Here is a 57671-nt window from a genome sequence, read left to right as displayed (position 1 = left end):
GGGAGTTCTACAGCTTCTGACAGTGTCTGTCCTAACAGTAAGAATGACGGAGGAGCAACGAGCGCGAGCGCTCTTAGCGCAAACTGAAAGAGCGCTTATCGCCCTTGGCGCAAGCCGAAAGAGTGCTTATTGCGCTTTTGATCCCCCTCTGCTGCAAGGAGGTCTGTTGTGACTTCATCGAACTCACGTTAGAGTAATAAGTGTTAGCTTTGATTGAGACAGCAATCCGAATTCAGTTGTTAAATTTTGTACAATTAAGACGTTTTGGTATAGATATTGCTAAACCTAAAGGTGAAGTTTGTTATCAGAATGCCAAAAAGTTATTTGTACCAAAATAAAACTCCTTTAGACAAAGCTAAAGAGCTTTTGAGGGAAAAGGCTGTGGAACCTTTCTCCGTTACTTAATCGGATGTACGGAAAAGTTTTATGCAAAAACAGAAAAATGTTGGGATTCTTTACATTTTTTCTTAACAGAGAGTAAACAGACTTAACTTTTGTTTGAGGTGCGCTACTTGAATTTATGACGAGATGGAGGACTGGCGTCCTTAAGAACAGTAGATACTTAGGTTTTGGTGAGCTTTAGCTCTACCTAGGTACAGCGCTTTGCGTCTAAATGGAGTACACCTCTCCCTCAAGCATTGGAGAGGGAACCTGATATGCACGGATGGATATTTCTGTACTTCACCAAGTTGAAATTTGCTGTACCGTTTAAATATCAAATAGAGTTTTCGTAGCGCTTAATGCCCATTTATTTTTTCAAATTATTCGTTCTATTATACGTTAAAAACACTACAAAGTCTATATATAAAGTTAAGGAAATTACGAATGTCGGGATGAAAAACAGATAAAGGTGAGAGGTTAGCGCTGTTTGTGTCACTAAGCGCGAGAGAATAATTGAGGCGATTGGAAGTCGCGACTATACAAATTAAGCCCGCGCAGGCGGACTTACTTGAAGAGAGCGGTTCAAATTTTCTAGGAGAGAAAGTGATGGAAGAAGGTTAGGGTTAGGGATTGGAGATGAGCAATTCTTCCTTATCCCTCTTGTCCCTAAACCCTACCACTCAAATCTTCTAACAAATCCATATAGGTTTGGGCCATTTTGCTCCAACTGTGTTGTTCTGCTATTGTTCGCGAGACTTGACCCATTTGAGTTCTCACCTGTGGGTTGTTTGTCAGGTTTGACATTGCAGCAGCCAAAGCTTCAACGTTGTCTGAGTCTGGTAAAACGATCCCCGCTTCTGGTGTGACCAAATCTGCTGCACCTGTGGAAGTAGCAGTGATGACAGGTACGCCTGTTGCCATAGCTTCAATCACAACCAAGCCAAAGGGTTCGTATCGGGAGGGGAAAACAAAGAAATCGACTGCTTTCATGATTTCTGGTAAGTCACGGCGCAATCCCAAAAAGTGGACTCGGTCATTTAGCCCCAGTGTTGCTGCTAGCTGGGGATAGGGGCTACCTTCTGTAACGCCTGCAACTGCTAAATGCAAATTCGGTACTTTCACAAGCGCGTGCAGTACCGTGTCTAAGTTTTTTCGAGGAATTCTGATATCACCTGCAAATAAAGCAAGGGGTACGGCTTCCGGAAGACCCCATTTTTGGCGATCGCTAACACCAGGAGAAAACTCTTGCAAATCCACACCATTGACAACAATCTCAATGGACTCTGGGGGTACACCAATTTCTAACAAATCTTTAGCGACCTTATCAGAAACTGCTACCACAATTTGTGTTTGACGAAAAGACTTCTTTTCCCACCTAGCATTTAAAGCCGTGTAAAACCACTGGTATAGATCGTAAATAACTTGGCGTGGATGGAATCCAGTTTTTACTGACTTTGACTTTGCCTGTTTGGAGGAGAATTTTAGCCAAGAACTGTGTACGAAATGGACGGCGTTAAGATCGCTCTTAGCCCAAGTAATCGCACCATTAGCTTTGACTGCATCTAATTGAGAGCGGTGCTTACGCAACCAAGTTGTGCTGGAAAAAGCAAAAATTAAGTTGCGAAGCAATTCAGAAGGCCATCCTTCAACCGGAATTGGAACCCAGTGAATTTGGTCGTTTTGTTGTAATTCTGGAGCTAGTTGACTTGATAACAAGGTAACATGATGACCGCGACGAATTGCTTCTTGGGTAACCTCGTAATTCACCCGACCCTGTCCATCACCTTTAATAACGCTGTGGGTAACGATGCAGAGTTTCACATTTAAGTTCCTGTATAATTTACGCCATAATCTGAGATTGACTGTCTACACGACAGATGGACGCCACAATTTCTGAATGCGGGATAAACGAACAATTTGAGGCCAAGCTTGAATTCCTCCCCGCTTTATCAAATAGAGCGTCATATGAACAAAGTATAAGATGAGAAACGCTATTAATTTAATTGGATTGGGAGATAAATCTTTATAACGTTTTATACCGACGTATAGTCTGGCTGCTTCTATTGAGATTTCATATCTTGTCAAGCTACCCACTCCTGGTTCGTGCAAACTACTTGTACAACCATCACTGGCTGCGTGAGTTACTAACAGTTCGGGACAGTGTTGAATTTTGTAGCCTTGTTTTAAAGCTCTCAAACAAAGCTCTGCGTCTTCATAGCCAAAGAAAATATTTTCGTCCCACTGTTCTTGGTCAAAAAATCTTCGAGGAAACAGGGTGGCGTGAATAGCGACAGATTCAGGAACATCGGCTTGACAGAAGTATCCCCGGAAAGATAACTTTCCCGAAACCATTTCGTAAGTACCATCTGGGCTGCGACTGATCCCTGAAAGAATGGTACGGTCTTTTTGTTCTGGAGATAGTTGAGAATATCTATCTAGGGCACGACCAATAAAGTCGGGTTTAACACAAATATCATCATCAATAAAGGCAACAAAATCAGTTTCAGAGGAGGAGATTGCATTAACTGCATTATTGCGGTTAGCACAGACTCCACGGCGAGGACCTATAATGTATTTTGTTCCTGGATATTTCTGAACGATCTGATAATTTTGTTCCTGTACTTCTTTACTTGGAGAGTCATCAGAAACAATCACTGTGTGGGGTTTAACATCAGAGTTCCACAGTGCTTCCAAACATGCTTCCAAACGTTCGGTACGATTCCTCGTGGTAATACAACCGGTTACTCTCATCATCTTTCGCTGTTGATTGGTGTTATGTCAGTTTTTATAATGTAGAAAATCCCTGGCAAGTCTTAAATTTACTCAATTCTCAGTTAAAACTTAGCTGCTATTTTGGGGGGTCCAAAACTTAATAGAAGTGCAACCATTGTTCGGAAGCTAAGACTTTGACGCAAAGAACGCCAGAAGTAAGGACGCGCTTCTTTAATTTGTTTGGAGCGCATCAAACCAATTCCCAAAGTAGTACTTACGTATCCCCATTGTTGTAGAAAATATGGTCTAAATTCCTTGAGTCTTTCATCTTCGATAAACTTCTCATAGCAGAAAAGATCGGCTTGAGCTTTTCGGATTTTTGCTTGAGAATTTCGACTACCGCTCATCATTGTGTCTGTTTGTTCGTGAACTCTGTAACGAGTTAATTTTTCAGGGCAATAATACGCTCCCAAACCATTGCGACAACACAGGTAATTCACGTATAAATCCCACGAACCACCAACTTCTGATGGAATACTTTTCCAGTCCACAACGTCTCGACGAATCAAGGCGGCTGTCGCTGTAGAGACGGCCCTATCTATTAAGCCAAGCTTGTGGAAAGGTTGAAAGATTCCTTCAGATAAATAAGCTCGCTTAAATAGCTCGGAACAATGCTCGGTAAGGGCACTATCTATTTCTCCATTGGCATCCATCATGTAATGATCGCAAAAAGCAAGAGCTAAATTGGGATGAGCTTCCAAAGGTGGTACGAGCTTTTCTAAAAAGTTCTCTTCCCACATATCGTCGTCAAGCAAACTTGCCACATATTTACCCCTTGCTTTTTTAAAAGCGTTCATGGTGTTGGCAAACATCCCCAAGTTTGTTGAGTTGCGGTAGAAGCGAATTCTATCATCATTAAAAGACTCCACAATGGGTTGGGGGTTTTCCGGACTGCAATTGTCAGAAACAATAATTTCTATATTGCGGTACGTTTGTTTAACCGCACTACTTAATGCCGCCTTTAGATAGTCGGGACGGTTATAAGTAGGTGTAATAATACTAACTAAGGGTTCTGGGGATTTTCTACTGCCATTCATATTCTCATTACTACGTATTTTTGCTTTAACGGGAAGGTTTTAAGAAATTTTCAACTAATAATAGTAAGTAACACATTTCTATGAAAAAACTATGTAAATAATATTACAATCCCTTGTCATAGATTAGATTTATTGAATTTGATGGAAATGTTCAATTAATTCTTTGAGTGGGCTTTAGAAACCCGAGCTTTTCCACAACCGGGTTTCTTGGAAGCGTAGAATTGATTAGAGCCCTACAAAAGTCTTGTTAAGATTTTGCATAGGCTATCCTTTTATAAAGGAGTTGTGAATTTTTTAACCAAAACCTAGCAAGGTAGTAAAGTCTATCTAAGAAATTGTAAAATGGCCAGCCCAGTATTAAATTGGAAATAGCCAAAGCTTCTTTACAATTCCATTTACTATTTATGTAATATTTGGTACGTCGGTACTGAAGGTTGCGCGATAGATCGACTCTAGCTTGATGACCGATTTGTTCCAGAAAGGTGTTGATGTACTGGTTGGTCATTCTGATTCCAGTTTGTCCATCCATACTTAATTCTACTTTTGCTTGAATGAAGTTATTGTTGCCATGGAGGCGATAGCTTCCTAAAACTTCATTCAGCGTCTTAATTTTTCCTAAAAATGCCGTGCAATAAATAAGACAACCATCAACACACAGTCGCCACTTCACACTATCTATAGGAAAAATTTTTGTTAGAGCGCTGCGTCGGTAAGCTAGCCCGGAGGTTGGCGGAAAACACCAAGCGTTACCTGTTGCTACAATGACTTTTGCTAAATCGTCATCCATAACCCTTCCTACAACAGAAGAATTGGGGATAAGTTTTCCTTCGCTATCGACATTATCTAGCAGGTGCATTACACCAACAACATCTGAGTGATTGAAAGCTTTTACAACTTGCTCTAATTTGTTAGGTTTCCAAATATCATCAGCATCTAAAAAAGCAACAATGTCTCCACTTGTTGCCTCAAATCCCGTGTTGAAAGCAGCTCCCTGTCCCTGGTTTTCTTGAAAAATTGCTTTGATTTTACCTGGATGCTTTTGGGCAAGCTGTAGAATAACCTCTGGGCTGTTGTCTTTAGAACCATCATCTACGATGATAATTTCCGTGTTTGTATACGTTTGATCTATGACTGACTCAACCGCAGTAGGTAGATATTTAGCATAGTTGTAATTTGCAATAATAATAGAAACTTTCATTTTGAATCCAGTAAAACTATTCATGTATAATTATTCATTGTGATATTATTAAATTAAAAAAGAAAGACTTTTGCAATCGGTTTAAACATTCATCAAGAAAACTTTTATATTGCTTCATTTATAGAATGTAAATTGTCTTTTTAGAGAAAATTAGTTTATAGCTATTTCATAAAATACAAATACGTAGATCTGCTTTGGCGCTCAATTAGCTATTTATTTCAATTCACACATCAATTCACACAGTCAATGAAGCGTTTGTTAGCTCTGAAGAGAGCAGGGCTTCTGGCTCTGCTTTCTTCAGGAGCTATTTTGTATCAGAACTTTTTACTCGACTGTACCGACTTCATGCTGCATTTGATGATATTTCCAAAGTTTGCCGCGTCTTTGTAGCAAGTCTTGATAGTTTCCTTGTTCTACAACTCTTCCTGATTCCATAACGACGACTTTGTCTGCTTTGGCAATTGTTGAGAGTCGGTGAGCGATCGCAATCACCGTTCGACCAACAGCAAGCTTTTCTATAGATTCTTGAATGAGTCTTTCCGATACTGAGTCAAGAGCGCTGGTTGCTTCGTCCAAAATCAAAATATCTGGGTCTCGCAATAATGCACGGGCTATGGCAATACGTTGCTGTTGTCCGCCCGATAAACGAGCTCCGCGATCGCCCAAAACTGTTGCAAAACCTTGGGGCATTTGTTCGATAAACTCAAGTGCATTTGCCAGTCGGGCTGCTTCTCTAATTTCGGCTTCTGTGGCGTTGGGTGTACCGTAAGCAATGTTATCCCAAACTGAAGTATTGAAAATAAAGGTATGTTGGCTGACGACTGCCATTCTCTGGCGCAACGAGTTAATGTTAAACTGTTGCAAATCTACACCATCTACAAAGATATGTCCTTCTGTCGGGTCGTAAAATCGAGGAATTAAATCAACGAGTGTTGTTTTACCTGCACCGGATGCGCCCACCAGTGCCGTCATTTTACCCTTTTCAATAGAGAGAGTCACGTTATGAAGTACCAAATTGCTGGGTTGGTAACCAAAATCGACAGAGACTATGTCAATTGAGCGCTGCAATCCAGGAAACTCAATGTTGCCATTTTGAAAGTAGGTTTTGTCATCTTCTCTTAAGAGATCCTTGATATTTTCTAGCGAGCCACCCAATGTACTTAAATAGGCGAGAGTTCCATTAATATCCTGCAAACTTGGCACCACTCTCACTAGGACAAAGAAAAAGGTTAGCAGCGAAGCGATTGGCAGTGTAAATTTAACGAAGGAAATAATAATTAAACCGATAAGAACTGTCGTTGCAACGCTTTCCGCTATGGGTTTTACGAGTGTCCAACTGGCGACAACTTTTATCGAGGCGCTCAGTAGTTCTTTACTTGATTTGTAGAAACGCTGTCTCTCGAATTCTTGAGTTCCATTTGCATGAACGGTGCGAATTCCATTAATGAACTCTAATGCGATCGCGTTAAATTTACCATTAGCTTTAGAAATATCAAAACTGCTTTCTCTGACTCTAGCATTGAGTGTTGTCAAGCCTACTGCCAAAAGAGAAAATAACAAAACTGACAGGATAGACAATTGCCACGATATCAAAAACATACAGATAAAGTAGACAACGACTACCAATGCCCTAGTTAGTACAAAAGCTGCTCCACTGAATCCTTGCTTGAATCTCTCAATTTCTGTCGTCATCGTGTTCATGATTTCGCCAGAACGAGCTTCAGTGAAATAACCCAGTTGCAAAGACTGTAGCTGTTCAAAAATCCGCTTTCGCAAACGGTCTGCAAGGTTAAGTTGGGCAGATTCTGTATAAATTGATGCTAAATAGCTGAAGCCCGAACGAGTCCAAGTACTGAGTAAGATCAGCAGAGATATTACGTATAGCGGATTGACTGTTGAGGCATGAGCTGTTATCCAAACATCCAACCAGCTAATTCCGGTTTTAGGTGAAGCAGTTGGATCGGTTAGACTTTGTAGAAAGGAAAGTAAAAATCCGACACTAACACCCTCAAAAGTCGCTGAAAGGAAGGTAAACACGATCGCCAAGACAGTTATTTTGCGAAAATTGCCAAACTCTCTTAAGATTATGTGATTTTCCTTCCAAAACCTATTAGCTTTGATGATGTTTTTTAGGAGAGTGTTAACTTGTTTGGAGATTTTAGGCTGCATTTGTTTGTCTCGGGGGTTTTGTAACTGGGCACGCTAAAGACCTGATGTCCGTGCAATTTACTTTTTGCTCATCGTCTGTCTGCCATGACGTTTCAGTTTTTTATGATTCCAGACAGTTGGGAAAATTGAGCTTATGACTGCACCTAATTGCGGCAAATGAATAGCTCAATTACCGCAAACTGCATCCATAAATAATTTTGTCAGACTAATACCAATGATAGAGACAAGTGGCGGACTTATTTGACAGGTAGACTGGATAACATATTACTTGTAAGTTATATTCGCTCGGTTGTCTTTAGCCGCCTGCGTCTGTGCCAACAAGTTAATCAGGATATTTGGCTATCTAGATGCAACAGATCTGATTCTGCCTCGACTTCCCACGAGCCTATGATTCCTGGTAACCGATTCAGGTTTTTTTGTGCTTCTGAATTGAGTCGCACGGCATCTTTCAATGACCGGCATCGGGGTCCTGTTAAACTCATTTCACCTCGCAGCACGTTGAGCAACTGTGGCAAATTGTCCAATCCATACTTACGCATCCAACGCCCAAGAACTGTTACCTCTTCTTCATCCTTGCGATCGCATAAACTATTTTGGTAGACTACATCCTCTTCAAAGCCTTTCTGCTGTGTTGCAGTTGTACGAAACTTGATGACCTTGAAGAGTCTACCCCGTTCGCCAATATGCCATTGACGAGAAAAAATTGGACCTTTAGAGTGAAGGCGCATCAATAAAACTAAACCCAGAATCAAAGGCGCAAATGTCAGTAAGAAGATCAAAGCCACCAGCCAATCAATTGGCCGTTTTAACAATCCAAAGAGCAGGCTACTGCCTTTTTGTTGAGCGTCAGTAGAAGGTATGCGAAGGAAAATTGGCTTAGCTGCTGCATGGCACGCGTCTGCCCAAAATTTTAATCGAGCTTCACCTAAGTTTGGGTCTATGCGAACTAAAGTTGCTGGGCTACCCTTTAAACACTCCACAAGGAGCTGCTGTTTGTGCAATGAAGGCATATACGGCTGCTTAATTTCCCCAGGAGGCATAACCAGCAATTGATTGCGCCGCCATTGAAGCGTACAATATTGGGGAGGATTGCCTTGTGGTTGCTGTTTCACTTTATAGTAATTTTGTATTGTTGGTATTATTGAGGTTGTCATATGTATTTCATCTCATAAGGTAGTAGATTGCCGACCTGATACTTGAAAGCTATAGAATGCCGTAAGCGATCTTCATCTCTCTTGCTCTGGGAACAACCCGTAGAGTGGGCTTATGGAACCTCATAACTATCTCTAATAACAACTGCACACCATAATCTAATTTTTTTTGATGTACTAGATTCATTACTTACGATAGAATTTTCCGGATAACGTTATAAAGTTCCACTCATTTACTTGATTTGGCTTATCCGTATGGATATTCGATCTCTAGGATATAAGACGCAGTAGAAATAGCAGTTGCTTCTTGAGATTCTTTATTCACTCTTTATAGAGTTACTGCGTTTTTCATTGAATTATTAAGCTATCGTAAACGGTTTTCTGTAAATACTCATTTTCAGTAGTAATTTTATCATAATGTTAGATTCGCACTTCTAAAAACCTGAATTATTACTACTCATTGGAGCGCACAAATTCCGTAAACGTTCTTATATAAAAATTGTGATGATTTATAAAATCTTTTAAGTACTGTAGGGTGTAAAACACTAACTAAAAGCTTTATGTAGCAAGCTTTGCAGCCCTACGTATATTTCAAAACTCACAGAGGAGTCCGATATATAGAAATTTTATATACTTATCTAATTTCTGAATTTGTATAATTCAAGTTTTAAATACGTAACGATTGATGGTTGACATTTATCTCCAGGCATTACTTACTTGATTATAAAATCTTTTACACTATAAACACAGATAGAGATCTGTCTCTTTAGCCCAGGAGTAAGGCTCATTTGCAGCTTTGGCTTGTTTTGTCAAAGCGGTATGATTCACTGACCGGGGCGAAAATGACCAATTGTTATTGGGCGGATACGGCGATCGAGGTTGAATGGTGGGGTAATAACAGACATTGTCCACCCTACACCTTTAAGTTATATTCTTTTGGGAAGGAATTAGTAATTTCAACAAAGACACGCTCGCGGAAAAACTAGTCTTTTAAGTTCACATTTGTTCTTACAAGGGAAATACTGAAGCTTAGCTGTTAAATAATTAAGAACCAACACATAAAAAAGAACTTGTTTCTTATTTTAAATAAGAGTTAATGTATATTAACTTACTAGCATACTAAAGATACATTATCGGCTTAGCTAAGAGTTACATTCTTAACATTTAGTAATAGAAAAAGGAGATAGCTGAAGGGCAGTTTATGACCGCAAAATAGCCTTTTTACCAGTCATTTAAGGCTTATCTGCTAATTATATTCAACTGTAAAAGGCACTTAGAGCATCTATCTAACGGCTTAAGTGTAGCATAGCGGCTCTGGAGGGGCAGGCGTTTGTAAGGTGGCGAATTATGTTCGCCGAAGCGTTCGTGAATTTCTTGTGGGTAATTTAGGGTGGCGATACAATACGCAGTGCATAAAACAAACAAGAGCGGATGCGATCGCATCCGCTCTTGTTATGCAATATTTTTTCCCTGTTTGAACTATAGGGGGCGCAATGCCTTGCTCCGCCAAACCAACCTTAAAAGGTTATTTCTCCATAGCCTGTTGGAGGGCAAATCGATTTTGGGTTGTCGTGTAGGGTATATAAGCGCTACCAGAGTTAGACACGCCACTCGCGACAACTCCAAGGAGATTCAGGCGACTGAGCATAGCTGTAGCTTGTGCCATTTGGGTGCGGGTCACTTTACCAATGCTAGCTACCATAATTGCTCCACGGCAAGATGATGCTGTTAGCAGGGCATCTACTAGACCCAGGACTGGTGTTGAGTCCACCAAGACCAAATCGTAGTTTTCCTCAAATGTTGCCATCAACTGCTGCATGCGAGGAGAACTCAACAAATTAGCAGGGTCAACTGGGGTAGGTCCGGCAGTTAAAATATCAATGTAAGAAGACCCAGAAGATTGAATGCTAATTTGATTGGGTATGGAAACATCACTAGCGAGGAGAGTTGAAAGACCCTGTTCGTTGGGAAGGTTCAACTGTTTGTGCAGGGAAGGTTCGCGCAAGTTAGCGTCAATAAGCAGAACTCGCTTGTGCAAGCGGGCTGCACTCATAGCTAGACCTAGTGCTAGAGCGGATTTACCCTCATCTGGTAAGGCTGCAGTAATCATTAGGGATTTGAACGAGGAAACAGAATTCAAAAGTTCTATGTTCTTGTAAATCAGATCTAATGATTCCCAACGAGGGGAGGACTGCAACACTTGTATTGTCCAAGGTGCGGGTTCTTGAGGCTTGCCAAAGGGCAATTTAATCACAGAATCTCTGGCTGCTCTTGCTGGTGGTAGTTTCGGTGTTGTTCCCAACAGTGGTAAGGCAACTTGCTTCTCTAATTCAGCAGTGGTGTGAACGGAATCATCAGCCGCTTCTCTCAAGAAAGCAGCAATCCCACCCAACATCAGTCCTACGACTCCACCTAAGAGAAGATTTTGTTGGAGGTTGGGACCCAACTTCACACCCATTTTGGGTTTTTCGATCACTTCCCAGTTGTAGCCGCCCTTATCGAGTTCCTGCTCTAGGACTTGTTCTGCTTTTAACAGCTGCTGTAACTTGTCCCGGTTAAGTTGTACTTGAGGTTCTAAACGATTGTACTCAGCCAACACGCGGGGGAAGCGTTTGAGTTCGGTACGCAGTTGATCTTCTTTCTTTGCTAGAACTTGATCGCGAGCCACAAGAGCCAATAAATCTGTTCTTGTTTTTAACAGTTCTGATGAAAGATTGAGGTCAATTTGACCTTTTTGTCCTTGCTCTAGAAGACCCTGTACTTGAGGTTTTGCTTCTACACCCAAAGTTCGCCGTTGCTCTTGTTGCAACAACGCCTTCTGGCTTTGAAGTTGTTCTACAAGTTTTTGTACGCTAGGTGCTTGTTCGGTAAAACGCAGGCGTTCTTGTGCCAGAAGCAGTTCGGATTTCTGGATTTCGTTCAGCAAACCTTGATAGCGGGTCGATTGACTGAGACGGGCTTCAGCAAGGGCCGTTTCCGGGGTCGTTTGAAGTTGTTGTAGTAAATTTTTGTAACGAGCATCCGCTTCTTGATACTCGGCACGAGTTTTACCGCGTTCTTGCTGAATTCTGGTCAGTTCATCTTCTGTGGCTTTTGCCTGTGTATCCGGGTTAATTATATTCTCACTTCTACGAAAGCGTTGGAGATTGGTCTCTGCTGTTGTAACGTCACTATTAACTTTTCTAATTTGTTCCCTAATGACTTTTAGACCTCTTCGGATACGTTCGTCTTGCTGTTTGATGTTGTAATCCAGATAAACTTGCCGCATCGTCTCCAAGACTTTGTAGGATTTATCTGGTTCGGTACTGATATAGTCTATTTGGAAAATTTTAGTTGCGGTGTTATCTTCTTTTCTCTTAACTTGGTCTAAGGCTAAGGCGCTTTTTAAAGCTTCAACAGTTATATCAGGGTACTCTGGCTTGAGCTTGCTTACCGCTTTTTCCATCAGTTCAGAACTCTTCATCAAGTTCAACTGGGTCGCAGCGTCTATTTCAATGTTGGGATCGGTATACTGACTATCTACTGAAGCGTTTGCTTCTTTTTTGCCCTGATAGTTAGGTTCTATGAGAAGCTGCATTGAGCTTCCATAAGTAGTTGGTGTTCTTTTTGTTACTAAGCCTGCAACGGCAAGAGATGCCACAAACACTGCTAAAAACCAGGGGAATCTGCGTACTAAAACCGCTAACAGTTGTCCGTAACCCGGTTCTGACTCAGTAACTGGATTTACATATGGACCTAGACTGCTTTGAACCACGTTTATTATCCCTCAGCTAATCAAATCAAATGAATAGTTACTTTACTGCACAAGTTTGGTCAATAACTTGTTCGACTTTACTAAAGAAAGCCTCTTCTGAAAAATGAGTGACCGCATGATTACGAATGTTCCCGTAATCCCAATAGATATCCCTGGCTTCTAGTAGTGCAGTTTGCAGCGAATCCGGTGTTTGCCTCTTGAAAAAGACCCCTGTTTTACCAGGTATTTGGGTGTCCAATACACCACCCGCACCAAACGCAATAACTGGCGTTCCACTAGCATTTGCTTCTACTGGCACTAATCCATAGTCTTCTAGGGCTGCTACTATAACAGACCTAGCTTTGGAAAACAACTGAGTGCGTTCTGCATCGGAAACGTGTCCTACGAATTCTATGTTGCCTAATGCTTTAGACTCTAACCTTTCTCTTTCCGGACCGTTTCCTGATATTAGCAACCGCCACCCCAGCCAGTTGAAAGCTTCGACTATTATATCAAGTCGTTTGTAACTAATCATGCGAGCTGAGGCAAGATAGAAGTCTTCTTTGGTATCTGAAAAAACAAATCTTGATGTATCAATGGGATAATTGATGACGATTGCTTTTTTACCGTAGATTTCTTTGATGCGCCGCGCCACAACACTGGAGTTAGCAATATACAGGTCTGGCTCCTGTGCGTAGCTTAAGTCTACTTTTCTCATCATCCCAAAAACTTGTTCGATGAGGGGGGCAAAATATCGATAGTCTCCGTACTCCCGTAAATAAGTTTCTGTATCCCATAAAAAACGGGTTACATTATGACAGAAGCAAATATGACGTGCTGTTGGTTTTTTCCGCACTGCTTTCGCAAAACTAGTACTGCTACTGATAATTAGATCGTAATCTTGTAAGTCTAATGCGCGAAAGGCAGGAAAGTAAAAGGGTGCCATCAATCTAAAATACTTCGTAGCACCTGGTATACTTTGTAAGAAGGTTGTATTAACAGCACGTTCTCCTAAGTCTATAGTCTCCTCGGGATCGTACAGGGAAGTATAAACATCAGCATCAGGGTAGCGCTTGCACAGCAATTCAAAAACGCGCTCCGCCCCTCCTTTTTGAGTTAAGTAATCATGAACTAGGGCAATTTTCATACTAAACCTGGTGGATTTACTCTATACCAATTCTTATAGAAATTAGGGCTTGGGGGTTATAAGGTCAGTAATCACCGGAGGAAAGTTTATGACGATTGTCTTTAACGCCGCACCTTCGTTTTAGCAGTTTATAGACTGTTTGGCAATCTACTTTCGCCTCCTATTGATTTTTAAGATACTAAAAATTTGTTTTTCTATTATTAATTTTTAACAAATATTTTGTCATGGAAATTAAGTAAACGAAGTTTATACACTTTTTGGTAAACGCGGAACTTGGGGATTGGGAGAAGTAGGGACTCTGGTGGAGATAAGGAGCAATGGGGATTAGCCATTGGAGATTAAACGCACGCCATTTTACCTTATCTCCTTTGTTCCGAGTCCGAGTCCCTAATCCCTACACTGCTGCTAGGGTCTTGAAGAAATAAGCATTTTGTTCGGCACGCAGCTTATCGCACAATCTACCTGAAGGTAGTTCGACATCGTCATATGTCAGAACTTGGTCTTTGGAAACATCTCGCTTGAGACGACATCCTTCTGCCAAACCAATTGGTAGGAGGTTTTGTTCTTGAACAATGTTGGAATTTTCACATTGACCGTAAGTCATGTAATAACCAATACCATCCAAAGTTTCCCCAGCTTTCAGGTCAATTTTGGCAGTCGTCACAACGTCTACTAAAGGAGCACCGAGAGGGCTTAAGACGTAGTCTTGGAAAAGAACAACACGAGCCACTGACAGTGGTACTTCAAAGTGACAGAGGTGATATGGGGTGTAGAAGCTGTAAAGCGGACCTTCGCCTAACTTATAGAGATTGAGGTAGTGACGTTGCTTCGGGTCGTCATGGGTTCCAAATACAAAAACTCCAGGACCTGGTTTTGCACCAACAACGTAATCTACAATGCCGCCCAATTCTTTCAGTTGTTCGACATCGTACATTCCAGTCATTTCATCTACATGACTTTGAAAGTCATATCCAAACATACCGCGCTTGGCGACTTTCATCCCTGTAGCGTTGGCAACGATCGCTTGTTCAAAAGAGATTTTTGTCCCATCTGCAAAGCTGGTTACCATGTGAGCTTTTTGACCCCAACGTTCGGCAAATGCTTTTTGAGTCGTAGGATTGCGATATGGGTCTTGTAGGCCTTTGATATTACCACATAATAGTGGAGTCAAACCAATACTTTTTACAAAACGATATAAATTCATTTGTACCCCAGGCTGGTCACCGTCACAAGCGGTGAGGATGACGCCTGCTTTGTCTGCATAAACTTTGAGGATGGAACCAATAGTGCCATCCAATTCAGCGTTCATCATAATGACGTGCTTGTGATGGGCTATTGCTTCCATAACAACATGAGCGCCAAATTCCACCGCACCCGTCACTTCAATTAACGCATCAATCCCCTCAGCACGGCACAGCAACATCGCATCATCTGTCACTGCGTACCCATCGTTTGCGATCGCACTTTCCAATTCGCCAACAGAGGAAACAACTTGATAATTCTCAACTCCGGCTTCTGAATATGCACGTTGAGCAGCATCAACATTGCGGTTGGCAATAGCAACCAGTTTCATGCCGGGTACGGAATTTGTGATTTGATTGGCAATTCCCCGACCCATGAAACCTGCTCCAATCATGCCGACCTTGATAGGGTTATGAGCTTCTGCACGGGCTTGTAAGGCGCGATCTACAATAATCATCGATTTCAGTTCCCAGTAGTTGTTAGTTGATAGTTGTTAGTTGTTAGTTGTTAGTTGCAGTACTAGCTATTAGCCATTCATGAAACACTTCCGCCAACGGTCATCATAGACATCAAAGGCCAATTCTTATCCTTCTCAGAAATAACAGTTACTTCCACAGGCCATTGAATATTGAAAAATGGATCGTCGTAGCGCAAACCACGCTCGTAGCCCGGAGTGTAAAACTCACCCACTTGATAAACAACCTCAGCCCCATCTGTCAGTGCTTGATACCCATGGGCAAACATTTCTGGCACGTATAAGGCGCGGCGATTTTCGGCGGTAAGTTCCACACCAATATGTTGAAGGTAAGTTGGAGATTCAGGACGCATATCTATAATTACGTCATAGATAGCCCCACTTATGCAGCGAATCAATTTTGTTTCTGCTGCGGGAGGAAGTTGATAGTGCATCCCCCGCAATGTCCCTTTTTTGTAATTAAAGGATAAGTTGCATTGGGCAACTGTGGGCTTTAAGCCGTGTGCTTCAAATTCTTGAGCGCAGAAAGTCCGCGCAAAAAAGCCTCTGGAATCCGGCTTTTGGTCTAAATCGATAATGTATGCACCTTGGAGTTCGGTTTTCGTAAAAATCATGGGTATCCTCACTTTGTACTGTAACTACACAGGTAGATTAGACAATTTCTGAAACCAATTTGCTAAGTGAAAACTTTTACTATATATTTGATGATGTAGTTTTCGCTTAAAATCTTAAGTGTATCTACTAGAGCAGGCACAACGAACTGCAATGGTAACTCACCTACTAGAGCAATGAAGGGTACGAGCGTTTAAATTTAAGAAGTCCAAATCTCATGGGTTGATTTGGAACTTCTGATAGCGAGTGGGTTTGCTTACCCCTGTCTACTTCTTAACCCAGAAGAAATCTTTATCAATTTGCTGGGTACGAATGAGATACTCGAGCTGCTTTAAGCGAGTGAATCCTCGAGATGTGAAAGTCTCTTCACTCATATCAATTTGAGAGAACACTTCATACAACTGCTGTGCGCCACGCTTGGCATCCCAATCGCATTTAAAGCCTGGTAATACAGTGTTGATTTTCTCAAAAGAGACTCGGTAACTGCGGTTGTCTGCACCTTGAGTCCCAAAACTGAGTTGGCATCCGGGGAAAATTCCAGCAACAATTTCAGCAATTTCTTTAACGCGATAGTTGTTAGCAGTGTCTCCTACGTTAAAGATTTGATTGTGTACGATATCACGGGGTGCTTCTAGGGCGCAAACAATAGCTTTGCAAATATCTAGGGCATGGACGAGTGGACGCCAAGGGGTACCATCACTGGTCATCTTGATTTCTTTGGTAGTCCAAGCCAAACCGGATAAATTGTTCAAAACGATATCGAAGCGCATTCTGGGGGATGCACCAAAAGCCGTGGCATTTCGCATAAAGGTAGGAGAGAAATCATCGTCAGCTAAAGGTCGCACGTCCCTTTCTACTAAAGTCTTGCACTCTGCATAAGCTGTTTGAGGATTTACGGGTGATTCTTCTGTCACATCACCTTCAGTCGCTACGCCATAGACGCTACAGGAAGACATATAGACGAAGCGACGGACACCTGCTTCTTTTGCCAGTTTGGCAAGACGAACGGAACCTTTATGATTAATTTCATAAGTAATGTGCGGTGCTAATTGTCCGGTGGGATCGTTGGATAATTCTGCCATATGAACGATCGCATCCACACCTTGTAGATCTTCAATAGAGATATCGCGAATATCTTTATTGAGGGTCTTGGCTGTCACTTGAGTACCGTTGTACAACCAACCTACTTTATAAAAGCCAGTGTCCACACCAATAACTTCATGTCCTTTTTCCAGAAGTAGAGGTGGTAATAAGCAACCAAGATAACCTTCGGTACCGGTGACTAAAACTTTCATTGTTGTAAATTCCTATGAGTTGATGTGTTCGTAATAACTTGTGCTTTACTGACTACTGCTTATTTCTGCACTGTATGTACGCAGAGTAACACATTATTTTTAAAGTTTTGCAGTAGCGAGTGATGTTGCTTTCATAAACTTTTTCTAGGGCTGTTCGTACATACACGTTGATTTGCCCCCTAACAAAATTGCCCGTGCTTGCTCGTCTTCGTACTTCTTAAAAAAGCACAGGCAAATTTTCTTAATTTACCGAACTGACTGTTGGTTGCAAATGGGATTGTTCGGGAATTTGTGCAACAATCGCTTTGCCTATTTCAATAGAAGATGTTGCCGCTGGGGAAGGCGCATTGCAAACATGGACTGAGTTTTCACCTTGAACGATCAAAAAGTCATCTACTAGCTTTCCGTCGTTCATTAGTGCTTGAGCGCGAACTCCTGCATGAGTTGGTACTAAATCCTCAGATTTGACTTCGGGAATCAGTTTTTGCAAACTTTTTGTGAACACTGCTTTGCTAAAGGAACGAATGATTTCCTTCATCCCTTCATCTGCATACTTGGCAGCAAGTTTCCAGAAAGCAGGATAAGTCATGACCTCGGTAAAGTCTCGCAGGTCGAAGTCAGTTTTGTGATATCCTTCGCGTTTGAGGCTGAGAACTGCATTGGGTCCTGCATGGACGGTACCATCAATCATGCGGGTAAAATGCACTCCCAAGAAAGGAAAATCTGGATTGGGAACTGGGTATATCAGACCTTTGACTAAAGAACGTTTTTCTGGTGTGAGTTCGTAATACTCTCCCCGGAAAGGTACGATTTTTGCTTGTGGATCGACTTGGCCCATCTTAGCAACGCGATCGCTGTGTAACCCAGCACAATTTATAACAAAGCGAGTTGCAAAGCTACCCGTATTAGTTTCCAATACTTGATGGTTACCACTTTTAACGATACGTTCTACCTTTGTATTGAGACGCAGGTCTCCTCCTTGCTGTCTGATAATTTCAGCGTATTTGAGACATACCTGCTTGTAACTGACAATGCCAGTGGAAGAAACAAATATTCCCCCAACACTTGCGACGTGAGGTTCGTATTCTTTAACTTCTTCAGCAGTGATTCTTTTGACATCTATACCGTTTTCCAAACCTCTTTGGTAAAGATTTTCCAAACGAGGTAGTTCTTCTTTATCTGTTGCTACGATGACCTTACCGCAAATTTCGTAATCAATTCCGTGTTCTTGGCAAAATTCCACCATCGTGCGGCAACCATCACGGCAAAACTTAGCTTTAAAGCTACCTGGTTTGTAATAAATCCCAGAGTGAATAACACCGCTATTATTGCCTGTTTGGTGAAATGCCCATTGGCTTTCTTTCTCTAAAACAAGAATACGTGCGTTAGGGTATCGTTTGCCCAAAGCCATCCCGGTGGAAAGACCAACAATTCCCCCACCTATAATTGCAAAATCATACATATACAACTGCCACAGAAACTAGATGAATTATGAATTATGAATTATGAATTATGAATTCTTACTTTCCGAGTCTTCATAATTCATGCTTTTCTTACCAAACTTTCCAAGGAGCCTTGTTTTTCTGCCACAAATCCTCAAGATAATTTTTATCTCTTAAGGTATCCATTGGTTGCCAGAAACCATGATGTTTGTAAGCAGAAAGCTGTTCCATCTCTGCTAATTTTTCTAGCGGCACTTGTTCCCAAACAGTAGAATCATCGGCAATTAAATTAATGACTTCGGGTTCAAGCACAAAAAAGCCACCATTAATCCAAGCTCCATCACCTTCAGGCTTTTCTCGGAAACTGGTAATTTTGGTTTGTTCGTGTCCCAAAACAATAGCACCGAAACGTCCTGGTGGTTGGACTGCTGTCATTGTGGCTAAAGTCTTTTGCTCTCTATGAAAATTCAGAGCTTCTGTAATGTTGACATCACTTACACCATCACCATAAGTGAAGCAAAAAGTTTCACTGCCAAGATGTTCTCTCACCCGTTTTAAACGTCCACCTGTCATGGTGTTGTCACCCGTGTCTACTAGGGTAACTCGCCAGGGTTCTGCGTTCCCAGCATGCACGTTCATCTGGTTAAAGCGCATATCAAAGGTTACGTCTGACATATATAAGAAGTAGTTGGCAAAATACTCCTTAATGACATACCCTTTATAACCACAACAAATGATAAAATCATTGATACCGTGAGCGGAGTAAGTCTTCATGATGTGCCATAAAATGGGCTTACCACCAATTTCCACCATTGGCTTTGGTCTGACGCTTGTTTCTTCACTCAGACGCGTACCAAGTCCTCCAGCCAAAATTACTGCTTTCATGGAGTTATCTCTTTAGTTTCAGGTAGATGATTTTTTTAAGTTATTGAACGTAATAGAGAAAAGGCTTTTTCCGAATTCTCAGTATATAATCTAACTGTAATTTTACTCAAAAGTGTAAAGGCAAGATAAATAAACCCATTTTTCGTGTAAAAAAACGAAAAAGTTTTTTTCACCACCTGAAATAAAAATAAAGGGTAGATGGATAAAGGATAAAAAATTCATCTCGCATTTTTCATCCAAAAACAAACACAAACCTCTAAATTTCTTTAGAGGTTTGCTTTATCCTTCATCTTTTATCTTGGCTCATTTATTACCCCGAACACTTGAGGTTTGCAAGAAAGTGTCACACTTGTTTTCTACAACAACACAAATGCTGCTAAGGGCTTGTTGGTAATTATCCATATCTTCTTGTTCGAGCGCCATTTTGGCAGCGGTTTGCAAATCATCGACGGCTAGCTTGTGGTAGCGACTTGAAACTCCGCCACCATATTGCGCCAGTTCATAGCGAACAATACCTCGCTTTAAATACACTTTTGAAAGCTTGGGATTAATACGCAATGCTTGGTCAAAATCTTCGATCGCTTGTTTGTACTCTTTCTCAAAATCACTGCTATACTGGGCAATTTGATAGCGAACCACACCTCGTTGGAAAAGGGGTTCCGATCTATCTGAACTTAATGAGAGTGCTTTGTTAAAATCTTCAATTGCTTTGTTGTAATCTTGTTGAGAATCTCCACTGTACTTAGCGATTTGAGCACGTACTATACCCCTTCTTACGAATGCTTCTACTTCATTGGGGTTAAGACGCAATGCTGAGTTATAATCTGAGATGGCCAAGTTGTACTCGCGATCCGGGTCACTGCTATACTCTGCAAGTAGAAAGCGAGAATTTCCTCGATTGACGTAAGCTTTTACTTCTTGAGGATTAATGCTCAAAGCTTGATTGTAGTCTGCAAGCGCAGATTCGTACTCTTTTATATTGTAGTGAGCGTTACCGCGATTGACGTAAGCTTTAGCGTATTTCGGGTTTCTTTCAATGGCTTGAGAGAACTTCTCAATTGCTTTTTCGTAATCGCGTACCTTATAAGAAGCATGCCCCTGCTTGTAGAATTCTGCAAAATTTTGAGAATCGCTGCCCTTTTTCTGACCGGCAGCAACCAAAATTGGCTGGGTGTAGGAAGCAGTTTGGGTTGCAAAGGGACGATTTGTAAATTTAATGACTAAGTCTAAATATCCCAGTAACCCAAAACCTAGCAAGCAAAAAATGACGGGGTAGTATCTCCGTTTTTTGGGGGGTCTGTAGTAAGGGATATTTTGACCAAACACCTGCATCGGATTGCGAGGATTAACCCGATTAAATGCAGCGACTGGTTGCGGTATCCGAGGAGGTTGAGTTTGACGTTTTTTGGCTTTGGGTTGCGGTTTCAGGTGTTCTTTATTTGCTATCGCTCTATGAGATGGGAAAGGATCGCGCCCGCCCAAACGCAAAGCCCGTTCGCACCAGGGGCATTTTTCTAGATGATTGCTGTAGCGGTGTTGGGGGTTTACGGTACAAGTCAAGAGGGAATTTTCGGCTTCAGCTAGTGCTAGCAACCAACTTTGAGCACTCGGGCGCAGCAGTGGGTTGGAATGTCCATCCTCAAAACAACGCAGGAAGAGTTCTTGCAAGCTGGGATGGAGAATTTCCCAGGGCGGAGCAATAGGAGTTGTCACGTAAGGAACCCGTCGCTTTTGACTGTAGGTAAAATGCCCTGCAGCAATACGAGCTTCATATGGTGGTGGTTCGCCCATCCCTTGAAAAATTCCTGAGAATGGGTGAGTTCCTTCCATTAAAAGTTGGAATATGAGCACTGACAACCCAAATAGATCGTGAGCGAAAACGCGATCGCATTCAGCAAAAGTTTTGTTTTGAAGTTCTGGTGGAGTGAATTCCGGTTTGCCTACAGGGCAACGATAGACAATCTCATTTTGCGTGTCTTTTACCTGGAACGAATCTGTGTCTACTATCGTCACTAAAGCTGTATCGCCAACCAGAATATTTGACTCATTCACATCCCCAACACAGTAACCTGAAGCGTGTAAGGATGCAAAAGCTGCTGCTAAGTTCCGAGCAGTGCGGATGAGGTATTGGTAATTAAATAAAGGACAGTGTTGGCGGCGAGTTCTGGGGTTGTAGAAGTCAATAATAGGACGCATACCCCGAATGCGAGGCATCAGAAATCCAATGACGCTGTTTCTTCCGTCTGTTGAACGCAGTAACTCCACAGGCCAAGCAATAGAGATATGACCCAAACTGGCTGTTGGATTTTCTGGTGGATGGGCAATCATCACCTCCAGTTTGCGACCTTGTGCGGGAATTGGCTTGTGATAAACTTTTGCCACCAACTCGCTATCGGTTGGTATTGTATAAATACAAGCCTCTCCACCTTGCCCTAAAGTAACGCTGAGGCTGATATTACTGGGTTTTTGATTGGGAAGATAACGTAGTACCTGCATGATATATTTATTCTTATGCCTAATGTATACGATTTGTGACCGTCGTTATAACTGTCCAATTAGTGGCTTAAGGAAGCTATTACTAGCGTCAAGTCATCATCAGTACGTTGCGTAATCCTATCCGATCGCAAAAACCTCACAAGTTGTTCTTTTGCCACTGTTTTGTCGTCTGCATTGGCTGCAAATTCAAACAGAGGAGAGAAAAACGGTTTATGAGGAGCACCTACTGCCATATTCATGGCCAGCATTTGTAGTCCATCAGTCAGGACTCCCACATTTACTATTGCTTGACGCCATACTCTTAATTGTGCTGCATCCAACGCTCCTGGTGAAGTTAAAAAAACAGTTTCATTTATATACTCCCCGCTATCTGGTAAGGTTAGTGCCACCAGGTTTTCTTGTGTGTCTTTCGCTACAGCAACTCCGTCTCCTATCTGTGCTACCGCCACGATTTCAGGGGCAGCCACTGTAATAATCAGGGTACTTGCTAAGTCGGACGGTTGTTTTTCACAGGCTGCCGCCTCCTCCTCCACTGCTTTTCGTGCGGCTATAATCGCATCTAACAGAATGGAACGAACGGCTTCGTCATCAGTTAAGGTTTGTCGGGTAACCTCTTTAAGAGATATGTTGTCAACTGCTGTTTCTACAGCTACCATTGCCCCAACTTTTCCCATGCTTGCAGAACCCGCACCATCTGCTACTGCTGTAACGAGTACACTGTCCGGCAATATTTGCCAGTGGTGAGCATCCTGACAGAGCTGTTTGGTTTTTACGTGGCTCGTACCACACACAGACGCGGCCACTACCCGCCAGTGAGGTACTTGTTTCGAGGTATTCATGAATTGTTGTCTGCTATCACCTGGAGTAAGCCGCATTACCATCAAACAGAACCCCATCCTATGGGGGGTAGCGCTACTTGTTCATCTACTTTAGAATGAGATACGGCTGACATACTAGCTGATAGCCAAACAAACATTTCAACAAAATTTAACCCCGTTAATTTTAAGGGACTGCGTACAGCTATTTGCCCCAAACGATTCATGTTGGCGTTTTCTACACCTACCGTGAAAAAAGCCACTCGCTTACTTGCTTCATCTGCTTGCACGCGCCGTGTCGCTTGGTCGATTACATCTTCAAATTCACCTTGCGGTTCACCATCTGTAATCATAAAGACCCAAGGACGATAGTAAGCAACGCCGTTAGCACGGTATTGAGCTTTGCGATCTTGAATCATGTCCAAAGCTCTGTGAATACCAGAACCCATCGTTGTTAGCCCTTGTGCTGTCAGTATCGGTGGATTGAACTGATCGGCAGTGACAAAGTCTTGTATGATATTGACTTGGCTGTCAAAGGTGACTATTGCTACTTCCACCCTTCTCGCTGCCAAGGAATTTTTGATTAGTTCTTCCTTGAAAGTTTGCAAGCCTTGATTCAATGCCTCAATGGGAGTTCCTTGCATCGAACCGGATGTGTCTAACAGGAGCACACAAGGACAACGGGGCTCTGGGTTCTCCGCGAACTCAACAACTTCATCCAGTTTTAATGTATCCTGCATAACTTCTTGTGTTATGTTATAGTCCAAAGCTCAAATTTCCTTTTCCTCAAAGTATATAGTTTAAAACGGCAATTGCACTATATGTATTGCTTTTGCTTATCTTGGATAGTTTACTATTGATTAAAGAAATTTCTTCTGCCAAGTATCTTACAAAATTGTGAAATCTTACCTGAGACAGAAGTTTTTTCAATGTAAATCTATCAAAAACAGGCGTTGCTCGCTGTCAACTAGTTAGCAAAATTTATACATTACACGTATAGAATACAATGGTTTAGTACCTCTGCTGACATCGAATTTTAAAGATTCAATGTAGAAAGATGATATTTTGGGTAAATCTGATTAAGTCTTCATGTTATTGACCCTCCATTAACTCTAGAACGTTTAATTTGATAACCAAATTAGTAAATTTAAACTTTTTCAAAACCCCTCAATTGTTATTTTATGAAGAAAAATCTAAAAAATAGCTATAATGTATCTTTTACATCTTGTAATATATTTACGTACTGTCAGAATATAAGAATACTACTAAAGACAACCTCAAAAATCATTAAAGACAATGTTCAACAACAGAGTATAACTACAGACGACAAAGTATATTTTCCGGAAACTCTCTAAGAAATGGATAATTTTGGCACTTTCACAAAACTGCGTCCTTCAAGTTTGCTAAGGCACTTATATAGTGCCTCAGAGAGTACCTGTTTGCAAGTACACAGCAATTCAGTGACTTGGTCAATTTACTTAGAACAAGGAAGAATAACTTACGCCACGCATTCTGTTGAGCCCTTCGATCGCCTAGAACGTCATTTACGTCGCCTCAGTCATCAAATTAATAGCATTACGGGTGAAGTTCGCGTTCAATTGCGTTTGATGTTTGAACCTGATGCACAAACTCAATCAACAGAACATACCGCTCGCCAAGAACAGACAATAACCCCTCCTTTGCCTCCTGAATATCAAGCTATATGCTGGTTAGTAAGCGAGCGTTATTTGCATTCGACACAAGCAGCAATGCTGATTCAAGAATTAGTTAAAGAAGTTCTTGAAGCATTTCTTTCAATTCAACAAGGAACTTATCAACTGACAAATTCTCTTTATCGAGTTCCTGTCATTTGCAAGCTAGATGCAGAAAAAATAGTAGAACGTTGCCAGCAAAGATTACACATTTGGCGATCGCTGGCTCCGCATATTTCCTCACCATATCAGCGTCCATATCCAGTTATAAAAACAACCGAACGGGCTCCTACCATATCTGGGCTTGACCCCGGTTTAACGGAATGGATGAAAGGTTTTAGCTTGCGTCATCTAGCAGTGATTGTGAATCAAGATGAATTAGTACTGACAAGAAATTTATATCCTTACATTGCAAATGGCACAGTTTTATTACACGAACCAGATCCACCATTTGATAAATTACCAACAACCTATACTGAAATCTCAAAAACTCCTATCTATTTACCAGAACCTAACAAAAAAGCTGCTCAAAAAGCTGCACTACCTGGTAGTAACATTTCTGGTGACAAAGCAGGAACCCCTACCAAGATAGAAAACTTAGCAAACCATCAGGAACGAGTCCCCACCGCCACTCAAAAAGAAACAGTTCCTGAATTAACAACGTTAAATAAAACAGACGCTGAAGCAGAACAAATCCCATCTACTCCCACAACATCAACAGTTTCTAGAAAAATATATAAAGTTGTTTCTGTAGATGATAGCCCTACAATTCTTAGAGAAATTAGTCGTTTTTTAGAGGATGAAAGTTTTTCGGTCGTTACAATTAGCGACCCACTCAAAGCAGTGATGACAATTATTCGACACAAACCGGATTTGATTTTATTGGACTTGAATATGGAAGGGATGGATGGTTACGAGCTATGTCGGCTCGTCCGCAATAACTCCATGTTTAAGAGAACTCCCATCATTATGGTGACGGGAAGTAAGGGAATTGTAGATAAAGTCAGAGCAAGATTAGTAGGAGCTTCTGGATATTTAACAAAGCCTTTTACACGTGCAGATCTATTAAAAATGGTCTTTATGCATTTAGCTTAATATTTGTTATTTATCTTATTTATAAAGTTATCTTAATAGTAGACTTCTGCCCGGACAATGCTACCATTAACATAAAAATCCCATCATCCGCTCTCTGCCTTATTATAAATAAGTTAAATTATATATCTTCAAACTTATAACCTACTCCAATGACAGTTTTGACAAAAGTAGGATTCGCTGGATCGGGTTCTATCTTCTTCCGCAATCTAGCAACGTGGGTATCAACAACCCGCTCATCACCATAAAAATCACTACCCCAAAGTTTGTCAATCAATTGCGCCCGGTTCCAAGCCCGACCGGGATAACTCATTAATGTTGCTAGCAATTCAAATTCCAAGGTTGTCAGATCTAAAGGAGAATGTTGATTGTTACTCAGAATCCGGTTAGCCGAGCGCTGCTCCATGTCAATTGTAAAGTGTTGGGTACGGTAGATTTGGCTTTGTTTTCCATGACGCAGCGTCCTTCGCAGCAGCGCACGTACACGAGCCACCAATTCTTTAGGGCTAAAGGGCTTGACTACGTAGTCATCAGCTCCGGTTGACAACCCGATAATGCGATCGAGTTCCTCCCCTTTTGCCGTTAATATGAGGATGTAAGGATCTTTAGGGCTAGCTTGCTGTCGAATACGAGCACATACCTCAAGCCCATCCAAAACAGGAATCATCAAATCTAAGATAATCAAGTCAGGGAGTTGCGCCTGAAACACCTGAATCGCACTTAACCCGTCTCGACAGTGGCGACAAGAAAATCCTTCCCTTTCCAAATATAACTGGATTAATTGAGCAATCTCAATTTCGTCCTCAACAATCAAAATCTCCATTGGTCTTAATAAAGATTTTTTGTTATCCGTATCAATAGTAAACTACTTTAGAAAAACTTCATCACAATATTTAATCGGGTTTATCAAAAAACTGGCTTGCAGTCAAACCCCCGCTTGCTTGAGCAACGCTAGGGTAAGCCAGATGCGAACGTAAAATCTCCCTATCCTTTCCTCCTGTAGTTTATAAATCCTTGATAAAGTTGCAATTAACATCAATTAAACTTAGTAAAGGAGTCAGGGATATTGTTCAACGTCCTTGTTATTCCACACTTACGGCGTTGACGCTTGAAAATTCTGCCCTTAGCCAGCAGACCTTCACCGCTGTATTGACGTTTGAAATGTTGGTCGGCGTTCAACAGTTACACATAACGCTTTACTAGAACTTGTGGAACGGGAAAAGTTTTTCTATATCTACGATCCGATCGAATCCAAAACTTAGCGGAAATAGTGAGGGATTCGTCGGATAGCTATCAACAAGCTCGACTGATTGTGGCTAAATTGCAATAAGTGCGTATAATGGCATAAAGTCAGCTTGCAATTTACTGAATAATGCCACAGGATACAGGAACCGCAGTTGAATTTCGCAATGTAACATTCAGTATAAACAAGCGCCCTTTGGTATCAAATCTCAATTTTACTATTTACCAAGGAGAAGCGTTACTCTTACTAGGGCGCAGTGGGAGTGGCAAAACAACAATCATTAAATTAATCAATCACCTTTTGGCACCCACAGAAGGTGAAGTTTTATTTAATGGTATTCCTACAACTCAATGGAATGAAATAAAACTGCGAAGAAAAATTGGTTACGTTATTCAAGAAACAGGGTTATTTCCCCATTTTACTGTGGAACGCAATATTGGTTTGGTTCCTCATTTAGAAGGTTGGAAGCCAAAACAAATAAAAACCAGAGTCTATGAATTACTGCATTTAGTTGGTTTAGAACCCGATAAGTTTGCTCAACGATACCCACACCAACTTTCAGGAGGGCAAAGACAGCGAGTTGGAGTCGCACGGGCATTAGCAGCAGATCCACCTATGTTATTGATGGATGAACCTTTTGGGGCGTTAGATCCCATTACGCGTTTAGAGCTGCAAGAAGAATTCAAGCGCTTGCAGACAGAATTGGGTAAGACTGTTTTGTTTGTAACTCACGATATTCAAGAAGCATTTATTTTGGCATCTAGAATTGGGTTGATGTGTGGGGGTGATTTGGTCGTTTTGGCTACACCAAACGAATTTTTGCAATCCCAACATCCTGAAGCTTTAGCATTTTTGCAATCTTTAAAATTGGCTCTATGAACTTCAGCGACTTCTTCTTGATAAAATACGCTCAAGAGATTCTAGAACGCACTCTCGAACACTTGCTTTTAGTTGCAATTTCTATTGGTATTGCTACTCTGGTAGGTATTCCATTAGGTATATTAATTAGTCGTCAAAAAAATATAAAGCAACCCATTCTTGGCATTGCAAATATTCTGCAAACTGTTCCCAGTTTGGCGTTGTTTGGCTTGCTGATTCCCGTACCTGTTATTGGTGGAATCGGACAAAATCCTGCTATTGTTGCTTTAAGTTTATATTCTTTGTTACCCATCATTCGTAACACGTACACTGGGATTGTGGGTGTCGATCCTGCCATCATAGAAGCTGGTCGTGGGATGGGAATGACAGATAAAGACTTGTTATTACAGGTAGAAATTCCCCTGGCAGTCAGTGTGATTTTAGCAGGTGTCCGTGTTGCCACAGTCATTGCTATTGGAATTGCAACTATTGCCGCTGCAATTGGTGCTGGTGGATTGGGAGAGCTAATTTTTCGAGGCATTGCAGTTGTGAACAATCAATTAATTTTAGCTGGAGCGATTCCTGCAGCAATGATTGCTTTACTGGCTGACTTTGCTCTTGGTTGGTTAGAAAAAAGATTAACAGTGACTAAGTAATTACTGACCACCTGACCTGTAACTGTGTTGATTATAAAAGGGGGAAAGGAGTGCCGTGAAAAAAATTTTGATCTTTTTCCTTTTAACTTTTGCTTTGGTTTTAGGGGTAGCGAGTTGTAACTCTCAAAATAATGGAAGAAGTGGAGGGGATATTGTTGTTGCTTCTAAAGGTTTTACCGAACAAGACATTTTAAGTGAACTTTTGGCACAGCAAATTGAAGCAAAAACTAACCTCAAGGTCGAGCGTCGTCGCTTCACTAGTTCTTTTGTAACTCATCAAGCTATTACGTCTGGTAAAATAGACGCTTATGTTGAATATACAGGTACGGCTTTTACCGGTATTTTAAAACAAAAAACAATTAGCGATCCAAAAGTTGTTTTTCAACGACTAAAACAAGCTTATGCCCAACAGTTTAATTTGGAAGTTATGGGTTCTTTGGGCTTTGAAAATACTTTTGCCATGACTGTACGCGGTGAAGATGCCAAACGTTTCAATATTCAAACTCTGTCTGATGCTGCTCGATATACACCTCAATGGCGTGGAGGTTTTAGTTATGAATTTATGGAACGAGAAGATGGTTTTCCTGGATTGGCAAAAGCCTACGGTTTGCGCTTTGCTAAATCTCCTCGCATCATGGATTTAGGGTTGATCTATCGATCGCTATTGCAAAAGCAAGTGGATATGGTCAATGGCAATTCCACAGACGGACAAATTGCTCGCTTGGGTTTGGTGGTGCTAAAAGATGACAAGCAATATTTTCCACCTTATGAAGCAACTCCCATAGTCAGGAAGGAAACATTGCAAAAGTATCCTGAATTAAAGAAAGCGATCGCCGAACTTGTGGGTACAATCTCAGCAGACGAAATGCGGCGAATGAATGATTTAGTTGAGGGTGAGTTACGGGATATTAAAGAAGTTGTGCAACAATTTCTCAAATCAATAGGTGTAACCGAAACAAGCAAGCTTTAAAGGTGCAGTAACAAATTACTTACTTTCGCACATACGGTATACAACATTCACCGTACATTCTTGCCCTTACATTAATATATTACAGTGTTTGTTTATTTTAAATTTATTTTTTTAATAAGACGCACTGCAGTATTTTAACCAGAGTAAAATACCGTGTAGTGCACAAATATCAGCTGGCCTCATCTGTGGATGGGGTTTTTTTTAATGTGTGGCATACTGCCCTATCTGCCTATATTAGCGCTTGTCATTTTTTCATGTCAATCGTTCATTTAAAAAATCCTTAATGGTGACCAGTTACGTGGTTATTGGTTAGTGGTTAGCCCAGTGCTACAGGCGGTGAGTCCAGTGCTGCAGGCGGGTTTCCCGCGCCCTGGCAACTGGTGAGTCCAGCCCTGATAGCGCAGCGTGGCACTTTCGTGCCATAGGCGGGTCTCCCGCGCCCTGGGGACTGGCGAACAAGGGAGGGCGTATAGCCCTTGCGGGCATAGGCAACGCGTAGCGTCTGTGATAGGAGATTAGGATCGTCGGTCACTGGTTAAGTGATTACTTAAGCTGGAGCAAAAGCTCCGATGGGAATGGGTACGATTTGAGGACTGGTCAAGCAGGTTCCTTGTCTGTACCAAATTCCCTCTACTTCAAAAGCCTCAAATTCAGTTGTCAGGATTGCCCAAGTTCTTTCATTCAATCCACCAGAATAAGTCCAAGTAAATCGGCTTTCGCTCCGCAATCGTTGCTCTAGTTCTGTCAAATCTTCAGGTAGCCAAAATCGAGTCATCACCCTTTGAGTTGCAATCTCTGGCGGAGTTTGTAGCAAATCAGACATTGCTTGATTGACAATAATTTGTTTGTGGTTATCTTGTCGGACAATACTAACTGGGCGTTCGTTTTCTGCTGCGGCAATGATTCGATACAGCAATTCAACAGGCAAGTGTAACTGACTGCAAAAAACTGAACCTGTGGGCAAAAGAGTTTCAGCAGTTTCAGCCAGTGAAGGTGGTGTTTGATCGACCATCCATCCAAAGAACTCAATTGGGTGTTTGCAACGTTTCCACCCTATTTTTACTTTCCCCTTAATTTTTGCTGCCGTTTCCGACAAAGCTTCTCCATAGTTTTGAGCAAGATAGATAGCATCTTGTTTTGTAGGGGCGTGAATAGAAACCCCTCGGTGGGACAACTTATAGCTCCACCCCGCTTGATTGAGAACTCTAAGAACACACGCACTCATCTCTCACACCTTCTATTTATTATGTGAAGTGATAAAAATGTTGTTGCCAAGTCATAGCAATTTGGAAATTTGAATTGTAGATTTTGGGTTTTGGATTCAATCATCGATCGCATATTACTGCTCAGACCAACAACAACTTGGCCATCAATGGGTGTATTATTTACAGCACCATATAATTGATGGCAAATTAGCTTAACAGCCCCGTTAAGCGTTTTTGTTTTGAATGATGTCCATTATTTAATAATAGTCAACGAATGTCAGCAAAATATATGTTTTTTCTTATAGAATTTATAGAATTCCTGTTAAGAATTGTGTACGTATATACCTTTCTCTAAGTAATAATAAATCTTTAAATAAATAAACAAAAATAAAGATATTAGCAGTCCGTGTAGGATTTACAAACACCTCTTCCTTGTCTTCCTTGTCCTCCTTATCTCCTTTGTTTAGCTCTCAAAGAGGATTGCTATATTAGCAGTGAGTAGTGACTCGAAGAGTCACCGCTCGCCGAGCGCTACTCACTGCAAGGAAGCCCGTGAAGGAATCGGCACGGGTTGAGGAGTTGTCAAACAGGTTCCCTGTCTGTACCAAATTCCCTCGACTTCAAAAGCCTCAAACTCAGTTGTGAGAATTGCCCAAGTATGTTCGTTGAGTCCACCGCAATAAGTCCAAATAAATCGACTTTCATTGCGTAAACGCTGTTGCAGTTCTGCTAAATCTTCCGGTAGCCAAAATCGGGTCATGACCCTTTGAGTGGCAATCTTCGGAAAAGACTGTAACATATCAGACATTGCTTGGTTAACAATGATTTGCTGGTTGTTGTCTTGTCTGACAATACTAACCGGACGCTGATTTTCAGATGCTGCAATCATGCGATACAACAACCCCGTTGGTAGGTACAACTGGCTGCAAAAAACTTTTTCTTTGGAGAAAATGCGATCGCGAAGCGGCTGCTTTGCAGCATCGCCATTGGCGCAAGCCGTACCCGGCTTATCCCTAGTGTCAGCAGGTGCGGGAATTTTTTGCAAACCCATCCAACCGTAAAACTCGATGGGATGCTTGCAGCGTTTCCATCCTATTCGCACTTTCCCCTTAATCTTTGCTGCGGTTTCTGTCAAAACATCCCCATAGTTTTGTGCAAGGCGGGTTGCATCTTGCTTTGTAGGGGCTAGGATAGACACTCCTTCAGAAGACAGCTTATAGTTCCAACCTGGTTGATTGAGGACTTTCAGAACGCTCATACTCATCTATTACACCTTCAGAATTGTCATGTAAGCACTTAAAAGTTTGTTGCCAAATTATCTTTCGTTCTTGCTCAGGAATGCCCAAGGTAGACGTGATAATGGCGAAGTCTCCTGGTGTAGGCAGTACTTCCCCTCTGGCTAGCGCTTGTAAGTTTTTGATTCCAAGGTGCCTTAGTTTTGTCATGTTGACTCGAACCAACTCCGCAATCGTTCTTGGGAGGTAAGTTTGTTCGGGTTTTGAGAAGTTGGAAGAAGTTCTTTTAGCCAGCCACTCACACAGCATCTCTTCGATTGCGTCGCTTTGGGAAATTCCCTCACGAGCACAGATGCTTTTAAATTCTCGCGCTATTTCCACGAGAACATAGCCACTGACTTGTTTGTAATCAGCAGAACGCCTTTTGTCAGTCATGTCTCTTGGTCATTCCATAGACTGTTGATATCATGCTTGTCCTTATTGTCCCGCATTTAACCCAAATTGTTGGAATGGGAATTAAATTACTAACTCTTCATCTTACGCCAATTTTGAATGAATTCTTGACATAAAAAAATGACAAACGCTAGTATTAATTGGGAAGAGTATTTATTGTTGAATTTGAAAAAGAAACAAAAAAGGTAGATGCCCCTGAGGAGTTGTTCTCGAGTGAAAGACAAAGCATTTCCCCAGCTAGCTTTTATGGTTGGCAGCTAGCCGTAAAACTGAATTAACAGAATTTGTGGAGTTATACTTTAGCCCTCAAACACTTATTATAGGGCAAAAATACTGAGTTGGATACACTCTACTGCAAAATACGCAAGTGCTTAATTGATTGGTTAGCAAGTGTTAAATAGGCGGGCATAACAGCCCGCCTGATATTTAAGGTAATTATTTTTTTTGAAAGCGCCCGTTAGGGCGTTTTACTTTTCCGGCGGTAAATCGACGCTGTAAAGAGTTTTGCCCTCTAGGTTCAGCAATGCCACTGTCATCACTTCTGTATCGCTGTTAATTTTCACAGTTCCAAAAAATTGGTAACCATCACTTGGGGGTCGATTTGCTTGTAAATTTGTGGGAATGCTTAGGAATTTTAATTGCGGACCAAAGGTATTATCAAGTCGATTCGGTCCAAAAGTACCGGAGTTAATAGGACCTGCAACAAACTCCCAGAAAGGTTTAAAGTCGGTAAACTGTGCTTGATTGGGGTCGTAGTAATGGGCTGCTGCATAATGTACATCAGCTGTTAACCATACTACATTCTTAATGTCATTGCGATAGATAAAACGCAATAGATCTGCAAGTTCAAGTTCCCGCCCCAAAGCAGCACCATCTCCGTTTGCTAAATTTTCAAAGTCAGTAGAACCATCGGGAACCACCAATCCAATTGGCATATCACTGGCAATAATTTTCCAAGTTGCTGTCGATTTCCGCAATTGATTTTTTAACCAGCGCACCTGGGCGTTGCCTAAAAATGCCGTTTCCGCACTTTGTTCCGTTTGGCGATTTGGTGTGTTGGGTCCCCTATAGCTGCGCTCGTCAAGCATGAAAATTTCCAGCGAAGGACCATAATTAAACGAGCGATAAATTCTGCTAGGGTCTTGACCGTTGATGTCGATGGGGAAATATTCTAAGAAAGCTTGATTTGCTCGTCTTGCTAACAAAGAAACATCTTTAACCGTGTAGCGACTATCATCAAGAATTTCACCTGGATACCAATTGTTGGTTGTTTCGTGGTCATCCCACTGAGCTATTATGGGAACTTCAGCGTTAAAACGCCGGACGTTCTCATCTAATAAATTGTAAATGTAGTTACCTCGAAACTCCTCTAGAGTTTCTGCAACTTTTGATTTTGCTTCTGTCGTAATATTTTTCCAGATGCTTCCATCATCCAATTTGACTTCTGATTGGATTGGACCGTCGGCGTAAATAGTGTCACCGGAATGGATGAAAAAGTCTGGGTTGAGTTTCCGGATAGTTTCGTAAATTTTCATACCCCCAAAGTCTGGATTAATACCCCATCCCTGACCGGCAGTATCCCCCGCCCATGCAAAAAAGATATCTCGTTGACCTTTATAAATGGGAGAAGTTCGGAAAGAACCGATCGCGGGTTCGCTTTCTTTGCTTGTATCATCCAAATCTTGAAAAATAACTCGGTAGTAAATCTTTTGATCTAAAGGTAAGTTCTTAAGATAAACCCGTGCTGTATAATCGCTGACTTCCAAAGCGTTGGGTCCAATCACGCGTTGTGCATTTCGGAGAGATTCATCTAGACTGTATTCCACTATCAGCTTTGCCGGTTTGTCTGTACGACTCCAGATAACAGCCTTATTACCACTGATGTCGCCACTGGCTACACCATATGGGATGGTAGGACGGTCTGTTTTGACGATCGCTGGTGCTTGGGCAAAAACTCGCGCTCTTGATAGAAAATCTGTAGCTATGATTCCACCACTTGTCATAGCTGAAGTTATCAAAAACTGGCGTCGATTGAGCTTTTGTGGAGAATTGGAGGTCATAAAAATATAAAGGTAGTGAGTGGTTAGTGGTGAGTTCAGCCTTGGATGGGTTTCCCAACCTAGGGAACTATCGAACCTCAAGGGTTAGTGATGCTCTAATCTCTACACACTTTGCACCCTAATCTTAAATATCAACTTAGAAATGCAAGCGATCGCGTTCTTTAACACTTTGAAAGTTATCTAATGAAGTATTTAGTTGTCAATCATCTCAATGACTTGTCTTTTTTTAAAAAATATTAAACTTGTAAAAATTAAGTAATTATTTTTTTAGCTAGCGATCGATAATACTTTTTGTTTATCAAAAGTTTTTTTTATTTTTACAGAATTCTTACAATACTTATTCTTTTATTTGTATTATTTTCTACTGAAATGGATAAAATATTAAAAATTATAAAATTATTGTATTGTTAGCTTATTTTTCTCAAAAAAGCTTTAATTAAACTAATTTTTCTGCTATCTTAACTTTAGTATAATCATTTAATGCATAACCCAAGTTAACATTAATTAAACATTCACACTGTTGGTAAAGTAACCAACTCATTATTTTTGAGAACCTCTTATCCTAATAGTTGTCACAAATGTTATTAGCAATTACGCTCGCAATAATCGGTCTTTCCCCCCTTGTAGTTTTACTGTGTATGGCTTGGGTATGGGCAAAAACAGAACAATCGAAGTTCCACGAATTTGGAGATTAATCTGACCGATTACACAGCGAGCGCTAACCAGTGATCGGTGAATGCTCGAAAATCACTGGCTAGCGATCGCTGCTACCAAGGCAATTGGCTACCATCCCAGGAAAAAAACTTTCCGCTATCATTTTCTTGAAGTTGCTCAATAACACTAAGTAATTGAATGACTGTTCGCTCTATGGAAAATAATTTTTCAGGTGGTACGTTGGCTTGAAACGGCTTAGAAAGTCGAGTATCAGTTGTACCGGGATGTAAGGAGACAACTATAGTGTTGGGGCTAGTTCTTTTATATTCAATCGCCACTGTTCGCAGGAACATATTAAGAGCTGCTTTTGAGGCTCGATAACCATACCATCCTCCAAGTTGGTTGTCACCAATACTCCCTAATTTTGCAGAAATGCAAGCAAAAACACTATGCTCTTTGTGACGCAACAAGGGTAACAGATGTTTGGCAAGTAAAACCGAGCCAATACTGTTAACTTGGAAATAGCGCATTAAGTTTTCAGAATTAATCTGTCTTAAACTTTTTTCTGGTTCTAGAGACGATTCATGCAATATACCCACACAATTTATAACTAGGTGAAGTTGCTTTACTTCCGTGCTTATCTTTTGAACCACTTGAGCAATTTGTGATTCATCCGTAATATCCATTGATAAGCAAGTTAAGCGTTCGCGATATCGATCGGCCAAAGTTAACAATTCAGAAGCAGAATCTGGTTGACGATAGGTTGCATAAATTTTAACAATTTTATCATCTTGCAGCAGTGTTTTTACAAAACCCAAACCTATACCTTGACTGGCTCCTACAATCAATACATTGAGATTCTTAATTTCTTGAAGAAAAGACATTTTGTCTAACTCAGCAGCTTCGCTAATAATTGTAATTATTTCCTACATAATTTTAATAATTTTTGCGATTCTCTGAGTGGTCTATTTCCCAATGCAAAACCTACTGAAAATTTTATCTAATACCGATTCTGTAACCTCCTCTCCAGTAATTTCTCCGAGTGCTTGAATTGCACCTCGCAGGTCAATAGTCCAGAAATCAAGAGGTAGCTGTTGAGCGATCGTTTCCCTGACTTGTTCTAACGCCATTTTTGCTTTCACGAGTGCGGCTGCTTGTCTTTGGTTAATCGCTAAATCTAAGTCAGAAGCTTGTACTTTATCGACTCTGACTTTTTCCAAAATCGCTGCTTCTAGAGCATCAAGCCCCTGGTTTTGAGCAACGGCTGTCTTAACAACATGACTGATACTTTTTGGATATTGCACTTCTTCTGGTGATGCTAGGTCAATTTTGTTAATCACTAAGATCAAAGGACGGTGTTGCACTTGTTCGTAAATTTCTCCATCACCTGCTGTCCAACCTGTTGAAGCATCTACCGTCAACAGCACTAAATCCGCCCCACTTGCAGCACGTCGGGAACGTTCAACCCCAATTTTTTCGACTTGGTCTTCTGTTTCGCGAATTCCGGCTGTATCTAAAACCTGCACCGGGATTCCACCGACAACTAACTGTGATTCCACAACATCGCGAGTTGTACCGGGTAAGTCAGTGACAATAGCGCGATCGCTTCGACTCCAAGCATTCAACAAACTTGACTTACCGACATTGGGACGCCCAACGATCGCAACTTTTAACCCCGTGCGAAGGAGTTCGCCTTTGTCAGCAGTTGCCAAGATGTTGGTTATTTCTGCTGCAACTCTTTCCATGTCCGAGATGACTTTAGTTTCATCTAACGGTGGTAAATCTTCTTCAAAATCAATTCGAGCTTCGATTTCCGCTAAAATATCCAAACAACTAGCCCGTAACTGACGGATGGGATTGGCTAATTTTCCTTGCAATCCTGCTAAGGCGGCTTGTGCTGCTTGAGGCGATCGCGCACCGACCAAATCAGCAATACTTTCTGCCTGAGTTAAATCCAGCCGCCCGTTTAAAAATGCCCGCAGGGTAAACTCTCCCGGCTGAGCCAGTCTAGCCCCATTTTCCAAACACAGCTGCAAAACCTGCTGTACTGCCATGATTCCTCCATGACAGTGAAATTCTACTACATCATCACGAGTATAGGAACGAGGTGCTTTCATAATCAGCAAAAGAGCCTCATCCACCACTTGGCGTGTCTGTGGATGGCGGATATAACCGTAAAGGATACGGTGGCTTTCCCAAGCTTGACGCCCAAGTGCGTGAAACAAAGTTTGAGCAATGTGCATTGCTTCCGTTCCGGAGACACGCACGATCCCAACACTGCCTTGTTGCGGAACAATAGCAGTCGCGATCGCGGCAATGGTTCCAGTGGTTGCAAAGTTTTCTGACATTCAGTTACGATTAATAGTTAATTGCAAAAAATTATACTTATACCATTTTGCATAAGCGGATTGTCGATTTTGGATTGAGAAAGTCATATATAGACACCGATAACATTTTTGGGCTTTTGATAAGGTAGTCCCTCACAAACCAACTGAGCAACCCAATATGTTTTTTGATTAAAGATACGGCGTACTAAACGAACATACTTAATCTTTGAGTTTAAACCGTGCCAGATTACAAGGTCGTTAGTGATTGTGGCTTTGAGCTTCAAACCAGACCATTCAACAACGTTACCAGTCCAGCGAATACCTTGTTTATTGGTTTTACCTTCTAAAGATGCAAACTGACCTTTCTGTTTAAATCTAACCTTCTTAGCCTTGCCAAACATCATTCGTTCTAAAGCTTTAAATGCTCTAGTAGCTATTTTTTGAATGGTATTAGCATCAAGGTTAGACTTAATCCAAACACTAGCTATAGCTGTTAAATTAGCGAAAGCCTCTAACTCGTATTCGCTAAACCTGTAGGCTGAACGTGCTTTTTGAAAAGCTGTAGCACGTTCTTTTTTGCTATTTTTTGGGATGAATTTAGCTGGCTGATACAGTTCAGAATTACGGACTAGTTCTATTCGAGCTAATCCTTCTGATAATACAGCGTTATATACCTGTCTTCCTGTTTCTAATCTGGCTGCAAGTACAGCCATATCCTGAAATGTCGTTTTTAATGGAATTTCAGTTATAAAGCTAGGCGTTTTTGCTGCCAAGATCAAATCACCCCCGTTACTTATTTATTAACTGACTACATTTTATCATACACAGTACTTTTGAGGTATGTGAGGTACATCAATTGCAGAATCACTTTTAAACGTCGGAATTTGAATTAGATCCTGTAACTCATCAACTCCGAATCTGCTATAGATACAGAAGAGCAAACTAATATTCCGGCAAATGTCTTACAAATTTAAATCAAACAATAATGTTGTATATTTATGCAAATATCACGTTATTGTTTGCCCAAAATATAGGCGAAAGGTACTAGTCAATGCTGTTGCATCTAGGCTTAAAGAATTGCTTGCTCAAATAGCAGTCGAGATTAAAGTCGAAATCTTGGAAATGGAAATAATGCCAGATCGCGTACATCTATTGATAGAGGTCGAGCCTCAATTTGGGGTACATAAAGCCGTAAAAAGATTTAAGGGGGCTACTTCTAGATATTTAAGATTAGAGTTTCCTGAGCTAAAAAGTCGGTTACCTTCTTTGTGGATTAATTCTTACTTTGTTTTAACAGTAGGAGGCGCACTGCTAGACGTAATTAAAATGTACATTCAAAACCAAAAAGAAACCTGACGGCGAATTTATTCGCCTGCTTCGCCTGCGCCTAGCCCCATAAATAGAATTTAGGGGCTACCCCGGCGCGATTTATTTGGTGTACCGATTCAGAAGATGTTGCAAGCAACTTCCGAATTTAATACGGAAATGTCAGCAAAAACTAATGTGTACGCCAAAATCGGCAAAAATAGGCAAGAGGCAAGCAATTATTTGTTACCATTCCTCATGTCATATTATTAAGCTAGGTACCCACGGGCAAAAGCCCACAACATTTTTCATAAACACCCGTGAAATGGGCAAAAGCCCCGTCTCTTTAGAGCGGGGTGGCCTACCCCCTATGTTCAAAGGAGTTAATCGTGGAACAACCAAAAATTAACTGTGCTGAAGCTTGCGTCAATGGCTGTGTTTTGGGGGATAAGTGTCCCAATACAGAGTTTAGAGAAGCTACTTCAAAATTTATTGAAGATACTCCCTTAGACCAGATGATAGAAATAGCCGAAGTGGCAAGAATGAAAAAACTGATGGAACCGCCTAAATGGGTATTTCCCGAAGATACTTAATTACGATAAAGGATGAAGGAGAAAAAGTTTTGTATTCACTTCATCCTTTAAATAACAGTTTTTTGCAAAGTTGCTATGACTCCATACATTTGAACTGGATCGAGAACCCGTAGCAGACTGCTTTGAGTCACAAGCCCGAGTTCTTTACCTCCATCCCAAGACACGACTAATCTTTTTGTGTGTCGTCGATGCATTTCCCGCAAAGCAGTTAAAAGAGAATCTTCCGGGCTTAATAGAAAAAGCGGTGTACTCATAACAGACTGCGCCCGAACTTCTGTAAAATTAATTTGCAGTGCTTGGAATTGGACAATATCTCGCTCGGTAACGATTCCTACAGGAACGTGAACGAAATGTCCCAAGTCTAATTCTGGATATTGTTCGGTAATGACAACACAGCTAATTTTATACTCTGCCATGACTTGAGCTAAGCTCAACACTGAAGCAGTGACCGGCGCACGAATGACTTGGGTGGTCATAACATCTCCTACGCGCATAAGTTTGAGGAGATGGATGGGGCGCAAAATACTACGAATACTTTCATGAGAGACAACTCCAATGAGTTCTCCCTTCTGTCCTAAAATCGGTAGATGACGAATGCGGTAGCGCCGAAATAAAAATAGAGGGGCAAAAATATCTTTAAAAGTCGTTTGAGAGAGTGTAATCACTGGTTTTGTCATGACTTCAGCGATTGTCACTTTTTCAAAGGGTATACTTGCTGCTGTCAGCCGCACAATATCCCGTTCTGTAAAGATTCCTAACAATTTTGTTTCCTGCACCACCAAAACACAGCTCGAACCAGTCTCATAGGTAGGAAAACCATATTCGTGTGAATTGGCATTAGATAACGAACAACTGTGAATCCGCCTTTGATTCATTAAAGCAATAACATCTATGAGTCGTGTGTCAGTTGTAACCGTAAGTGGATTATAGTCTATTGCTGCTTCTATTTCAGGCTCACTGGGCTGTAGGTCATCAAATTGCATGGCTAGTTTTACAAAGGAACATGGCGCTCTGTTTCATAATGTACCAAGTCTTAACAGAATTCCTCATTTATTTATTTATTGTTTAGATTAGTAACTTTTCTTAGCTGAAGGATGAGAGATGGAGGATGAAGGCTTGACAAAATATACTTTGCACGAAAGTATGTTGTTCACGGAGATACATAGGTATTTGTATTTCTTATTTGATAAGGAATAAAGTATAAATTTTTTATCCTTTACCCTTTATCCTTTATCCTTGTTAGTTATTTATGTCTAGTACCACTTGGAATCGCCATCACGTCCTTTCTCTTTCTGACTTCACAAATGCCGAATATAACACTGTCCTGCAAACAGCTGCCAGTTTTATGGAAGTCTTGTCTCGCCGGACAAAGAAAGTACCAACTTTACAGGGACAGGTGGTGGCAAATTTATTTTTTGAACCATCTACCCGGACTCGCAGTAGTTTTGAACTCGCTGCAAAGCGGTTGTCAGCCGATACGCTCAACTTTGCTTCAGCAACTTCTTCTATAACCAAAGGAGAAACAATTCTCGATACGGCAAAGACTTACCTGGCAATGGGTACTGATATTATGGTGATCCGCCATAAGGAAGCAGGTGTTCCCCAGGCGATCGCAGCTGAAATGGATCGTTTGGGAGTACGGGTCAACGTCCTCAATGCAGGTGACGGTCAACACGAACATCCTTCGCAAGGATTGCTTGACTTGTTTACTATTTGTACTCTCCTTGATGCTGACTCTCCCCAGATTGAACTCCTTAAGGATAAAAAGATTGCCATTGTTGGAGATATTGTACATTCACGGGTTGCCCGCTCAAATATTTGGAGCTTTACTGCTAGTGGCGCTCATGTCCATCTCGCAGGACCACCCACACTTTTACCGAAATTATTTGCGAATTATGGCGAAGATCAACCAGGTAAATTGTTTCTTCACTGGGAATTAGAGCCTGCTTTGCAAGATGCTGATTTTGTCATGACTCTGCGCTTGCAAAAGGAACGGATGACCGCTCATTTATTGCCCTCGTTGCGAGAGTACCATCAAATGTATGGTATTACGCATTCAAGATTGGAACTTTGCAAACCAGAAGTCAAAATTTTGCATCCCGGTCCCGTCAACCGTGGTGTTGAAATTAGTTCTGAAGTGATGGACGATCCTAAATTTAGTCTGATTCAAAATCAAGTCAGCAGTGGTGTTGCCATTCGTATGGCTCTTTTGTACTTAATAGGCAGTGGAAAAAGTTAGGACAACAAAAGCATCATTGCTAAAGCCCTCTACCTTCTTCAAGAAGCTGCGGGAAGTAAATCTACTGCTTCTGTGTTTTTATGCTCTTTCAGAAATAAATGCCCGAGCGCAAACAAAACTTCTGCCTTTTCTGTATCTGTTGCTTGCGCGATCAGCACTTTTAAACTCACGGGAGAATCCATCGCCAGACGAGATTTCGCAGGGTTTTTGGCTTCCTCTGGGAGAAAATTTAATACAGCAAAGTAATCGCCAGCTCTTAGATCTTGCTTACCATTCATAAATCGACTGAGGCTACTCTCGTTGACTCCTGTCGCCTCAGAAATCTCTCTGGCGGTCAACCCACTTTCCCTAATCGCCTTAATCAAAATTTGCTGGTGATCCATCTTCTTGCTAAATAGCAATTTTTGCTATACTATTTTCTCATTAGCAATTTTTGTAATGAAAAAACATCTGTTTGTTATTTCAACAATAACAAATCAGTTGTGGAAGTGCAATTTCCTAGTTGAAGGTTGCACGGGAACTAAAAATACGCCCTTGTCTCGGAGGACAGGGGCTACAATTTTGTAGTTTTTATCTACCGCTATTATGACTCAAAACAATTCGGAAACACAAGGGATATATTACCTAGCTCAAGCAACCTGCTTGCTCGTTTGGTCTCACTATACTGTCGTCAAGGAGGTGCTTTGAATGGCAAAGCTCAAACCCACGACTCACAAAACCAAAAATTTCTCTAAAGATGAAGCCCAGGGATTTAGTGCGCTCGCTCGTAAGGCAATAGCGTTTTGCGATCGCTATTACCCTTCATCTTACAGGCTTTCAATTTCGGTTATGGCAGGCTTTACAGTGTTTCGATTGTCGAGGTGAAATCATGATTGCTACTATAACCGAGCATCAATGGTTTATAGTTCGCGGTTGGTTGGATAACGAAGAATGGGGAGACGAACCAGCAGATCCCGATGATGTTTGGTCTGTAGGAGATCGCGTTCGTTTGAGAAACAGCACTGTAGAAGGAACTGTTTGTGGAAAGCAACAGAAATCTGTTTTAGTTGTCTGGAATGGGAAAAACACAGCCATTCCCGTTGAGCCTGAGTTGTTATTGAGACTGACGCGGTTCATTCCACAAGATTTAACTTGGCTAGCGGCTGAAAGTTTTGCTGATGACTCCAACTTAAAGCATCTAAATGGGAATACTAAGAACGAGCAAGGACGATGGAATATTTCGGAGCGATCGCCTTATATCGAGTCGTCTACCTCAACAGTCTCAGATAAAAGTCGTACAGGTTTTGTACGAGAGAACCAAATAGGACAGCATTGGTTACAGAAGTCAACTTCCACCAATGGTTCTGATGTTGGCAAGCTGTCAGATTCAGAGGATGCTAGCGGTGTTGGTCAGTTATTACTGGGGGGTACTGTAAATAGCCCTAGTAAAAATCTTGAACAGTCCAATCCCTACTCTGGTGAAAACAACCCCACTCATGACTTACCCACCAGTAAAGATAGACCTAGTAAAAATCGCAGAATTCGTGGCGAAGGTAACGGTACTATCTACTGGCGCACCATTACCAAGAATGGAAAAGATTACCCGCAAGCCTATTATCACTGGAAGGAGAACGATCGAAAAAAAAGCAAGTACATTCCCAAACATTTGCTAGAACTGGTTCAACAGGCAGAGAAGCAGAAACGACCAGTCAGAGAAATTTTGGCAATACTGGGTAGAGACGTTTTACTGGTGGGTAAGGAAAACAGCCCTAGTAAATTTCTACAAGAGTTCTTATCTACCAGTAAAAACAACCCCAGTAATTCCGGGGAACAGGCATTACCCACCAGTAAAAACAACCCCAGTAATTCCGGGGAACAGGCACTACCCACCAGTAAAAACAACCCCAGTAATTCCGGGGAACAGGCATTACCCACCAGTAAAAACAACCCCAGTAAAGCCGGGGAACAGGCGCTACCCACCAGTAAAAACAACCCCAGTAAAGCCGGGGAACAGGCGCTACCCACCAGTAAGAATAACCCCAGTAAACCCCGCCGAAACAAAGGCTCAGGTACTGGTTCCATTCAATGGAAGACTATTACCCTCAATGGTAAAGATTATCCCCAACCTTGGTATCACTATGAGGTTTGGATTGAGGGCGATCGCATTACCAAAAAGAGCAAGTATATTCCCAAGCGACTACTGACTAAGATTCAGGAGCTAGAGGCACAAAAAGCTGGAGTGACCGAAATTTTAGAAGTCCTGGGAGGAAAAATTTAAGTCGCTCAAGTTTCCTCGGTTATTACTGGTGGGTATTGAGAACAGCCCTAGTAAGTTCGACAGCACTAAAAATAGCAGTAGGCTGTATTAGGTAAATCTCAATAGAGAAGTTTTTGGACAAATATGTGTAATATAGCAATCCTAAATCATTTGTAAAAAATTTAGATTGCTAATAGCTAATGCTCAAAAAGCAATTAGCTATTATCCATTAGCTATTAGCCATTAGCAGTCTTCACTCTTATTTTTATATTTCACCACTTCTTGAGTTTCTTAATATTTTGATAGGATTGAATTTATACGTTGATGCTGTTTTAGCCAGATTTTACAAGCCTCTTTAACGAGTTGTTTCTCTTCTTCAGTTAGGGTTTCTTCATCTAATCCAAAAGCTAAAATCTTAGCTGCTCTTGCAGCCACATCATATTTAACTCCATGCTTAACCAATTCAATATGATATATTGTTTCCTTTTCTTTAATTGACATCGATTTACTATACATAAGTTTTTATGTTTTTATTCTTTAAAATAAGGCACTTAATATAAGAATGTTAATTTTCTTCATACAATCGCACCACCCTAAAGAAATATAAATAATTCCTTTCTTAGGTAGATGACAAATCTTCAAACTAATAAAATCGTGCTGATTTATATGGGCTGCAATGCTTTGCACCTTTACCGATGTACTTCAATTTGCCTGAAAAATACCGAGATCGAAATCTTAAAAAAAGCTAAATTTATACAATCGGTTAAAGACACTACTTCTGCAAAAAGTTGACAGCTTCCTTTATTAGTGTCATTAATGCCTGATTTTCATCGGAACTACCGATAGATGTTCTGAAATAGTACGCATCTAATCCTGGTTTTAAACCAAAATCCTGTACAAAAATATTTTTGGCTTGGAGTGCTTGAACCAAATCTATGGAGGGAATGTTGAGTGGTTTTGTATGGACTAAAAGAAAGTTGGTTGCAGAAGGACAAACAAAGAACCCAAGATTTTCCAGTTCCCCAGCTAAATACTCCCTGTCTTGGCAAATTTGCTGAATATTAGAATAGACATACTCCATGTCTTCTAGTGCTGCGATCGCACCTACTATGGCTAACTTATTCACGTTAAACATTTGGGATGCGCGGTAGAGATAATCCACCACAGTCTCATTGGCAATTCCGTAACCCACCCTCAGACCCGCCAAGCCAAAGCTTTTTGATAAGCTGCGTAAAATGATGAGATTTGGATAGCGATCGACAAGGTCTGCTACAGTTTCCCGGCAAATTTCATAGTAACACTCATCTACAACCACCATGCACTCTACACGCTCCAGAATTTCCTGGATAATCTCTCGTGGAATCAGGTTAGCTGTGGGATTGTTGGGGTTAGCAATAAACAAAACCTTCGTTTTGGGAGTAACTTTCTGCACTATAGCCTCAACATCAAGCCCAAAGTCCCCAGTTCTATGGACTAAAACTGGATTTCCATTGACAACTTGAGTACTGAGAAAATACACAAAAAAGGTTGGAACTGGGATGATGACTTCTTCTCCCGGTTTGACAAAGACTTTAGCAATCAGTTCGATCAAATCGTCCGAGCCATTACCGATAAAAATCTGCTGTTCCTTTGCACCAGTATACTTGGCTAGTGCTTCTCGGAGCTGACCTCCAAGTATCTCTGGATATCTATTGATTGTCGTCACTGCATTTGTAATCGCTGCAATAACGTGGGGTGAGGGTGGGTAAGGTAACTCACCTTTATCCAGACGAATAGCATCACTCCCTTTAGCCCGTCTGGGTTCTTTCGGAGCGATCCCCTTAATATGTTCGTTAACTAAATAATCCATTGTTTCAAATAATATTTAAAGGTTATTTCCCAGCAACATTGGTAACTCAAGTACACTGTTTAAGATAACATCACATCCGACATTTTTGAGCATACTTTGTTGCATGGAAGCCATCTTATCTCCAAATACCCCAGTCAATACCCCAATAGATAGACATCCAGCTTGTTTGGCTGCAACAACATCACTCGTAGCATCACCAATATAAGCTGCATACTTGCGGTCTAAAGATTGAAATTCTTTTGAACAGAAAATTTCAACATTTTCATCGGGATAAAGTGCTTTAAGTACGACAAATGGGTGGGGTTTTCCAAGTTTCTGACTGTTACTAGAACGAGATAGAATTGCCTCTGCGTCTAAAACTTCGTCATATGTAACAATACGTTTTTGGTCAAAGTATTCGAGCACCCCCAGTTGGGACAAGGGCTGAATCACTTCATTTCTCGGTCTTCCTGTTGCGATTCCTAAAGTATAGCGATCGCGTAAGTTTTCCAATAGTAACCTAATACTTTCTAGGTCTAAGATCGTATCCTCATCCGGAAGAACTCCGCTACCTTTGGTTTCATACCATTCTTGAAAGTTATGATAGCAAAGCTGCCATAAATCTCCTTTAGGTTGGAGGTAACTTAACTTTGCTCCCAAAATTTTTTCTGAGAACGAACTGACATACTCAACTACATCTGTTCCTGTTAAAATTTGAGTTTCCTCCCAAAACTTCTCAATTAAAGCATCGCTAATTGTTGAAGTATAGTTATTTTTTGATAAGAAATTTTTCAATCTTACTAACTCCTCTTTAACAGAAAGAGGATTGCTGAGAATGCTAGCCCAAGCTTCAGGATAATTTGCTTTCACTGCATTGAGAATTCCCAGCAAATGCAGAGACACGACAAAAAAGGTTAAGTCCCAGTTTGAGTTAACCGCCCGCCTTTTTAATTCATAAACAAACTGACTGGATATAACCTTTTCACCTACTAAGGTCAAATTGCTTAAAAAAATCTCACCTTCATCAAAGTAATTTTTAAAACCAAGGTAGCTGTCACTACTTATCAAATCCCAGACAGTTAAGCGGGCTGTATTCCAATACTTTTTTTCACTAGTAATAACTCCATCCAAATCAAAGATGAGAGTGGTAAGTTGTTGATACATATGAGAAGGGTAAAAGGATGAAGTGATTTAGCCGACAGCATCTAATTCAGAATCTATTAAGCTTTTCGTTGCTCCCCGAACATCACTACCCATTTCAACCGCCAGAGCTAATCCTAAAAGGGTGATTTCAGGAGGAAACTTTTGAGTATCGCTGAGATTCATTGTTAGAAAAGGACAACAGAATAAAGCTAACTTTAAATACTGCTTCCAATGTGGATTCAGCCATTCTCTAGATTTCAATTCTTTAATTAAAGGAGCAAGAACTCGTTGAATTTTTGAGTGTAATAAAGCTAGCTTAACTTCTGTAGGGGCAAAGTTGTGGTTTACAATAATAGTATCGTCTTTAATTTCTAAACCAATAGAAAGTGTTTTGGCAACTTCATGAGGAAAATACATCCAAGTTGCAAACACATTATGAAACAGTGGTTTTGTTAAATCAAGAAAGGGCGAGTGACGACCTGCAAAAGCGGGATCGAAGTAGATTAAGGCAGAATTGTCTCGATCGACAAATACATTACCATTATGAGCATCTCCATGCCCGACTATAGATGGAGTTTCGCTTTTAGATGGGTCTAAAACCTCGATAGCTTGCTCTACAAGACTACCAAGAGTCTCTTTGAATTCCACTCCATTAACAATCCATTTCATTTTTGCCAGTGAAGAAAAATGAATTGTATGTCCGGGCAAAATAATATCTGTATTTTCGTAGAAAGTAGCAAAGCGTCCGCCAGTCAGTCTGTGAGAAAACAGTTGGTGAATTGGTGCTTTTTCATGTTGCTCTGCTGTTAAAATCTGGAGTGTTTCTAAATAAATCTTCCAGAGATTGTCATCAGATTTTTGTTGCAGGGAAACAATAAAATCTGCATTTTGTTGGTTATCCAGTTCTAATTTGCGAATTGTATCAAATAGGGATGGATATTCAACATATTCATAAATTAGAAGTTGCTTTCCCCATTCATTAGAACTAAATATAGGTTGAATAACTGGATAACCTGCTTCTGCTAAAATTGTCGAGTTATAGTACTCGTTGATGATACTTTTTGGCTCTACATGGGTTTTAAAAAATAGCTTTCTTCCATCATCTGTTAGTAAAAATCCATTGAGAGAATTGAGCGACACAGCTAATGGTCGGATTGTCACTTCAATGATTTTAAAAGGCAGAATAGCATTAAGGAATTCTTGCATTAATGCGTTTGCAGCCTTAACATCAGAAAATTGGAGAGATTGAATATACTGCAAATCTTTGTCTGACAAATTTTCCTCCTTAAAATGCGAAAACCCCAACCCCCTGTCCCATTGAGGGGCTTTTCCCGGTCAGATCTGCCTTCCGTCTTGATGCTAACACGCGAGGCGGAGCCTCGAAGAATGCATTCCCAGGTAGAACCTGGGAACGAGTTGATGAGTGAATGAATTGAGGACACGGGAACCAGTTGATGAATTCCTCTTCCCTAACCCCTAATCTAATAACCCTTCTCTTTCTTGAATTGCCATAGCATGGGCTGCAAAACCTTCGTAGGTTGCGAGTGTTTGAGTTGTCTGTTTCAGTTTGGCATAGCCTTCTGGAGTAAGATAGCCTATTCCCGCCCGCTTGAGGAAGTCAAAGACTGATACAGCTGAATACGATCGCGCAAAGCCTCCTGTTGGAAGAATAGCATTGACTCCCAAGCAATAGTTACTTACAGGTATTGGCGTGTAAGGACCGAGTAAGATTTCTCCTGCGTTCTTTATCTTTCCCAGTACGCTGAAAGGTTCTTTAACTAAAACCTCCAAATGTTCTGGAGCATACTCGTTGACAAATTCCAGTGATTCTTCTAAGCTGCGCGTGAGTAAAATGCCACCATAAGAAGAAAGACCTTTCTCGCAAAACTCTTGTCTCCATTGGGGAAGTTTAGTTAAATACTCACTGACATACTTAGCAGCTTTAAGAGCCAGGGATTCATCATGGGTAACGAGCAATGCAGCCGATTCCGGACCGTGTTCTGCTTCAACTAACAGATCGAGGGCTGCAATTTGAGGGTCTGTGTGTTCGTCCGCTAAGATAATGGACTCACTTGGTCCGGCTGGTAGCCCCACATCCACCGTTCCGTACAAAATTCTCTTAGCCGCAGAACCATAGACATTGCATGGACCTGTAATTTTGTCAACTTTGGGGACTATTCCCGTACCCAAAGCCATGGCTGCGATCGCTTGTATTCCACCGAGCCTGTATACGTCTTTCACTCCTGCCATTTCTGCAGCGACAAGAGATGCAGGTTCTACCTTGCCATTTTTGTCTGGTGGGGTACATACAATGATTTTGCTCACACCAGCCACTTTTGCTGGTATTGTTAACATGAGCATCACGGATGGAAAAGCGCCTTTTCCTCGTGGAACGTACAGCCCCGCACTTGCGATCGGCGTTACTTTTTCACCTGCGAAAATTCCGCTGTCAATTTCTGCAAGTTGAATTTCTTCAGGCATTTGTCTTTCATGGACTTCTTTTATATTGACAAATGCCTGATGGAGGGCTGACTTGATTTCAGGTTCAATGGATTCGCGAGCTTCTGCAAACTCTTGTTCGCTGACTTTCAGGTTTTCCAGTTCTGCCCCTGCATAGTCAAATTTTCTCACGTATTCAATTAAGGCTGCATCGCCACGCTGTCTAATTTGGTCGATAACCTCTTTTGCAATGGAGAGGGCTTGTTCGATGTTTAACTCAGCTCGTCTCTTCAATGCAGAGAGATCTTGAGATGTCATTTCTGCTAATCTGAGAATTCTAACCACTAGATGCCTGCCCTCACTCATTTCTTATAAAGTTAATTTTAGTTGCCTGAAAAAAGGGAATTTTATCATATTACCAGAAGAAAGCGCCCAGGGCAGATGGCAGAGGTCAGAAGGAAAGATGGTCAATTTTAATACAAAAGCAAGATATCTGTACCATCGTCTCAAACGGTGTAGCTCCCACCGCGTGCTTTTGGTAAGCTCGGGTCTAGCCAGATAAATCAAATTAGGATTGCTATATAAGAAAATTAACATTGACATCTCTTTTATTTCGATTATTCTAGAAATATGGCTAATGAAGAAACGGCTCGCTATGCAGATATGTTTGCTGCTCTGGGGTCGGAACCACGGCTTGAAATTATGCGACTGCTGTTTGCAGCCGATCTGCAAGGGATGACAGTGGGAGAGATTCAGGAAAAGCTCAAAATCCCGAACTCCACCCTATCGCACCACTTGGAGAAGTTGCGAAACGAGGGGTTAGTCAATAGCCGAAAAGATAGGCAATTTCTCTGGTACTCAGCAAACGCTGAGACAATGGAGGATTTGCTTGCTTTTTTAACCACGGGGAAAACAAGAAGCGATCGCTTGGAGATTTTTGGCGATCGTGCTCCTCAAGCGACTCACAAGACACCTACAGAGGAAGGATTTATGTTTGAAAGATTTTTTGAGGCTATCTTTCAAAAACTGTTTGGATTGATGTCTGAAAGATTCCGCCTTCCAGGATATGAAAGATTTACCCAAAAAGCGGTCGATGCCATATTTTTCGCGCAAAATGAATCTCGCCGCTTGGGGCATGAGTTTATTGGGACAGAACAAATTTTAGTAGGATTGATTGGCGGAGGGAGTGGAATAGCATCAGAAATTCTCACCTCTGTGGGGGTAAGCTTGGAAAAAGCACAGATTGAAGTGGAAAAAATTATAGGTCGGGGCAAAGGTAACACGCCTTTAGATATTCCCTACACACCCAGAGCCAAGCGAGTCTTAGAACTCTCGGTAGAAGAATCTCAACAACTCGGTGTTAACTACATTGGGACAGAACATTTATTGTTAGGGATTCTTCGTGAAGGTGCGGGAGGTACAGGAGGAGCCGCAATGAAAGTGCTGCGAAACCTGGGAATAGACTTAGATGCTCTTGAACAAAGGCTGCGAAGTGCTTTGAGTTAAATTTGCCCTTGGCAATAACCTATCAAATTCCCAGCAAGAACGTGCAAGACTAAATTTCTTTGTACTCTCTATGCTAAAAGACGATTTCGTTGTTATGGTTACATAGACGCAGAACTTACGTAACCTTAACGATATTTTGGGGGTTCACATTTTGTTGATTCCCCCAACCCGCTGAAGGTTATGGGTAAGTCCTGAGTGAAAAAGGCAGAGGGCATATACATAGCTACCATCTGCCCTTGAAATAGCTGTCTTGTTAAGAACATTGCCAGTCATAAAAATTGCTAAGTTAGAGGGGAAATATTTCGTGAGCATTTCAAATATATCTGCTGCCGAACAAACAGAAATGGTCGATGCAGTTTTAGCAACCAGTTTTCAAGCACAACAACAAACTGGTCCCGACCGACGACAAATACATGCAAAAAGTCATGGCTTAGTATGGGGTGAATTCATTATTGAGCCAAATTTACCGGAAGCATTACGTGTAGGGCTATTTAAAACACCTCAAACTTATCCTGCATGGATTCGGTTTTCTAGTGGGGGTTCGCCTGAAAAACGAGGAAAATTTCGTTCCGATCGCGACCCCGATGGACGCGGTTTTGCTATCAAAGTTCTGAATGTTGCTGGTAACAAAGTTTTGAGTGATGAAGAAAATACCCAAGACTTTACACTCAATAACTGGCCTACGTTCTTTGTCAATGATATTCAGGGTTATTCAGATCTTTTTCATGCTGGTAGCGGAGAACTGCCACCGGAAAGGATGCAAGAATTACAATTATCTTATGGTATTATACAACGACTTGGTAGCCAAAAAGTTGGCAATCCCCTGTTAATTCAATATTGGAGTATGGCAGCATTTCGGTTTGGCGATCGCGTTGTCAAAATGACGGTGAAACCCCAGCAACCCGAAATTTCACCAGAGACATTGCCAGAGTCAGAAAATTACCTGCGGGAAGCAATAGTTGAATATTTGACTGAAAAAGGAAAAGATGCTTATTTCGACTTTATGATTCAGTTCTATGTGGATGATGACAAGACACCCATCGAACAGCTAACGCAGGAATGGAAAGAAGAAGATTCACCATTTATTAAAGTCGCAACAGTACGAATTCCCGCACAGAAATTTAATTTTGATGAACGCCAACGTCTTGATGAAGGTATGTTTTTTACACCTTGGCATACTTTAAGCGAACATGAGCCCGTAGGAAGCTTGAATGTAGCCCGTAAAAAAATCTACGAAGAACTGGCAAACTATCGTCGAGAAAATATTGCCAAACGCCTGCGGGAACCTCAGCCCCATACAGATGTTCGAGATGAACCAGCTAATTAACAAAGTGTAAAATTTTTGTATTCTGCTTGTAGTTGCGCTGTAAAAATAGCGCAACTGCAAACTATAAGTAAATTTTAACATGAATGCGATCGGATTCATGTTGATTGACTCTTGGAATTCAATAAGAGCGATAAATAATCTTATCCAGAACTTCGATAAGTCCCGATCGTGATAATAAAATTTGATAGTCAATTAATACCTTTGCCAATTTCTCAAAAGCCCTACAGACTGGAAGTCTGTGGCTATACAAACAAAGCCCACCTGCGTGGGCTTTGGGGTCCCCACGAAGTGGGGTTGGGGGGAAACCCCCCTCCGGGTTCACCAGTCCCCAGGGCGCGGGAAATGCATTTTTAGGCTTAACCGACAAGTATTGGACTCCATCTGTACTTATGACTCTGCAAGAAACTTGTAGATCTCACGCTTTACCTGAACAAGCAGATCGCGTACTCGATTGGCTTGCTCTAAATTGCCATTGCGTGCAATGTGTGTCACAGCATCATTCAACTCTGTTAAAGTACGCCGCAACTCAACTAATTCAGAAGGCTTGCTTTCCATAAAACTGTCATGAGCGTTTCTTGAATCAGCCTGCTCTTTGCGATCGCTCAACAATCGTCTACCACTCTCGGTGATTGTGTAGACACGTTTACCATCGACTTGCTCGCTAGTCAAATAACCGCCTTCTTCCAACATCTGAAGCGTTGGATAGACAGAGCCAGGACTGAGACGGCGAAAGCCTCCCCGACGGGTTTCTAGCTCTTTAATCAATTCATAACCATGCTGGGCACGCTCAGACAGAAGCCCAAGCAGCATAAATTTGATGTCACCGCGACGGGTGCGAGGCTCATTTCCCCAATCACTACTAGACGAACCTCTGTGTCCGTGTCGCGCACTCATGAAAAATTCATTGCCAAATTCAACTCCTGCATGGACTGGTACGGGAAAACGTGGATGAAATTGTCTGAACATATATAATTTCTTGGTTTTGTTAATGTATCACGATATATCGCTATCATTATATCTAATATATTGCGATATATCGGATTTGTCAACTTTAAATTCTAAATACTTGGTCAGATGTCAATTGTCCGCAAACAAGCAGTGTTTGGCAGTTGTTTCAATCCCTAGAAGGGAGTCGTATAAGTTGCAACTTTAGCCCTGAGTATGGTTTCACGTCACATCTTCCTTATGTTTCAATCCCTAGGAGGGAGTCGTATAAGTTGCAACACCAGTTGAGATACTGACAATGCAGCAAATCAACGCGTTTCAATCCCTAGGAGGGAGTCGTATAAGTTGCAACTCAAGCATTGGGCGCGTCCAAAGGACAACCAAAGCACTCACTCCCATAGTAATGGCTGCAAAAAAAGACATTGCACAGTGCAATTTCGCGCATGGGGAAGTGCCTATCAATCGGTAGTCGAACAGAGCTTGGCGAAAGAACAGCGAACTTATAACAGCAGACAACTTTGTCAGAAATTATTAGACACAGTTAAGGTGCAGATTTTTGAGTTCAGCTAGTAAGACAGCATGATTGCAACAACTAAAAAACTCTGCATCCAAATGCTCAATTAGTGGCAGTGCTTGTTCGAGGATTGTTTGGCCAGAATTTGTTAGCATTAGCATCTTTGCTCGTGTATCTGTCGGATGAGGAGAGCGTGTTACCAACCCTTTAACTTCCAATCTTCGCGCCACTTGAGAAATTTGCATCACATCAATTTTACAGAATTCTGCCAGTTGCACCTGAGTCAGCAAATCATCTTTACTTGTGAGCCAACCAATCCCAACTAACACAACAAACTGTAGATGAGTGATGTCAAGTTCTGCCAGAACTGCATCAACTCGACGTTGCCACAAATGGGTGACTTGCCAAAGCAGATACCCTGCGCTTTCTGATGGCATGGTAAAACGTGAAACTTTTGCCCAGTCAATAGTCATAGAGTACAACCGGAAGCATTCATCGCTGTTGCAATTCGCCGAAAATCTGTGAGGCAGATTTCAAACAACCCCAATCGAAAGATATATCCCCAAGATTTCTTGTTTTTAGTGAAAGACAGATCATCGAGCAATGGTCGAATCAATGCTTCCTCTGCTGCTATGAATCTCACATCACGGCGATAAGGAACAAAACCATTGCCCATGTCACAAAGATACGGCTCTTGTTCCAGAATCTGCCCGATTGCCGTAAACGCTTGTACCACATCTGTGCTTCCCATTTCACTATGAGGAGAATAGTAAATAATCCAATCACCAACAGCAAGTCGCTTAAGCGGATTGGCTTTGCCATGACAAAGTTGACAAAAGCCTCCTTCTACACCCTTAATAACGCGATCTTTTGAGCCCACACCAATCCAGTACCGAGTTTTATTCATGACTGATGCCTGTAATCAACTAAACAGTAGGAGTCGGCAAGATGTAAATTCATTGAGCACAACTATGGCGGCGGGTTAAAAGACTAACGCTGCCTATATAGTAAATACATTTATTATATATATATTTACTATAGCCTGATTTTCGAGATATTCAAGAAGTCCACGAAAGCTTTTACCTTTGGTTTGATTGCCAATCATTTTTACTCCCACTCTCATTATCTTCATCGTCAATGTTCGACCAGGACGGGGCACATTCCACAATCCTTTCAAACCATGCTGTTGCCATCTGTGTATTGTGGTACGTACCTTACCAGTAGTCTAATTGAAGTAGGATGATAATTCTTTGACTTTCCATCCCCTTGAAGACAGTCTTAGGAGTTCTGCTCTATATGATTGTGATTTGTGGTACGCAATCGCCTCGTTTTAATTCCAGCAATTTTTGGTCTTCGCTACGTGTTAAAAATATTCTTACTGGAATGCTTGCTGCGACTGAATCAGGTAGAATTCCGTTTCAATCCCTAGAAGGGAGTCGTATAAGTTGCAACTAGCATAGTATTTCGCAAGGAAACGACTAAAGGTAGTTTCAATCCCTAGAAGGGAGTCGTATAAGTTGCAACCTAGCTTTACTTACTTTATAGGAGAGATATTTTTCCTGTTTCAATCCCTAGAAGGGAGTCGTATAAGTTGCAACTTATGATGATAGTACAAATACTCACTTTACTGCTGCTTTGTTTCAATCCCTAGAAGGGAGTCGTATAAGTTGCAACATCAAGTAAAATGATTCAAGTAATCAAAGAGTATGTTTCAATCCCTAGAAGGGAGTCGTATAAGTTGCAACCGGCAGAATCGCAGGCGGAACGGGGTACATCACTGTTTCAATCCCTAGAAGGGAGTCGTATAAGTTGCAACGATCGCACACTACTTGCCCCAGCAGATTGCGAGTTTCAATCCCTAGAAGGGAGTCGTATAAGTTGCAACGCTGATTTCTAGTAAAAAGGACATTTAGCCGCTCACGAGCTGTTTCAATCCCTAGAAGGGAGTCGTATAAGTTGCAACCTTTTAAAACTAACGATTCAATATCAGACTTATCTGTTTCAATCCCTAGAAGGGAGTCGTATAAGTTGCAACGTAAATATTTTAGGTTTTACTCACACACACCACACGTTTCAATCCCTAGAAGGGAGTCGTATAAGTTGCAACTACCTCAGAGATTTCCTGGTTAATCGGATCGCCAAGTTTCAATCCCTAGAAGGGAGTCGTATAAGTTGCAACCCCAATCAATAGGAGTCACTATGTCATTTTTAAAGTTTCAATCCCTAGAAGGGAGTCGTATAAGTTGCAACTTCCCAAGAGTCGCTAAGGTTCGATTGTGAGAAACAGTTTCAATCCCTAGAAGGGAGTCGTATAAGTTGCAACTATCTTTCTTTGAGCCATCTCAGCAATTAAGACCCAGTTTCAATCCCTAGAAGGGAGTCGTATAAGTTGCAACCGGTATGCTTTTCATAATCAAACCCTTGCTTGCCGTTTCAATCCCTAGAAGGGAGTCGTATAAGTTGCAACATCGGTGTTGGGCGTATTGTGCTCTGAGAAAATAAACTCGTTTCAATCCCTAGAAGGGAGTCGTATAAGTTGCAACTTAACAAATCCCGTGCTTGGTGCTGTTTGTGTTAATTGTTTCAATCCCTAGAAGGGAGTCGTATAAGTTGCAACCACATCACAATCTGATGTGCGGGGGTGATGCTCTCTGTTTCAATCCCTAGAAGGGAGTCGTATAAGTTGCAACTGTATATTCATATTAGTTCGCTGTGAAAGTGGACAGTTTCAATCCCTAGAAGGGAGTCGTATAAGTTGCAACTTGGTTGCTGCTATCGACCAACTGCAATCTGAATTAGGTTTCAATCCCTAGAAGGGAGTCGTATAAGTTGCAACGAGCAAAAGTTTTGGGATGATTTGCTAGGAGGTAGTTTCAATCCCTAGAAGGGAGTCGTATAAGTTGCAACAGAACTTCATCATTACTCCCCACCAAGTAAATCGTTTCAATCCCTAGAAGGGAGTCGTATAAGTTGCAACTTAAATTGCCCTAATGAGTCAATTATTGAATCAACGTTTCAATCCCTAGAAGGGAGTCGTATAAGTTGCAACATTTCACTCTTAGTTGTTCAAACTCTTGATGTAAAGTTTCAATCCCTAGAAGGGAGTCGTATAAGTTGCAACTTGGATTTGTACGTCGATGCGATCGCACAATTCAAGTTTCAATCCCTAGAAGGGAGTCGTATAAGTTGCAACTGCTAAAAGATGAAATGCTTGCAATATGGAGTTTTCAAGGTGCGGTAGCGCGGTTGGTCTAATCATAACACGATCGCGGATGGGAATGACAAGAGAAAATAGCTGAAACGCTTGTGTGGAAAGGTGCGCGGATGGTTTTTATATTTCAAGGGACTTAACTCCTTACACATCAAAGGTTTGAAGCACTTTTTCAAGAAGTACTTTTTCTACACCTACCCATCCGCGCAGCAATAGCAGCCGAAGCCAGATCTGTTGTTGGGCAAGTCCAAAGGACAGCCAAAGCACTTACTCCCATAGTAATGGCTGCAAACAAGGACATTGCACAGTGCAAAAGCACATATGGCAACCACATTGGATTTGCCATATGTGCTTTTGCAAGTAAAAGACCATCTACACCGATAGGCACAAATATGAAGAGAATAGCTGTGACAGCAATCAAGTTGCGTCCCAGTGAAACTCGGGTCATGTGTTTTTTGTGTTGCAGTTTGCACTTTCTAGAGTAGCAATGGCTTAGGTACTGCACAAGCAATTGCTTTTCTATCACCCAAGAGCGATCGCAAAGAATTTCCCAACAGCCTCTAAGCTTTTAGCATCAAGTGCAACATAGAAATAGCTGCCAAAAAGAAAACTGGCTTACTCAGTTGATGAGCCACTCCCTGGGAAGCTTTCATTAAGGGGTAGAAAATAAAACCAATTGCCAATGCTTCTGCAATTGAATAGGTTAGAGGCATAGTCACAATAACAAGAAATGCCGGAATTGCCTCAGATAAGTCATTCCAATTGATGTTTTGCACGCTACTCATCATTAAAACCCCTACTATTATCAATGCAGGTGCTGTAGCAAAAGCAGGGACTGCTGCAAAGACAGGAGTGAATAACAGCGAAAGTAAAAAAAGGATTGCTACCACCACAGACGTGAAGCCGCTCTTTCCCCCCTCAGATATTCCTGAAGCAGACTCAAGATAAGTCGCGCATGGGGAAGTGCCTATCAATGCACCAAAGGAGATGCCGATCGCACTAGCTAACAATGACTTGCTCGCATGAGGCAATTCACCTTTTTGATTGATAAAACCAGCTTGCTGTCCCAAACCAGTGAGTGTACCAATGGT

General features: G+C 41.4%; 46 protein-coding genes, 2 pseudogenes and 1 CRISPR repeat array (1 of these 49 running past the window's edge). Of the genes and pseudogenes, 12 read left to right on the top strand and 36 right to left on the bottom strand.

Annotated features, from left to right (window positions below; genetic code table 11):
- Positions 1–1047: 1047 nt before the first annotated feature.
- The 16 genes from AB0756_RS10330 to AB0756_RS10255 form a co-directional block, all read right to left on the bottom strand.
- The gene (locus AB0756_RS10330) at positions 1048–2202 is read right to left on the bottom strand and encodes a glycosyltransferase family 4 protein (RefSeq protein WP_038076364.1); all 1155 of its coding nucleotides are present in this window, start codon (positions 2200–2202) and stop codon (positions 1048–1050) included.
- Between the two features lie 45 nt (positions 2203–2247).
- Positions 2248–3132 carry a glycosyltransferase family 2 protein gene (locus AB0756_RS10325; RefSeq protein ID WP_038076363.1) on the bottom strand — a complete coding sequence of 295 codons (885 nt, stop codon included), beginning with the start codon at positions 3130–3132 and terminating at the stop codon, positions 2248–2250.
- A gap of 83 nt (positions 3133–3215) precedes the next feature.
- Positions 3216–4190 carry a glycosyltransferase family 2 protein gene (locus tag AB0756_RS10320; protein ID WP_038076361.1) on the bottom strand — a complete coding sequence of 325 codons (975 nt, stop codon included), beginning with the start codon at positions 4188–4190 and terminating at the stop codon, positions 3216–3218.
- A gap of 247 nt (positions 4191–4437) precedes the next feature.
- The gene (locus AB0756_RS10315) at positions 4438–5388 is read right to left on the bottom strand and encodes a glycosyltransferase family 2 protein (protein ID WP_038076409.1); all 951 of its coding nucleotides are present in this window, start codon (positions 5386–5388) and stop codon (positions 4438–4440) included.
- 324 nt (positions 5389–5712) lie between these two features.
- Positions 5713–7557 carry a heterocyst formation ABC transporter subunit HepA gene (gene hepA / locus AB0756_RS10310; protein WP_038076359.1) on the bottom strand — a complete coding sequence of 615 codons (1845 nt, stop codon included), beginning with the start codon at positions 7555–7557 and terminating at the stop codon, positions 5713–5715.
- Positions 7558–7883: 326 nt separating this feature from the next.
- A complete protein-coding gene (gene hepC, locus AB0756_RS10305; protein ID WP_038076356.1) occupies positions 7884–8711 on the bottom strand; it encodes a heterocyst development glycosyltransferase HepC in 828 nt (275 codons plus the stop codon).
- 1522 nt (positions 8712–10233) lie between these two features.
- Positions 10234–12462 carry a GumC family protein gene (locus AB0756_RS10300; protein WP_038076353.1) on the bottom strand — a complete coding sequence of 743 codons (2229 nt, stop codon included), beginning with the start codon at positions 12460–12462 and terminating at the stop codon, positions 10234–10236.
- A gap of 37 nt (positions 12463–12499) precedes the next feature.
- Positions 12500–13588 carry a glycosyltransferase gene (locus tag AB0756_RS10295; RefSeq protein WP_038076351.1) on the bottom strand — a complete coding sequence of 363 codons (1089 nt, stop codon included), beginning with the start codon at positions 13586–13588 and terminating at the stop codon, positions 12500–12502.
- A 394-nt stretch (positions 13589–13982) separates the two neighbouring features.
- On the bottom strand, positions 13983–15287 hold the full coding sequence (locus AB0756_RS10290; RefSeq protein WP_038076349.1) for an NAD(P)H-dependent oxidoreductase: 1305 nt from the start codon (positions 15285–15287) through the stop codon (positions 13983–13985).
- A 77-nt stretch (positions 15288–15364) separates the two neighbouring features.
- Positions 15365–15919 (bottom strand): dTDP-4-dehydrorhamnose 3,5-epimerase, encoded by a 555-nt coding sequence (gene rfbC / locus AB0756_RS10285; RefSeq protein WP_038076347.1) that lies wholly within the window; start codon positions 15917–15919, stop codon positions 15365–15367.
- A 264-nt stretch (positions 15920–16183) separates the two neighbouring features.
- Entirely contained in the window at positions 16184–17212 is a 1029-nt protein-coding gene (locus AB0756_RS10280) for an NAD-dependent epimerase/dehydratase family protein (protein ID WP_038076345.1), read from the bottom strand.
- 241 nt (positions 17213–17453) lie between these two features.
- On the bottom strand, positions 17454–18674 hold the full coding sequence (gene lhgO / locus AB0756_RS10275; protein ID WP_038076344.1) for an L-2-hydroxyglutarate oxidase: 1221 nt from the start codon (positions 18672–18674) through the stop codon (positions 17454–17456).
- Positions 18675–18765: 91 nt separating this feature from the next.
- Positions 18766–19539, bottom strand: a complete 774-nt coding sequence (gene rfbF, locus AB0756_RS10270; RefSeq protein WP_038076342.1) for a glucose-1-phosphate cytidylyltransferase — start codon at positions 19537–19539, stop codon at positions 18766–18768.
- 303 nt (positions 19540–19842) lie between these two features.
- On the bottom strand, positions 19843–22035 hold the full coding sequence (locus AB0756_RS10265) for a tetratricopeptide repeat protein (RefSeq protein WP_038076340.1): 2193 nt from the start codon (positions 22033–22035) through the stop codon (positions 19843–19845).
- A 59-nt stretch (positions 22036–22094) separates the two neighbouring features.
- On the bottom strand, positions 22095–22874 hold the full coding sequence (locus tag AB0756_RS10260; protein WP_038076338.1) for a PP2C family serine/threonine-protein phosphatase: 780 nt from the start codon (positions 22872–22874) through the stop codon (positions 22095–22097).
- 41 nt (positions 22875–22915) lie between these two features.
- Positions 22916–23590 (bottom strand): vWA domain-containing protein, encoded by a 675-nt coding sequence (locus tag AB0756_RS10255; protein WP_038076337.1) that lies wholly within the window; start codon positions 23588–23590, stop codon positions 22916–22918.
- A gap of 618 nt (positions 23591–24208) precedes the next feature.
- On the opposite strand from AB0756_RS10255, the gene AB0756_RS10250 reads away from it, so the two are divergent.
- The gene (locus tag AB0756_RS10250) at positions 24209–25636 is read left to right on the top strand and encodes a response regulator (protein ID WP_038076335.1); all 1428 of its coding nucleotides are present in this window, start codon (positions 24209–24211) and stop codon (positions 25634–25636) included.
- A gap of 118 nt (positions 25637–25754) precedes the next feature.
- On the opposite strand, the gene AB0756_RS10245 is transcribed toward AB0756_RS10250, so the two are convergent.
- Positions 25755–26456 (bottom strand): response regulator transcription factor, encoded by a 702-nt coding sequence (locus AB0756_RS10245; RefSeq protein ID WP_038076333.1) that lies wholly within the window; start codon positions 26454–26456, stop codon positions 25755–25757.
- A gap of 549 nt (positions 26457–27005) precedes the next feature.
- Here AB0756_RS10245 and AB0756_RS10240 point away from each other — a divergent pair.
- The 3 genes from AB0756_RS10240 to AB0756_RS10230 are packed head-to-tail and all read left to right on the top strand — an operon-like array spanning position 27006 to position 29360.
- A complete protein-coding gene (locus tag AB0756_RS10240; protein WP_038076331.1) occupies positions 27006–27755 on the top strand; it encodes an ATP-binding cassette domain-containing protein in 750 nt (249 codons plus the stop codon).
- A complete protein-coding gene (locus AB0756_RS10235; RefSeq protein WP_038076329.1) occupies positions 27752–28390 on the top strand; it encodes an ABC transporter permease in 639 nt (212 codons plus the stop codon). The genes AB0756_RS10240 and AB0756_RS10235 overlap by 4 nt, the downstream gene beginning before the upstream one ends.
- 55 nt (positions 28391–28445) lie before the next feature.
- Positions 28446–29360: a glycine betaine ABC transporter substrate-binding protein gene (locus AB0756_RS10230; protein ID WP_038076327.1), complete on the top strand. Its 915-nt coding sequence runs from the start codon at positions 28446–28448 to the stop codon at positions 29358–29360.
- A 547-nt stretch (positions 29361–29907) separates the two neighbouring features.
- Here AB0756_RS10230 and AB0756_RS10225 read toward each other — a convergent pair.
- The 7 genes from AB0756_RS10225 to AB0756_RS10195 all read right to left on the bottom strand — a co-directional run bounded on the left by AB0756_RS10225 (position 29908) and on the right by AB0756_RS10195 (position 38067).
- Positions 29908–30585, bottom strand: coding sequence for a PAS domain-containing protein (locus AB0756_RS10225; RefSeq protein WP_038076324.1), 678 nt, complete (start codon positions 30583–30585; stop codon positions 29908–29910).
- Positions 30586–31100: 515 nt separating this feature from the next.
- The gene (locus AB0756_RS10220) at positions 31101–31829 is read right to left on the bottom strand and encodes a hypothetical protein (RefSeq protein WP_038076322.1); all 729 of its coding nucleotides are present in this window, start codon (positions 31827–31829) and stop codon (positions 31101–31103) included.
- Positions 31780–32235 (bottom strand): ribbon-helix-helix protein, CopG family, encoded by a 456-nt coding sequence (locus AB0756_RS10215; RefSeq protein WP_038076321.1) that lies wholly within the window; start codon positions 32233–32235, stop codon positions 31780–31782. The genes AB0756_RS10220 and AB0756_RS10215 overlap by 50 nt, the downstream gene beginning before the upstream one ends.
- Before the next feature lie 485 nt (positions 32236–32720).
- Positions 32721–34313, bottom strand: a complete 1593-nt coding sequence (locus AB0756_RS10210) for an alkaline phosphatase D family protein (RefSeq protein WP_050046104.1) — start codon at positions 34311–34313, stop codon at positions 32721–32723.
- A 767-nt stretch (positions 34314–35080) separates the two neighbouring features.
- Positions 35081–35851, bottom strand: coding sequence for an SDR family NAD(P)-dependent oxidoreductase (locus tag AB0756_RS10205; RefSeq protein WP_038076320.1), 771 nt, complete (start codon positions 35849–35851; stop codon positions 35081–35083).
- A gap of 81 nt (positions 35852–35932) precedes the next feature.
- Positions 35933–37315: a tRNA uridine-5-carboxymethylaminomethyl(34) synthesis GTPase MnmE gene (gene mnmE / locus AB0756_RS10200; RefSeq protein WP_038076318.1), complete on the bottom strand. Its 1383-nt coding sequence runs from the start codon at positions 37313–37315 to the stop codon at positions 35933–35935.
- A gap of 83 nt (positions 37316–37398) precedes the next feature.
- Positions 37399–38067 (bottom strand): hypothetical protein, encoded by a 669-nt coding sequence (locus AB0756_RS10195; RefSeq protein ID WP_137986406.1) that lies wholly within the window; start codon positions 38065–38067, stop codon positions 37399–37401.
- Positions 38068–38251: 184 nt separating this feature from the next.
- On the opposite strand from AB0756_RS10195, the gene tnpA reads away from it, so the two are divergent.
- Positions 38252–38650 (top strand): IS200/IS605 family transposase, encoded by a 399-nt coding sequence (gene tnpA, locus AB0756_RS10190; protein ID WP_038076316.1) that lies wholly within the window; start codon positions 38252–38254, stop codon positions 38648–38650.
- A gap of 338 nt (positions 38651–38988) precedes the next feature.
- A complete protein-coding gene (locus tag AB0756_RS10185; protein ID WP_038076314.1) occupies positions 38989–39192 on the top strand; it encodes a hypothetical protein in 204 nt (67 codons plus the stop codon).
- A gap of 47 nt (positions 39193–39239) precedes the next feature.
- Here the strand turns inward: AB0756_RS10185 and AB0756_RS10180 are convergent, their stop codons facing one another.
- Positions 39240–40175: a CBS domain-containing protein gene (locus tag AB0756_RS10180; RefSeq protein WP_038076312.1), complete on the bottom strand. Its 936-nt coding sequence runs from the start codon at positions 40173–40175 to the stop codon at positions 39240–39242.
- A gap of 266 nt (positions 40176–40441) precedes the next feature.
- On the opposite strand from AB0756_RS10180, the gene AB0756_RS10175 reads away from it, so the two are divergent.
- Positions 40442–41431 carry an aspartate carbamoyltransferase catalytic subunit gene (locus AB0756_RS10175; RefSeq protein WP_038076310.1) on the top strand — a complete coding sequence of 330 codons (990 nt, stop codon included), beginning with the start codon at positions 40442–40444 and terminating at the stop codon, positions 41429–41431.
- Positions 41432–41469: 38 nt separating this feature from the next.
- On the opposite strand, the gene AB0756_RS10170 is transcribed toward AB0756_RS10175, so the two are convergent.
- On the bottom strand, positions 41470–41814 hold the full coding sequence (locus AB0756_RS10170) for a helix-turn-helix domain-containing protein (protein WP_038076308.1): 345 nt from the start codon (positions 41812–41814) through the stop codon (positions 41470–41472).
- A gap of 304 nt (positions 41815–42118) precedes the next feature.
- Here AB0756_RS10170 and AB0756_RS10165 point away from each other — a divergent pair, with 304 nt between their 5' ends.
- Entirely contained in the window at positions 42119–42295 is a 177-nt protein-coding gene (locus AB0756_RS10165; RefSeq protein ID WP_153021617.1) for a hypothetical protein, read from the top strand.
- Positions 42296–42299: 4 nt separating this feature from the next.
- On the top strand, positions 42300–43688 hold the full coding sequence (locus tag AB0756_RS10160) for a hypothetical protein (RefSeq protein WP_202048578.1): 1389 nt from the start codon (positions 42300–42302) through the stop codon (positions 43686–43688).
- 270 nt (positions 43689–43958) lie between these two features.
- Here AB0756_RS10160 and AB0756_RS10155 read toward each other — a convergent pair whose 3' ends face one another.
- The 5 genes from AB0756_RS10155 to hisD form a co-directional block, all read right to left on the bottom strand.
- Positions 43959–44168 (bottom strand): hypothetical protein, encoded by a 210-nt coding sequence (locus AB0756_RS10155; protein ID WP_038076399.1) that lies wholly within the window; start codon positions 44166–44168, stop codon positions 43959–43961.
- A 271-nt stretch (positions 44169–44439) separates the two neighbouring features.
- Entirely contained in the window at positions 44440–45516 is a 1077-nt protein-coding gene (gene hisC / locus AB0756_RS10150) for a histidinol-phosphate transaminase (protein ID WP_038076305.1), read from the bottom strand.
- Positions 45517–45531: 15 nt separating this feature from the next.
- Entirely contained in the window at positions 45532–46659 is a 1128-nt protein-coding gene (locus AB0756_RS10145) for an HAD family hydrolase (protein ID WP_038076304.1), read from the bottom strand.
- Positions 46660–46686: 27 nt separating this feature from the next.
- Positions 46687–47913 carry an aminoglycoside phosphotransferase/kinase family protein gene (locus tag AB0756_RS10140; RefSeq protein ID WP_038076396.1) on the bottom strand — a complete coding sequence of 409 codons (1227 nt, stop codon included), beginning with the start codon at positions 47911–47913 and terminating at the stop codon, positions 46687–46689.
- Positions 47914–48114: 201 nt separating this feature from the next.
- Positions 48115–49395 (bottom strand): histidinol dehydrogenase, encoded by a 1281-nt coding sequence (gene hisD, locus AB0756_RS10135; protein WP_202048580.1) that lies wholly within the window; start codon positions 49393–49395, stop codon positions 48115–48117.
- A gap of 312 nt (positions 49396–49707) precedes the next feature.
- On the opposite strand from hisD, the pseudogene AB0756_RS10130 reads away from it, so the two are divergent.
- From AB0756_RS10130 to AB0756_RS10120, 3 genes and pseudogenes are all read left to right on the top strand, one after another.
- Positions 49708–49956 (top strand): annotated as a pseudogene (locus tag AB0756_RS10130) (ArsR/SmtB family transcription factor); the annotation flags it as partial.
- Positions 49957–50115: 159 nt separating this feature from the next.
- Positions 50116–50565, top strand: a pseudogene (locus AB0756_RS10125) (Clp protease N-terminal domain-containing protein); the annotation flags it as partial.
- Positions 50566–50887: 322 nt separating this feature from the next.
- A complete protein-coding gene (locus tag AB0756_RS10120; protein ID WP_038076299.1) occupies positions 50888–51910 on the top strand; it encodes a catalase family protein in 1023 nt (340 codons plus the stop codon).
- Positions 51911–52297: 387 nt separating this feature from the next.
- Here AB0756_RS10120 and AB0756_RS10115 read toward each other — a convergent pair whose 3' ends face one another.
- From AB0756_RS10115 to AB0756_RS10095, 5 genes are all read right to left on the bottom strand, one after another.
- On the bottom strand, positions 52298–52876 hold the full coding sequence (locus AB0756_RS10115; RefSeq protein ID WP_038076297.1) for a PadR family transcriptional regulator: 579 nt from the start codon (positions 52874–52876) through the stop codon (positions 52298–52300).
- Positions 52877–53386: 510 nt separating this feature from the next.
- On the bottom strand, positions 53387–53842 hold the full coding sequence (locus tag AB0756_RS10110) for a MarR family winged helix-turn-helix transcriptional regulator (RefSeq protein WP_050046107.1): 456 nt from the start codon (positions 53840–53842) through the stop codon (positions 53387–53389).
- On the bottom strand, positions 53839–54276 hold the full coding sequence (locus tag AB0756_RS10105; RefSeq protein ID WP_038076295.1) for an EVE domain-containing protein: 438 nt from the start codon (positions 54274–54276) through the stop codon (positions 53839–53841). Before AB0756_RS10105 ends, AB0756_RS10110 begins: the two co-directional genes overlap by 4 nt.
- Positions 54277–54784: 508 nt before the next feature.
- A CRISPR array of direct repeats spans positions 54785–56562; the repeat unit is 37 nt; unit sequence GTTTCAATCCCTAGAAGGGAGTCGTATAAGTTGCAAC.
- Between the two features lie 190 nt (positions 56563–56752).
- Positions 56753–57028, bottom strand: a complete 276-nt coding sequence (locus tag AB0756_RS10100; protein ID WP_038090894.1) for a hypothetical protein — start codon at positions 57026–57028, stop codon at positions 56753–56755.
- A gap of 112 nt (positions 57029–57140) precedes the next feature.
- On the bottom strand, positions 57141–57671 hold the final stretch of the coding sequence (locus tag AB0756_RS10095) for an NCS2 family permease (protein ID WP_050046108.1). It continues 858 nt past the right edge of the window; the window shows 531 of its 1389 coding nt (coding positions 859–1389); the start codon falls outside the window, past its right edge; the stop codon is at positions 57141–57143.

Origin of the sequence: Tolypothrix campylonemoides VB511288_2 (assembly GCF_045999855.1) — a bacterium.
Classification (GTDB): domain Bacteria; phylum Cyanobacteriota; class Cyanobacteriia; order Cyanobacteriales; family Nostocaceae; genus Scytonema; species Scytonema bouteillei_A.
This window is presented reverse-complemented; position numbering and strand designations above follow the sequence as displayed.

What these genes read in the sequence shown, in the direction of transcription:
- AB0756_RS10325 (WP_038076363.1), bottom strand. Translation starts at nt 3,132, where the DNA reads ATGAGAGTAACCGGTTGTATTACCACGAGGAATCGTACCGAACGTTTG.
- AB0756_RS10320 (WP_038076361.1), bottom strand. Translation starts at nt 4,190, where the DNA reads ATGAATGGCAGTAGAAAATCCCCAGAACCCTTAGTTAGTATTATTACA.
- AB0756_RS10315 (WP_038076409.1), bottom strand. Translation starts at nt 5,388, where the DNA reads ATGAAAGTTTCTATTATTATTGCAAATTACAACTATGCTAAATATCTA.
- hepA (WP_038076359.1), bottom strand. Translation starts at nt 7,557, where the DNA reads ATGCAGCCTAAAATCTCCAAACAAGTTAACACTCTCCTAAAAAACATC.
- hepC (WP_038076356.1), bottom strand. Translation starts at nt 8,711, where the DNA reads ATGACAACCTCAATAATACCAACAATACAAAATTACTATAAAGTGAAA.
- AB0756_RS10295 (WP_038076351.1), bottom strand. Translation starts at nt 13,588, where the DNA reads ATGAAAATTGCCCTAGTTCATGATTACTTAACTCAAAAAGGAGGGGCG.
- AB0756_RS10290 (WP_038076349.1), bottom strand. Translation starts at nt 15,287, where the DNA reads ATGATTATTGTAGATCGCGCCTTACAAGCCCGTGCAGAAGCTCATAAC.
- rfbC (WP_038076347.1), bottom strand. Translation starts at nt 15,919, where the DNA reads ATGATTTTTACGAAAACCGAACTCCAAGGTGCATACATTATCGATTTA.
- AB0756_RS10280 (WP_038076345.1), bottom strand. Translation starts at nt 17,212, where the DNA reads ATGAAAGTTTTAGTCACCGGTACCGAAGGTTATCTTGGTTGCTTATTA.
- lhgO (WP_038076344.1), bottom strand. Translation starts at nt 18,674, where the DNA reads ATGTATGATTTTGCAATTATAGGTGGGGGAATTGTTGGTCTTTCCACC.
- rfbF (WP_038076342.1), bottom strand. Translation starts at nt 19,539, where the DNA reads ATGAAAGCAGTAATTTTGGCTGGAGGACTTGGTACGCGTCTGAGTGAA.
- AB0756_RS10265 (WP_038076340.1), bottom strand. Translation starts at nt 22,035, where the DNA reads ATGCAGGTACTACGTTATCTTCCCAATCAAAAACCCAGTAATATCAGC.
- AB0756_RS10260 (WP_038076338.1), bottom strand. Translation starts at nt 22,874, where the DNA reads ATGAATACCTCGAAACAAGTACCTCACTGGCGGGTAGTGGCCGCGTCT.
- AB0756_RS10255 (WP_038076337.1), bottom strand. Translation starts at nt 23,590, where the DNA reads ATGCAGGATACATTAAAACTGGATGAAGTTGTTGAGTTCGCGGAGAAC.
- AB0756_RS10250 (WP_038076335.1), top strand. Translation starts at nt 24,209, where the DNA reads ATGGATAATTTTGGCACTTTCACAAAACTGCGTCCTTCAAGTTTGCTA.
- AB0756_RS10245 (WP_038076333.1), bottom strand. Translation starts at nt 26,456, where the DNA reads ATGGAGATTTTGATTGTTGAGGACGAAATTGAGATTGCTCAATTAATC.
- AB0756_RS10240 (WP_038076331.1), top strand. Translation starts at nt 27,006, where the DNA reads ATGCCACAGGATACAGGAACCGCAGTTGAATTTCGCAATGTAACATTC.
- AB0756_RS10235 (WP_038076329.1), top strand. Translation starts at nt 27,752, where the DNA reads ATGAACTTCAGCGACTTCTTCTTGATAAAATACGCTCAAGAGATTCTA.
- AB0756_RS10225 (WP_038076324.1), bottom strand. Translation starts at nt 30,585, where the DNA reads ATGAGTGCGTGTGTTCTTAGAGTTCTCAATCAAGCGGGGTGGAGCTAT.
- AB0756_RS10220 (WP_038076322.1), bottom strand. Translation starts at nt 31,829, where the DNA reads ATGAGTATGAGCGTTCTGAAAGTCCTCAATCAACCAGGTTGGAACTAT.
- AB0756_RS10215 (WP_038076321.1), bottom strand. Translation starts at nt 32,235, where the DNA reads ATGACTGACAAAAGGCGTTCTGCTGATTACAAACAAGTCAGTGGCTAT.
- AB0756_RS10210 (WP_050046104.1), bottom strand. Translation starts at nt 34,313, where the DNA reads ATGACCTCCAATTCTCCACAAAAGCTCAATCGACGCCAGTTTTTGATA.
- AB0756_RS10205 (WP_038076320.1), bottom strand. Translation starts at nt 35,851, where the DNA reads ATGTCTTTTCTTCAAGAAATTAAGAATCTCAATGTATTGATTGTAGGA.
- mnmE (WP_038076318.1), bottom strand. Translation starts at nt 37,315, where the DNA reads ATGTCAGAAAACTTTGCAACCACTGGAACCATTGCCGCGATCGCGACT.
- tnpA (WP_038076316.1), top strand. Translation starts at nt 38,252, where the DNA reads ATGTCTTACAAATTTAAATCAAACAATAATGTTGTATATTTATGCAAA.
- AB0756_RS10180 (WP_038076312.1), bottom strand. Translation starts at nt 40,175, where the DNA reads ATGCAATTTGATGACCTACAGCCCAGTGAGCCTGAAATAGAAGCAGCA.
- AB0756_RS10175 (WP_038076310.1), top strand. Translation starts at nt 40,442, where the DNA reads ATGTCTAGTACCACTTGGAATCGCCATCACGTCCTTTCTCTTTCTGAC.
- AB0756_RS10170 (WP_038076308.1), bottom strand. Translation starts at nt 41,814, where the DNA reads ATGGATCACCAGCAAATTTTGATTAAGGCGATTAGGGAAAGTGGGTTG.
- AB0756_RS10165 (WP_153021617.1), top strand. Translation starts at nt 42,119, where the DNA reads ATGGCAAAGCTCAAACCCACGACTCACAAAACCAAAAATTTCTCTAAA.
- AB0756_RS10160 (WP_202048578.1), top strand. Translation starts at nt 42,300, where the DNA reads ATGATTGCTACTATAACCGAGCATCAATGGTTTATAGTTCGCGGTTGG.
- AB0756_RS10155 (WP_038076399.1), bottom strand. Translation starts at nt 44,168, where the DNA reads ATGTCAATTAAAGAAAAGGAAACAATATATCATATTGAATTGGTTAAG.
- hisC (WP_038076305.1), bottom strand. Translation starts at nt 45,516, where the DNA reads ATGGATTATTTAGTTAACGAACATATTAAGGGGATCGCTCCGAAAGAA.
- AB0756_RS10145 (WP_038076304.1), bottom strand. Translation starts at nt 46,659, where the DNA reads ATGTATCAACAACTTACCACTCTCATCTTTGATTTGGATGGAGTTATT.
- hisD (WP_202048580.1), bottom strand. Translation starts at nt 49,395, where the DNA reads ATGACATCTCAAGATCTCTCTGCATTGAAGAGACGAGCTGAGTTAAAC.
- AB0756_RS10115 (WP_038076297.1), bottom strand. Translation starts at nt 52,876, where the DNA reads ATGTTCAGACAATTTCATCCACGTTTTCCCGTACCAGTCCATGCAGGA.
- AB0756_RS10110 (WP_050046107.1), bottom strand. Translation starts at nt 53,842, where the DNA reads ATGACTATTGACTGGGCAAAAGTTTCACGTTTTACCATGCCATCAGAA.
- AB0756_RS10105 (WP_038076295.1), bottom strand. Translation starts at nt 54,276, where the DNA reads ATGAATAAAACTCGGTACTGGATTGGTGTGGGCTCAAAAGATCGCGTT.
- AB0756_RS10100 (WP_038090894.1), bottom strand. Translation starts at nt 57,028, where the DNA reads ATGACCCGAGTTTCACTGGGACGCAACTTGATTGCTGTCACAGCTATT.